The organism is Phenylobacterium sp. (assembly GCF_019636135.1).
Taxonomy (GTDB): Bacteria; Pseudomonadota; Alphaproteobacteria; order Caulobacterales; family Caulobacteraceae; genus Phenylobacterium.
In genome coordinates this window covers 1-42,648 of the sequence record NZ_JAHBYD010000037.1, presented here as the reverse complement: position 1 = coordinate 42,648, position 42,648 = coordinate 1, and the positions used below count along the sequence as shown (strand labels likewise).

General features: G+C 72.0%; 44 protein-coding genes. 16 read left to right on the top strand and 28 right to left on the bottom strand.

Annotation, left to right across the window (positions count from 1 at the left end; genetic code table 11):
• From KF737_RS20240 to KF737_RS20225, 4 genes are all read right to left on the bottom strand, one after another.
• A partial coding sequence (locus tag KF737_RS20240; RefSeq protein ID WP_296459493.1) for an AAA family ATPase occupies window positions 1-1,141 on the bottom strand: 1,141 nt, incomplete at its 3' end.
• Window positions 1,142-1,145: 4 nt separating this feature from the next.
• Window positions 1,146-1,814: a DsbA family protein gene (locus KF737_RS20235; RefSeq protein ID WP_296459490.1), complete on the bottom strand. Its 669-nt coding sequence runs from the start codon at window positions 1,812-1,814 to the stop codon at window positions 1,146-1,148.
• 1 nt (window position 1,815) lies between these two features.
• Complete coding sequence (locus KF737_RS20230; protein ID WP_296459486.1) at window positions 1,816-2,439, bottom strand: DsbA family protein; 624 nt, start codon at window positions 2,437-2,439, stop codon at window positions 1,816-1,818.
• Between the two features lie 305 nt (window positions 2,440-2,744).
• Complete coding sequence (locus KF737_RS20225) at window positions 2,745-3,278, bottom strand: DUF721 domain-containing protein (protein ID WP_296459483.1); 534 nt, start codon at window positions 3,276-3,278, stop codon at window positions 2,745-2,747.
• A gap of 45 nt (window positions 3,279-3,323) precedes the next feature.
• On the opposite strand from KF737_RS20225, the gene mutY reads away from it, so the two are divergent.
• A complete protein-coding gene (gene mutY, locus KF737_RS20220) occupies window positions 3,324-4,364 on the top strand; it encodes an A/G-specific adenine glycosylase (protein ID WP_296459478.1) in 1,041 nt (346 codons plus the stop codon).
• A 206-nt stretch (window positions 4,365-4,570) separates the two neighbouring features.
• Here the strand turns inward: mutY and KF737_RS20215 are convergent, their stop codons facing one another.
• The 4 genes from KF737_RS20215 to KF737_RS20200 form a co-directional block, all read right to left on the bottom strand.
• Complete coding sequence (locus tag KF737_RS20215; RefSeq protein WP_296459475.1) at window positions 4,571-5,776, bottom strand: MFS transporter; 1,206 nt, start codon at window positions 5,774-5,776, stop codon at window positions 4,571-4,573.
• A gap of 49 nt (window positions 5,777-5,825) precedes the next feature.
• Window positions 5,826-6,905, bottom strand: coding sequence for a site-specific DNA-methyltransferase (locus KF737_RS20210; RefSeq protein WP_296459472.1), 1,080 nt, complete (start codon window positions 6,903-6,905; stop codon window positions 5,826-5,828).
• A 317-nt stretch (window positions 6,906-7,222) separates the two neighbouring features.
• Window positions 7,223-7,879 (bottom strand): ribonuclease HII, encoded by a 657-nt coding sequence (locus tag KF737_RS20205; RefSeq protein WP_296459470.1) that lies wholly within the window; start codon window positions 7,877-7,879, stop codon window positions 7,223-7,225.
• 112 nt (window positions 7,880-7,991) lie between these two features.
• The gene (locus tag KF737_RS20200) at window positions 7,992-8,585 is read right to left on the bottom strand and encodes a DNA-3-methyladenine glycosylase I (RefSeq protein ID WP_296459468.1); all 594 of its coding nucleotides are present in this window, start codon (window positions 8,583-8,585) and stop codon (window positions 7,992-7,994) included.
• Between the two features lie 51 nt (window positions 8,586-8,636).
• Here KF737_RS20200 and KF737_RS20195 point away from each other — a divergent pair, with 51 nt between their 5' ends.
• Window positions 8,637-9,509, top strand: coding sequence for an alpha/beta hydrolase (locus KF737_RS20195; protein ID WP_296459465.1), 873 nt, complete (start codon window positions 8,637-8,639; stop codon window positions 9,507-9,509).
• Between the two features lie 181 nt (window positions 9,510-9,690).
• Here KF737_RS20195 and KF737_RS20190 read toward each other — a convergent pair whose 3' ends face one another.
• Window positions 9,691-10,536 carry a folate-binding protein gene (locus KF737_RS20190; protein ID WP_296459462.1) on the bottom strand — a complete coding sequence of 282 codons (846 nt, stop codon included), beginning with the start codon at window positions 10,534-10,536 and terminating at the stop codon, window positions 9,691-9,693.
• A 61-nt stretch (window positions 10,537-10,597) separates the two neighbouring features.
• On the opposite strand from KF737_RS20190, the gene KF737_RS20185 reads away from it, so the two are divergent.
• Both KF737_RS20185 and KF737_RS20180 read left to right on the top strand, forming a co-directional pair.
• Window positions 10,598-11,575: a glycosyltransferase family 9 protein gene (locus KF737_RS20185; protein WP_296459458.1), complete on the top strand. Its 978-nt coding sequence runs from the start codon at window positions 10,598-10,600 to the stop codon at window positions 11,573-11,575.
• Window positions 11,568-12,902 (top strand): dihydroorotase, encoded by a 1,335-nt coding sequence (locus KF737_RS20180; protein ID WP_296459454.1) that lies wholly within the window; start codon window positions 11,568-11,570, stop codon window positions 12,900-12,902. Before KF737_RS20185 ends, KF737_RS20180 begins: the two co-directional genes overlap by 8 nt.
• Here the strand turns inward: KF737_RS20180 and KF737_RS20175 are convergent.
• The 3 genes from KF737_RS20175 to KF737_RS20165 form a co-directional block, all read right to left on the bottom strand.
• Window positions 12,899-13,186: a type II toxin-antitoxin system RelE/ParE family toxin gene (locus KF737_RS20175; RefSeq protein WP_296459448.1), complete on the bottom strand. Its 288-nt coding sequence runs from the start codon at window positions 13,184-13,186 to the stop codon at window positions 12,899-12,901. The two genes, KF737_RS20180 and KF737_RS20175, sit on opposite strands and share 4 nt — an antisense overlap.
• Complete coding sequence (locus KF737_RS20170; protein WP_296459445.1) at window positions 13,183-13,440, bottom strand: type II toxin-antitoxin system ParD family antitoxin; 258 nt, start codon at window positions 13,438-13,440, stop codon at window positions 13,183-13,185. The genes KF737_RS20175 and KF737_RS20170 overlap by 4 nt, the downstream gene beginning before the upstream one ends.
• A gap of 98 nt (window positions 13,441-13,538) precedes the next feature.
• Window positions 13,539-15,284, bottom strand: coding sequence for an adenylate/guanylate cyclase domain-containing protein (locus KF737_RS20165; RefSeq protein WP_296459441.1), 1,746 nt, complete (start codon window positions 15,282-15,284; stop codon window positions 13,539-13,541).
• Between the two features lie 166 nt (window positions 15,285-15,450).
• On the opposite strand from KF737_RS20165, the gene KF737_RS20160 reads away from it, so the two are divergent.
• Genes KF737_RS20160 through KF737_RS20150 form a run of 3 tightly spaced genes read left to right on the top strand, consistent with a single transcriptional unit; the run spans window position 15,451 to window position 19,808 of the window.
• A complete protein-coding gene (locus KF737_RS20160; protein ID WP_296459439.1) occupies window positions 15,451-16,434 on the top strand; it encodes an NADP-dependent oxidoreductase in 984 nt (327 codons plus the stop codon).
• A gap of 38 nt (window positions 16,435-16,472) precedes the next feature.
• The gene (locus tag KF737_RS20155; RefSeq protein ID WP_296459436.1) at window positions 16,473-18,251 is read left to right on the top strand and encodes an AMP-binding protein; all 1,779 of its coding nucleotides are present in this window, start codon (window positions 16,473-16,475) and stop codon (window positions 18,249-18,251) included.
• Window positions 18,252-19,808 (top strand): acetolactate synthase large subunit, encoded by a 1,557-nt coding sequence (locus tag KF737_RS20150; RefSeq protein ID WP_296459433.1) that lies wholly within the window; start codon window positions 18,252-18,254, stop codon window positions 19,806-19,808.
• A gap of 229 nt (window positions 19,809-20,037) precedes the next feature.
• On the opposite strand, the gene KF737_RS20145 is transcribed toward KF737_RS20150, so the two are convergent.
• The 4 genes from KF737_RS20145 to KF737_RS20130 form a co-directional block, all read right to left on the bottom strand.
• Window positions 20,038-20,325: a DUF1330 domain-containing protein gene (locus KF737_RS20145; protein ID WP_296459431.1), complete on the bottom strand. Its 288-nt coding sequence runs from the start codon at window positions 20,323-20,325 to the stop codon at window positions 20,038-20,040.
• Window positions 20,326-20,456: 131 nt separating this feature from the next.
• Window positions 20,457-21,794 carry a hypothetical protein gene (locus tag KF737_RS20140; protein WP_296459428.1) on the bottom strand — a complete coding sequence of 446 codons (1,338 nt, stop codon included), beginning with the start codon at window positions 21,792-21,794 and terminating at the stop codon, window positions 20,457-20,459.
• Between the two features lie 168 nt (window positions 21,795-21,962).
• On the bottom strand, window positions 21,963-22,421 hold the full coding sequence (locus tag KF737_RS20135) for an NfeD family protein (RefSeq protein ID WP_296459425.1): 459 nt from the start codon (window positions 22,419-22,421) through the stop codon (window positions 21,963-21,965).
• A 7-nt stretch (window positions 22,422-22,428) separates the two neighbouring features.
• Window positions 22,429-23,400: an SPFH domain-containing protein gene (locus KF737_RS20130; protein WP_296459498.1), complete on the bottom strand. Its 972-nt coding sequence runs from the start codon at window positions 23,398-23,400 to the stop codon at window positions 22,429-22,431.
• A 146-nt stretch (window positions 23,401-23,546) separates the two neighbouring features.
• Between KF737_RS20130 and KF737_RS20125 the strand changes: the two genes are divergently transcribed.
• On the top strand, window positions 23,547-24,125 hold the full coding sequence (locus tag KF737_RS20125) for a hypothetical protein (protein ID WP_296459421.1): 579 nt from the start codon (window positions 23,547-23,549) through the stop codon (window positions 24,123-24,125).
• Here the strand turns inward: KF737_RS20125 and KF737_RS20120 are convergent.
• From KF737_RS20120 to KF737_RS20110, 3 genes are all read right to left on the bottom strand, one after another.
• Window positions 24,122-25,105 carry a nitronate monooxygenase family protein gene (locus KF737_RS20120; RefSeq protein ID WP_296459418.1) on the bottom strand — a complete coding sequence of 328 codons (984 nt, stop codon included), beginning with the start codon at window positions 25,103-25,105 and terminating at the stop codon, window positions 24,122-24,124. The two genes, KF737_RS20125 and KF737_RS20120, sit on opposite strands and share 4 nt — an antisense overlap.
• Window positions 25,106-25,194: 89 nt before the next feature.
• Window positions 25,195-25,992, bottom strand: a complete 798-nt coding sequence (gene yaaA / locus KF737_RS20115; protein WP_296459417.1) for a peroxide stress protein YaaA — start codon at window positions 25,990-25,992, stop codon at window positions 25,195-25,197.
• Between the two features lie 40 nt (window positions 25,993-26,032).
• Window positions 26,033-27,442 carry an FAD-binding oxidoreductase gene (locus tag KF737_RS20110; RefSeq protein WP_296459414.1) on the bottom strand — a complete coding sequence of 470 codons (1,410 nt, stop codon included), beginning with the start codon at window positions 27,440-27,442 and terminating at the stop codon, window positions 26,033-26,035.
• A 66-nt stretch (window positions 27,443-27,508) separates the two neighbouring features.
• Here KF737_RS20110 and KF737_RS20105 point away from each other — a divergent pair, with 66 nt between their 5' ends.
• Window positions 27,509-27,781 carry a type II toxin-antitoxin system VapB family antitoxin gene (locus KF737_RS20105; RefSeq protein ID WP_296459410.1) on the top strand — a complete coding sequence of 91 codons (273 nt, stop codon included), beginning with the start codon at window positions 27,509-27,511 and terminating at the stop codon, window positions 27,779-27,781.
• Window positions 27,778-28,167 carry a type II toxin-antitoxin system VapC family toxin gene (locus KF737_RS20100; protein WP_296459407.1) on the top strand — a complete coding sequence of 130 codons (390 nt, stop codon included), beginning with the start codon at window positions 27,778-27,780 and terminating at the stop codon, window positions 28,165-28,167. Before KF737_RS20105 ends, KF737_RS20100 begins: the two co-directional genes overlap by 4 nt.
• A gap of 297 nt (window positions 28,168-28,464) precedes the next feature.
• Here the strand turns inward: KF737_RS20100 and KF737_RS20095 are convergent, their stop codons facing one another.
• Genes KF737_RS20095 through KF737_RS20085 form a run of 3 tightly spaced genes read right to left on the bottom strand, consistent with a single transcriptional unit; the run spans window position 28,465 to window position 29,830 of the window.
• The gene (locus KF737_RS20095) at window positions 28,465-29,346 is read right to left on the bottom strand and encodes an L-threonylcarbamoyladenylate synthase (protein WP_296459496.1); all 882 of its coding nucleotides are present in this window, start codon (window positions 29,344-29,346) and stop codon (window positions 28,465-28,467) included.
• An 11-nt stretch (window positions 29,347-29,357) separates the two neighbouring features.
• Window positions 29,358-29,597 (bottom strand): YceI family protein, encoded by a 240-nt coding sequence (locus KF737_RS20090; RefSeq protein WP_296459405.1) that lies wholly within the window; start codon window positions 29,595-29,597, stop codon window positions 29,358-29,360.
• Window positions 29,594-29,830, bottom strand: a complete 237-nt coding sequence (locus KF737_RS20085; RefSeq protein WP_296459402.1) for a YceI family protein — start codon at window positions 29,828-29,830, stop codon at window positions 29,594-29,596. The genes KF737_RS20090 and KF737_RS20085 overlap by 4 nt, the downstream gene beginning before the upstream one ends.
• Window positions 29,831-29,950: 120 nt before the next feature.
• Here KF737_RS20085 and KF737_RS20080 point away from each other — a divergent pair, with 120 nt between their 5' ends.
• On the top strand, window positions 29,951-31,696 hold the full coding sequence (locus tag KF737_RS20080; RefSeq protein ID WP_296459399.1) for an acyl-CoA dehydrogenase: 1,746 nt from the start codon (window positions 29,951-29,953) through the stop codon (window positions 31,694-31,696).
• Window positions 31,697-31,871: 175 nt separating this feature from the next.
• Here the strand turns inward: KF737_RS20080 and KF737_RS20075 are convergent, their stop codons facing one another.
• Window positions 31,872-33,053, bottom strand: a complete 1,182-nt coding sequence (locus tag KF737_RS20075) for an amidohydrolase family protein (RefSeq protein ID WP_296459396.1) — start codon at window positions 33,051-33,053, stop codon at window positions 31,872-31,874.
• Window positions 33,054-33,068: 15 nt separating this feature from the next.
• Between KF737_RS20075 and KF737_RS20070 the strand changes: the two genes are divergently transcribed.
• The 4 genes from KF737_RS20070 to KF737_RS20055 all read left to right on the top strand — a co-directional run bounded on the left by KF737_RS20070 (window position 33,069) and on the right by KF737_RS20055 (window position 36,680).
• Window positions 33,069-33,680 carry a DNA-3-methyladenine glycosylase gene (locus KF737_RS20070; protein WP_296459394.1) on the top strand — a complete coding sequence of 204 codons (612 nt, stop codon included), beginning with the start codon at window positions 33,069-33,071 and terminating at the stop codon, window positions 33,678-33,680.
• 157 nt (window positions 33,681-33,837) lie between these two features.
• Window positions 33,838-34,545, top strand: a complete 708-nt coding sequence (locus KF737_RS20065) for a DUF4331 family protein (RefSeq protein WP_296459392.1) — start codon at window positions 33,838-33,840, stop codon at window positions 34,543-34,545.
• A 12-nt stretch (window positions 34,546-34,557) separates the two neighbouring features.
• Window positions 34,558-35,355 (top strand): hypothetical protein, encoded by a 798-nt coding sequence (locus tag KF737_RS20060; RefSeq protein WP_296459389.1) that lies wholly within the window; start codon window positions 34,558-34,560, stop codon window positions 35,353-35,355.
• A 62-nt stretch (window positions 35,356-35,417) separates the two neighbouring features.
• Window positions 35,418-36,680, top strand: coding sequence for a hypothetical protein (locus tag KF737_RS20055; RefSeq protein WP_296459386.1), 1,263 nt, complete (start codon window positions 35,418-35,420; stop codon window positions 36,678-36,680).
• 231 nt (window positions 36,681-36,911) lie between these two features.
• On the opposite strand, the gene KF737_RS20050 is transcribed toward KF737_RS20055, so the two are convergent.
• The 4 genes from KF737_RS20050 to KF737_RS20035 all read right to left on the bottom strand — a co-directional run bounded on the left by KF737_RS20050 (window position 36,912) and on the right by KF737_RS20035 (window position 40,780).
• Window positions 36,912-38,273 carry a tetratricopeptide repeat protein gene (locus KF737_RS20050; protein ID WP_296459383.1) on the bottom strand — a complete coding sequence of 454 codons (1,362 nt, stop codon included), beginning with the start codon at window positions 38,271-38,273 and terminating at the stop codon, window positions 36,912-36,914.
• Between the two features lies 1 nt (window position 38,274).
• Window positions 38,275-38,952, bottom strand: a complete 678-nt coding sequence (locus KF737_RS20045; RefSeq protein WP_296459380.1) for a DUF4331 family protein — start codon at window positions 38,950-38,952, stop codon at window positions 38,275-38,277.
• Window positions 38,949-39,572: a DUF4331 family protein gene (locus KF737_RS20040; RefSeq protein ID WP_296459377.1), complete on the bottom strand. Its 624-nt coding sequence runs from the start codon at window positions 39,570-39,572 to the stop codon at window positions 38,949-38,951. Before KF737_RS20040 ends, KF737_RS20045 begins: the two co-directional genes overlap by 4 nt.
• A 725-nt stretch (window positions 39,573-40,297) precedes the next feature.
• Window positions 40,298-40,780: a peroxiredoxin gene (locus KF737_RS20035; protein ID WP_296459372.1), complete on the bottom strand. Its 483-nt coding sequence runs from the start codon at window positions 40,778-40,780 to the stop codon at window positions 40,298-40,300.
• A 127-nt stretch (window positions 40,781-40,907) separates the two neighbouring features.
• Here KF737_RS20035 and KF737_RS20030 point away from each other — a divergent pair, with 127 nt between their 5' ends.
• Window positions 40,908-41,471, top strand: a complete 564-nt coding sequence (locus KF737_RS20030; RefSeq protein ID WP_296459369.1) for a YqgE/AlgH family protein — start codon at window positions 40,908-40,910, stop codon at window positions 41,469-41,471.
• Here the strand turns inward: KF737_RS20030 and KF737_RS20025 are convergent.
• Window positions 41,446-42,648: efflux transporter outer membrane subunit (locus KF737_RS20025; protein WP_296459367.1), on the bottom strand; the 1,203-nt coding region annotated here is incomplete at its 5' end. The genes KF737_RS20030 and KF737_RS20025 overlap by 26 nt on opposite strands.

The window sequence follows — 42,648 nt, the reverse complement described above, 5'->3', positions numbered from 1 at the left end:
CCGCCGCCGCCCGCGCCGCCTCGGCCGCCTTCGCCGCCGCCTCCAGTTCCGGGCCACGTTCGGGCGCCGCGGCGATCTGGGCCTGCAGCGCCGCCAAGTCGACCGTCAGTCGCTTCAGGGCTGCATCGGCGTCCTCGGTGATGTGCGCCTCGCGGGCGCGGTCGGCGTCGATGCGCTCGACGTCGCCGGTCAGGCGGGCGAGTTCGGCGGCGTGCGCCTCCTCCTCGCGGTCCAGCCGGTCCTTGTCGATGGCCAGCTTGTGGAGCACGGCCGCCGCGATGGTCTCGGCCTCGCGCAACGGCTTCAGCGCCGCCTCCGCGTCCGCCGCCCGCGTCGTGGCCTGCGCCGCCGCCCGCGCCGTCTCCTCGACCGCCCGCGCCGCCAGCCGCACCTCGTCCAGCAGCCGCTCGGCCGCCGCCTTCGCCTCGGCCCACTTCGCGTAGAGCACCGCGCCCTGCAGCGCCCGGATCTCGGCCGACAGCTTCCTGTACCGCTCGGCCGCGCGAGCCTCGCGCTTCAGCCGCCCGTGGCTGGCCTCCAGCTCGCGCGCCACGTCCTCCAGCCGCGTCAGGTTCGCCTCGGCCGCCCGCAGCCGCAGCTCGGCCTCGTGCCGCCGCGAATGCAGCCCCGAGACGCCGGCCGCCTCTTCCAGGATCAGCCGCCGGTTCTGCGGCTTGGCGGCGATCAGCTCCGAGATCTGCCCCTGGCGCACCAGCGCCGGCGAGCTCGCCCCCGTCGAGGCGTCGGCGAACAGGAGCTGCACGTCACGCGCCCGCACCTCGCGCCCGTTGATGCGGTAGGTCGAGCCCGCGCCCTTGTCGATCCGGCGCACGATCTCCAGCACCGGGTGCTCGTTGAACGCCGCCGGCGCGCGGTGGTCGGAGTTGTCGATGGTGAGCGAGACCTCGGCGTGGTTGCGCCCCGGCCGGTTGGCGGCGCCGGCGAAGATCACGTCGTCCATGCCGCCGGCGCGCATCGCCTTGGCGGAATTGGCGCCCATCACCCAGCGGAGCGCCTCCAGCAGGTTCGACTTCCCGCAGCCGTTCGGCCCGACGATGCCCGTGAGTCCCGGCTCGATCCGGAACTCGGTCGGATCGACGAAGGACTTGAAGCCCGCGAGCCTGAGCCGCTGGAAATGCACCGTGCTAGCGCTTCCCTTTCCCGGCCTTGGCGATCGCCGCGTCGAGGTCGGCCAGCGAGGGGACCTCCTGGTTGTTCAGCATCGTCCCGTTCACGAAGAACGTCGGCGTGCCCGTCACCTTGTCGGTCTCGACGGCGTACTTCAGCCGGCCCTCGAGCGCGGCGTTGCCCTTCTCGTCCTCCAGGCAGGCCTCGAACTGGGCCTCGGTCATGCCGTTACCCTTCGCGATCTCGACGAACAGCGGCTTGATGTTGCCCTGCTGCCAGCGCGACTGGCTCCTGAACACCTGGTCGACGATCCGGAAATAGGTCGTCGCGTCGCCCTTGCAGCGCGCCATCAGGAAGCCCGCGGCCGCCACCTGGGCCGGCGCGGTCAGCAGTTCGCGGAGCGTGAAATAGACGAGGCCGGTGTCGATGTACTTGGCCTTGAAGGCCGGGAAGACGTCGGCGTGGAAGTGCGCGCAGTGCGGACAGGCCAGCGACAGGTACTCCACCACGTGGATCGGCGCCTGCGGGTCGCCGAGGCTCATGTCTCCCGGCGCGGCCGGCCAGCGCGACACGGCGGCCTTGGCCGACGGCTTGGCAGGCGGCGTCGCGGCCAGAGCCGGCGCAGCCGCGACCGCCGCGCCGCCGGCGGCGCTCAGGATCGCGGCGCGTCGGGTGAGCCGGGCCACGCTACTTCGAGGCCTCCGCCACGGCGGCGTCCAGCTCTTCCAGGGTCATCTCGCCTTCCTTCGCCTTCTTGCCGTTGAAGAAGAAGGTGGGCGTGGAAGAGACCCCGCGATCCTTCTGGGCCTTCTCGACCCGCTCGCCGAGCGCCTTGTTGGCGGCCTCGTCCGAGACGCACTTGTTGAACTGCTCCTCGTTCATGCCCGCCGACTGGGCGACCTTGAGCAGCGTGCCGCGCGCGTCGCCCGTCGCGAACATCTCCTCCTGGCTGCGGAAGAGGGCGTCGATGACGGCGAAATACTTGTCCTTGCCGGCGCAGCGCGCGGTCAGGAAGCCGGCCACCGCCACCGCCTCGGGCGGGGTCAGGAACTCATGGAACGTGTAGTACACCTTGCCGGTGTCGATGTACTTCGCCTTGAACTGCGGGAAGACGTCGTTGTTGAACCGGCCGCAGTGGCTGCAGGTGGTGGAGGCGTACTCCTCCATCTTCACCTTGGCGTTGGGGTCGCCCAGCGACATGGCGTCGCCGGTCGCAGCGGCGCCGCCGCCGCCCTGGTTGCAGCCGGCCAGCGCGAGCGCCGCCCCCGCGGCGGCCGCGACCATCAGGAAACGGCGGGTGAGGTTCGACATCATGACCTTTTCGGCGCCTCTGAACGAAGGATTAAAGCGCGATTCCCGCGCGCCCCAAGGCGCCCCGTTCCGAGCGCGCCCCCAAGGCTAGCTGCCGATGGAACCGCGGCGCTTTTAAGTCAACTCGCCGGGACCGACCGCTGCGGCGAATTGGCCGGTCGCGCGAGCCTTCCAGCCTGGGTGGCGCGCCAGCGCGCCGTTCATTCACCACCAAGGTCACCAAGGTCACGAAGAGCCCGGGACCGTCGCGACGTCTTGGTGATCCTTGGTGACCTTAGTGGTGAAAATGAATGCGCCTGCGGCGGCTAGCGGGACCGCTTCAGGACGCCGCGGCCGAGCTTCATCAGGGCGTCCTTGAGCTTGCCGTCGGGGGCGTCGGCGAGGCTTTTCGCGAGTTCCGCCTCCTTGGCCGCGTCCAGCGGCGCAGGGCGGCGCTTGGGCGGGGGCTCCGTCCGGTGCAGCGGGCCTTGCACGATCCTGAGCTTCTGGACCGCCTCGGCGCCCAGGAACACGTTCACCCGCGCCAGCACCGCGTGGGCCTGGTGCTGGATGATCGCCGCCGCCGGCCCCGCCACCCGGATCTCCAGCGACGAGGGGCCGCCGTTGCGCCCCTTCACCAGCTTCACCGGCTCGGTCCGCCGCGCGATCTCCGGCCCCACGATCTCGCGCCAGCGGGCCGAGAGCGCGTTGGTCCCCTGCCCGAACCTGCCGTCCAGGTCCTTGACGTACCGGTTCAGCGCCCGCCCCGCCGGCGGCGGCGGACGCCGCTGCGGCCGCGTGCGCTTGGCGCTCAGGATCGCGCGCGCTTCTTCGAGGGTGGGGAGCTGCCGACGGGACACGGCGCCACCCTACCGCGCCGCCCCGGCCGATGGTAGGCGGGTCGGGTGACATCCCTCCGCGCACAGCTCCTCGCCTGGTACGACGAAAACGCCCGCGCCCTGCCCTGGCGCGTGGGTCCGCGCGACCATGCGGCGGGCGTCCGCGCCGATCCCTACCGGGTCTGGCTCTCCGAGGTGATGCTGCAGCAGACCACCGTGCCGCACGCGACACCCTACTTCCTGAAGTTCACCGCCCGCTGGCCCACCGTCGCCGACCTCGCCCGTGAGGACGACGGCGAGGTCATGGCCGCCTGGGCCGGCCTCGGCTACTACGCCCGCGCCCGCAACCTCCTGGCCTGCGCCCGCGCCGTCGCCCACGATCACGGCGGCGTCTTCCCCGACACCGAGGAAGGCCTGCGCACCCTGCCGGGCCTCGGCCCCTACACCGCCGCCGCCGTCGGCGCGATCGCCTTCGACCGGCCCACCAACGTCGTCGACGGCAACGTCGAGCGGGTGATGGCGCGGCTCTACGCGGTCGAACAGCCGCTGCCCGACGCCAAGCCCGAGCTGAAGCGCCTCGCCGCCGCCCTCGTGCGCGACGACCGCCCGGGCGACTGGGCCCAGGCGCTGATGGACCTCGGCGCCACCGTCTGCCGCCCCAAGGCGCCGCTCTGCGACCGCTGCCCGATCGCCGAACACTGCGCCGGGCTCGCCACCGGCGCGCCGGAGGCCTATCCGCGGAAGGCCGCCAAGGCCGAGCGCCCGCACCGCCACGGCGTCGCCTACGTCCTGACCCGCGGCGACCAGGTGGCCCTCGTCCGCCGCCCGCCCCAGGGCCTGCTCGGCGGCATGCTGGCGCTCCCCACCAGCGCGTGGCGCGCCGCCCGCTGGACCGACGCCGAAGCCCTCGCCGCCGCCCCGGCCGACGCGCCCTGGCGCGGCGTCGGCGAAGTCGAGCACGGCTTCACCCACTTCACCCTGACGCTCCGGCTCCTGCGCGCCGAAGGCGACGCCGACGATGTGATCTGGAGCCCGAGACGCGACCTCGACGCCCTGCCGAGCGTCTTCCTGAAAGCCGCCCGCGCGGGCCTGACGAACCTGCTCTGAAACCTCCTCTCCCCCCGTGAAGCGCAGCGCAACGGAGAGGGAGAGGTCCAGGAGAGGGCGGCTCAGGGCTTCAGCCCGCATGGCGGCCACCCAAGGCTCCTCGCGCAACCGTCGTGCAAAGGCCAAGGCCGGCGCCGCCCTCTCCCGGACCTCTCCCTCTCTTCGCGCTGCGCGCTCGGGGGAGAGGAGGCGGGCCGGCTTCGCGCTCAGCCGGCCGGATTGGCCGCCTTCTCCGTCCGCGGGAACGCCACGCTCAGCACGGCGAAGGCCACGAACGACATCGCGAGCGCCGCCGCGGGGATCGCCGGCACGCCGAAGCTGGCCAGCGCCACGCCGCCCAGGGTCGAGCCCAGGGCCTGGCCCATGGAGAACACCGAGCCGTTCAGCGCCAGCGCCACCGGCGCCCCGCCGGTCATCTGCACCAGCCGCGACTGGGTGACCGGCGAGATCGAGAACAGCGCCGTCGCCGCCACGAAGATCGCCGCGGCCACCAGCACCTGGCTGGCCAGCCCCGGCGGCAGCAGGTGGTGCGTCGCCGACCAGTGCATGCTCATGGCCAGCGATTGAAGCGCGATGCTCTGCAGGATCCACGCCTTGCCCGCCCCGCGGTCGGCCGCGCGCCCGCCGAGCCACAGCCCCATCGCCGCCCCGAACCCGATCATCGACTGGAAGGCCGCCACGCCCGCCCCGGTCACGCCGGCGCCCACCCGCACGATGGGGCCGATGTAGAGGTTCAGCGTCATGTTGGCGGCGAAGGTCAGGAAGCTCGTCGCATAGAGCGGCCAGATGCCCTTCAGCTCCAGCCGGCCGCCCGCGCGCCTCGGCGGCGCCGGCACCCGCGGCAGGAAGAACAGCACGCCGGCCAGCGCCAGGCCCGCCAGCGCCGCGGCCACCACGAACGTCGCCCGCCAGTCGAAGATCGAGCCCACGACACTGCCGATGGGGATGCCGACCACGAAGGCCAGCGTCATCCCGCCGGTGACCATGGCCAGCGCCGAGCCCCTGCGCTCGGGCGGCGCCAGCGAGGCCGCCGCGACGCTCGCCGACGATCCGGAGAGCGCCCCCGCCACGCCCGCGATGGCGCGCACCGCCATCAGGCTCCGGAAGTCGGGCGCCATCGCGCAGGCGATGTGCATCAGCACCGCCAGGCTCAGGCCCAGCAGGATCACCAGCTTGCGATCCAGCCGCCCCAGCATCCACGCCGCCACCGGCCCCAGCACCGCCGAGGTCAGCACATAGGCGGTCTGCAACTGCCCCGCGACCGCGGTCGAGACGCCGAGGTCCGCCGCCATCGGCTCCAGCAGCCCGGCGAAGATGAACCCCGCCGACCCGAAGGCGAAGGTGCACATCGTCAGCACGAAGATCCGTGGGCTGATCGCCCCCGCCCGGCTGTCCGATGTCGCGTCCGTCATCCGGCCAACGTGGCCGAACAGGCGGTATGGCGCCAGCCCTCCCTCCCCATCAAGGGAGGGAAGCGGCCCGCACCTTGGCCCGCAGGACGTCGATGGGGGCGAGGCCCGCGTCGGTCTTGAAGTGCCAGTAGGTCCAGCCGTTGCAGGCCGGCGCCGACTGCACCATGGCGCCCACCTTGTGGATCGAGCCCGAAAGCTCGCCCACCACGAGGCTCCCGTCGGCCCGCACCCGCGCGGCGTTGCGCCCCTGGGGGCAGTAGAGCACGTCGCCCGCGCGCAGCAGCCCCGCCTCGACCAGCGTGCCGAACGGCACCCTGGGCTCGGACTTCTTGGAGCCGGTGACCACCATCTCCTCGGACGTCGCCGGGATGACCCGGGCGATCCGCGCCTCGGCCACCTTCACGTAGGACGCCTCGCGCTCGATGCCGATGAACTTCCGCCCCAGCCGGCGCGCCACCGCGCCCGTCGTGCCGGTGCCGAAGAAGGGGTCCAGGATCACGTCGCCGGGCTTGGACGACGCCATGATCACCCGGTGCAGCAGCGCCTCGGGTTTCTGGGTCGGGTGCGCCTTGGCGCCCGTCTCGTCCTTCAGCCGCTCCTCGCCGGTGCAGAGCGGCAGCGTCCAGTCCGAGCGCATCTGCAGCTCGTCGTTGGCCATCTTCATGGCGTCGTAGTTGAAGGTGTAGCGCCGGCCGCCCCGGCTCTTCGACGCCCAGATCAGGGTCTCGTGCGCGTTGGTGAAGCGCGTGCCCTTGAAGTTCGGCATCGGGTTCGACTTGCGCCAGACGATGTCGTTCAGGATCCAGAACCCCAGGTCCTGCACCGCCACGCCCACGCGGAAGATGTTGTGGTAGCTGCCGATCACCCAGATCGCGCCGTCGTCCTTCAGCACGCGGCGGCATTCCTTCAGCCAGGCGCGCGTGAAGCGGTCGTAGGCCTCGAAGCTCTCGAACTGGTCCCAGTGGTCGTCGACCGCATCGACCTTGGAGTTGTCCGGCCGCAGCAGGTCGCCGCCGAGCTGGAGGTTGTAGGGCGGGTCGGCGAACACCAGGTCGACCGAGCGGTCCGGGAGCTTCGCCAGCTCCTCCAGGCAATCGCCACTCAGGATGGCGTCAAGCGGCAGCCCCATCGGCCCAACCCTCTAGGTACGGAAAACACCCTAGAATCTCGGGCCGACATGGTGAAGGCCGCGTTTACGGCCATGGTGTATCGAAGGTTAACCGGCCTCCCGGGCGCGCCCGCCCCGTCGCGGTCAATCCTGATTCAGCGCGCCAATCACGCGACGTTCGCCGCCGCTTCAGGACGAATCCACATTCGAAGGCGCTCGTTCTCCCTTCCTCCTCGACGGAGGAAGGGCCGGGGATGGTGGTGCGCGCAGGACCTTGCCGGCCGGGCGCGAAAGGCGTCGGTCGCTTCCCTTGGAGTTCCTCGGCGACTCTGCTCGGCTCAAAAGCCGAGTTCGCCCTGCTCGGGCTCCATCCTGCGCGGGTCGACGCCGGCCAGCACCAGCTTCACCGGCCGCCACGCCCGCCGGTGGATTTCGCACGGCCCCATCGTCACCAGGGCCTCCATGTGGATCGGCGCGTTGTAGCCCTTGTGGCTGGCGAAGCCGTAGCCGGGGTAGCGCGCGTCCATCTCGGTCATCAGCCGGTCGCGGGCCACCTTGGCCAGGATCGAGGCCGCGGCGATCGACTTCGACTTGCCGTCACCGCCCACCACCGTCCTCACCTCGCAGCCCAGGTCGAAGCGGTAGTTGCCGTCCACCAGGGCGCAGGCCGGCTGCACGGCCATGGCGGCGATGGCGCGCCGCATGGCCAGGCCCGCCGCGTGCAGGATGTTGAGCTCCTCGATCTCCTCGACGCTGGCGAAGCCGACGCCCCAGGCCAGCGCCTTCTGCTTGATCTCCACCTCCAGCCCCTCGCGCGCCTTCGCGGTCAGCTTCTTGGAGTCGTCCAGCCCCTTCGGCGTCCGCCGCCCCGGATCGAAGATCACCGCCCCCGCCGACACCGGCCCGGCCCACGGCCCGCGCCCGGCCTCGTCCACGCCGCAGACGGGCCCGCCGACGAAGGCCTTCTCCAGAACGAGCGTGGGTCCCCGGGCCATCAGCGCACCTGCGTCGGCGCACCCAGCGGCGCCAGGCGGCCGGCGTCCATCGCGCCGTACATGTGTTCGCAGCCCGCCAGCAGCAGGGCCAAGGCGATGGCGACCGCGATCCTCACCGCCCCAGCCCCTTCACCGCCTCATGGCGGAAGCAGCAAGTGAAGTGGTCGTTGACCATGCCGACGGCCTGCATCCAGGCATAGACGATCACCGGGCCGACGAACTTGAAGCCCCTGGCCTTCAGCGCCTTGGACACCTCGACGGCCAGCTCTGTCTGGGCGGGAACCTCGCCGAACGCGGTCCAGCCGTTCTGCACCGGCTTGCCGCCCACGAACCCCCAGCAGAACGCGGAGAAGTCTTCGCCGTTGTCGCGCATGTCCAGGTAGATCTTCGCCGAATTGATCGCCGCGTCGATCTTGGCGTTGGACCGCACGATGCCCGCGTCGGCCATCAGCCGCGCCCGGTCGGCGTCGCCGTAGCGCGCCACCTTCTCGGGATCGAAGCCGTCGAAGGCCGCGCGGAAGGCCTCGCGCTTGCGCAGGATCGTGATCCACGCCAGCCCAGCCTGGAAGCCGTCCAGCACCAGCTTCTCCCAGAGCGCCCGGCTGTCGTATTCCGGCACGCCCCACTCTTCGTCGTGGTAGGCCTCGTAGAGCGGGTCGCCGGCCATGCCGCGCCATTCGCACCGGGTCAGTGGGGTCTGGCTCATGCGCCGAAGAGAGAGCGCAGGCCGGGAGTCGAAACAAGGGGTCACGCTTCGATGGCGTTCGAAGGCTTCGAGTTGTCGCAGGTCGAGGTTCCGGAGGCGTCGCTCAGGGTGCGCCACGGCGGCTCCGGCCCGCCGCTCCTGCTGCTGCACGGCTACCCCGAGACCGGCGCGATGTGGGGCGCGGTCGCGGGCGACCTCGCGAAGGACTTCACGGTCGTCTGCCCCGACCTGCGCGGCTACGGCGGCTCGACCAAGCCGCCCACGACCTCCGACCACGAGACCTCGTCAAAGCGCGCCATGGCCCGCGACGCCGTGGCCCTGATGGCCGAATTCGGCTTCGACCGCTTCGCCGTCGCCGGCCACGACCGCGGCGGCCGCGTCGCCTATCGCCTCGCGCTCGACCACCCCGACGCGGTCACCAAGGTCTCCATCCTCGACATCATCCCGACCGGCGAGGTCTGGGCCCGCGCCGACCGCCGCTTCGCGCTGGGCTACTGGCACTGGAGCTTCCTCGCCCAGCCGCACCCGTTCCCCGAGACCCTGATCGGGGCCGACCCGGAGGCCTTCTTCTTCTCCACCAGCTTCGGCGGCATCCTCAGGGCCTTCGACCCCGAGGCCTTCAAGGAATACGCCCGCGCCGCCCGCCGCCCCGACGTGATCCACGCCATGTGCGAGGACTACCGCGCCGGCGCCACCTACGACCGCGAGCTCGACATGGCCGACAGGAAGGCGGGGAAGAAGATCGCCTGCCCGGTCCAGGTGCTCTGGGGCGCCAGGGGCGCGCTGGCCGCCTGGTACGACACGCTCGCCATCTGGCGCGAATGGGCCGACGACGTTCAGGGTCAGGCCGTCGACTGCGGCCACTTCATCCCCGAGGAGAAGCCGGCCGAGACGCTGGCGCTGCTGAAGGCGTTCTTCTCGTAACCCCGACGCTCGTCTCCCCACGATTGTCATCCCGGTTTTGGCGCAGCCAAAGACCGGGACCCAACCTTCCGCACACTGGGTCCAGGCCGGCCCGCAGGCCCACGGGGCCGCCCCCAACGCCGAGCGCCGGCCGGTTGGGTCCCGGTCTTCGCGTGCCGCGAAACCGGGATGACAGTTAGGGTTAGGTCGCCGGCTCTGTCACGACTTCCGCCATCCAACCCGGGACTTCGACGCGCGCCGCACGGCCATCCACCGTCAGCTCAGCGCCCTCGATCCGGTCCAGCCGCATCAGGCCGATCCCGCCGCCGTCGACCGCCGAGGTGACCACGCCTGCCCGCAGCTCGCCCGCCAGCACCTCGGCGCCCGCCGCCGGCGGCGGCCCCTCGAAGCGGAGCGGCAGCATGCGGTTCTTGATGGTCCCGCGGCGCTTCATGCGCGAGGTCGTCTCCTGCCCGACGAAGCAGCCCTTCTTGAAGTCGATGCCGTTCAGGAGGTCGAAGTTGGCCTCGATGGGATAGGTCCTGTCCGAGCCCCAGTCCGCCGGCCCCGGCACGCCCAGCCGCAGCTTCTGCGCCTCCCGCTCGGCCTCGCCGGCCACCGCCGCGCCCGCCGGCGCCGCGACGCCGTAGCCCCGCCAGCCCAGCGCCGGCAGCCGCGGGTCCGCGACCCAATGGCCCTCCGCCGGCTTCGCAGGCACGCCGTCGTCCGCGAACAGGATCGACACCGGCGTCTCGTCCGCCGCGATCGTCACCTTGGCCCGCAGCCGGTACATCGAAAGGCGCAGGATGATCGCCGCCCGGTGCTCGGCTTCCACGTCCAGCCAGGCGCCGTCGCCGTTGGCCACCACAAACAGGTCGTAGAGCAGCCGCCCCTGCGGCGTCAGCAGCGCGCCGAACCGCGCCTCGCCCTCACGGAGCGTCTCCACATCCTGGGTGATCAGCCCCTGCAGGAAGCTCCGCCAGTCCTCGCCGCCGAGGGCGATGAGGCTGCGGCTCTGCAAGTGCGCGAAAGAGACACGTTCCGACATCCCGACAATCTGGGGCCGCAGCCGGTGGAGCGCCAGCGCGCGGTTGCTTATACGAACGCCGATGCTGCCCGCGTCCGCCTTTCCCATCCTCTTCATCGGCGCCACGCGCATCGGCGACGCGGTGCTGTCGTCCGGCCTGATCAAGCGCCTGGCCGACGAGATCCCGAACGCGCGCTTCACGATCGTGGCCGGGCCGGACGCCGCGCCGCTGTTCGCCCACGTCCCCAACCTCGACCGCGTCATCGTCTTCGAGAAGTCGAAGAGCGGCGGCCACTGGTTCGAGCTCTGGCGGAAGGTGCGCCAGCGGAAGTGGGGCCTGATCGTCGACCTGCGCGGCTCGGGCATCTCGCGCTTCCTGTCGACGAAGCGCCGCGCCATCCACCGCAAGAGCGCTCAGCCGATCCACAAGGTGCTCGAAGCCGCCAGGGTCCTGCGCATCGAGGACGAACCCGCCCCGCCGCACCTCTTCACCCACGCCGACGTGGAAGCCTACGCCGACGAACTGACGAAAGGCTCAGGCCCGATCCTGGCGCTGGCCCCCGCCGCCAACTGGATCGGCAAGACCTGGCCGGTCGAGCGCTTCAGCCAGGTCGCCATCCGCCTGCTCCGCGAACCCTGGAGCCCGTTGCAGGGCGGCCGACTGATGGTCCTGGGCGGCCCGGGCGACGACAAGCTGAGCCGCCAGCTTCGCGACGTGGCGGGCGCCCGCAGCTTCATCGACCTGGCCGGCAAGGCCGACGTCTTGACCGCCTACGCCTGCCTGAAGCGCGCGCGCCTGTTCATCGGCAACGACAGCGGGGCGATGCACCTGGCCGCCGCGGCGGGCGTCCCCACCATCGGCCTCTTCGGCCCCTCGGACGAGCGGCTCTACGCGCCCTGGGGCGAGGCCGCGCGCGTGGTGCGCGGCGCGCGCAGCTTCGAGGAGATCAAGGCCTCGGACCCCGGCTTCACCCAGATGCTCTGCCACATGATGGACCTGCCGGTGGAAAAGGTCGTATCGGCTGCGCGAGAGCTGCTGAAGGCGACGGAAAATGCCTGACACTTACGACCTGATCGTGCGCGGCGGCGACGTCGTGAACCATGCGGGCCGCGGCCCGGCCGACATCGGGATCAGGGACGGCAAGTTCGCCGCCATCGGCGACCTGGGCCAGGCCAGCGCCGGCGAGGTGTTCGACGCCACGGGGCTCACGGTCATGCCCGGCGTCATCGACACCCAGGTCCACTTCCGCGAGCCGGGGCTGGAATGGAAGGAAGACCTGGAGACCGGCTCGCAGTGCGCCGTCCTGGGCGGCGTCGTCGCCGTGTTCGAGATGCCGAACACCGAGCCCACCACCACCGATCCCGACGCGCTGGCCGACAAGCTGGCCCGCGCCAAGGGCCGCATGCATTGCGACCACGCCTTCTACGTCGGCGGCACGCACGAGAACGCCCGGTTCCTGGGCGAGTTGGAGCGCCTGCCGGGCTGCTGCGGCGTGAAGGTGTTCATGGGCGCGTCCACCGGCACGCTGCTGGTGCAGGACGACGAGGGCGTCGAGCAGGTGCTGCGCCACATCAACCGCCGGGCCGCCTTCCACTCCGAGGACGAGTACCGCCTGGCCGACCGCCGCCCGCTGGCCCGCACCGGCGACTGGACCAGCCACCCCGAGGTCCGCGACGCCCAGTCGGCCATCCAGTCGACGCACCGCCTTGTGGGCCTGGCCCACAAGACCGGCAAGCGCATCCACGTCCTGCACGTCACCACGAAGGAAGAGATCGAGTACCTCGCCGCCCACAAGGACGTGGCGTCGGTCGAGGTGACCCCCCAGCACCTCACCCTGGAGGGCCCCGAGGCCTACGAACGCCTGAAGGCCTTCGCCCAGATGAACCCGCCGATCCGCGACCATTATCACCGCATGGGCGTCTGGGCCGGGATCGCCAACGGCGTCGCCGACGTCCTGGGTTCCGACCACGCCCCGCACACCCGCGAGGAGAAGGCGCGGCCCTACCCCGCCTCGCCGTCGGGCATGCCGGGGGTGCAGACGCTGCTGCCGATCATGCTGACCCACGTGGCCGAGGGCCGTCTCAGCCTGGAGCGCCTGGTCGACCTGACCAGCCATGGCGCCAACCGTATCTTCGACCTCGCCGACAAGGGCCGCATGGCCGTGGGCTACGACGCCGACCTGACCCTCGTGGACCTCAAGGCCCGGCGCACCATCACCCACGACCAGATGGCCACCCGCTCGGGCTGGACCCCATTCGATGGCCTGGAAGCCAAGGGCTGGCCCATGGCCACCATCATCCGCGGCCAGGTCGTCATGCGCGACGACGAGATCGTCCTGAAAGGCCAGGGCCATCCCGTCCGCTTCCGCGAGACGCTGGCGAACTAGAAGCCGATCGAAGTCGCGTCACGACTTGCGTGGAGGATGCGCTCGACACGGACGCGTCGGCTTCGATAGCTGTAGAAGACCGCGTATCGATCGACCCGCAGCATCCGAAGCCCCTCTCGTAGCTCGTCGCGCGCCACGCCCAGATTCGGGAAATCAGCCAAACGTGCGATGGCCGCCTCGATACGGTCGAGTTGCCGATCGGCTGCGCCAGGACTGTCGACGACGATGTAGCGCCAGATTTCCAGGAGATCGTCCTTCGCCGCCTCCGTGAGCCTGACGATCATTCCGCGGCGCGGCGGGCGGCCAGTTCCTCGCGCCCCCGGCGCTTCACGTCGGCGAAGACATCACGAACAGGCCGCTCGATCGCCGGGCTGCCGGCCCCGATCTCGATCTCGCGCTGCAAAGCTCGAAAATGCGCGAACTCGTCATCCAGCAATGCAAGGGCCGCTCGAGCCACGTCGATGGGATCGGTATAGCGCCCGGACCCGACCAAGTCGTCGACGATGGCTTCCAGATCTGGCGGGAGGTCGATGCGCATGCCCTACGATAACACACGCAGCAAAAGTCCGCGCCTGACTGTCGAATCCGCCGCCCGCGCGGCCCTCGCTCGGCGCCAACCGAAGGCCTCGATCCCGATCACCCGCGGTGCTTCAGGTGGTAGAGCGGGAAGGTGCCGTAGCCTTTGGGCAGGTCCACCTGGCCGACGTAGTTGCACATGAAGTCGTGCTCGGCCTCCATCTCCAGCACCGCCGCGAAGGGTTCGGTGACGTAGACGCTGCCCGGCGGCGTCACCGGCTCGATCCGCGCCGCCCGCGAGACCTCCGAGCCGTAGTAGTTGGTCCGCCCCGTCACCGGGTCCTCGCCCCAGTAGGTCGGGCCGAAGTGGAGCGCGATCCGCATGGTCGCACCCTCGCGGACGCCCAGCGCCTGGGTGTCGATCGCCGTCAACTCCTCGCAGAGGTCGAGCGAGGTCTGCGCCGCCTGCAGCGCGCCGTCGAACACCACGTAGAGCGCGTCGCCCCAGGTGTTCGAGTAGCGGATCGACTCCGCATTGCGCTGGAGCGCCACGCCGGCCCGCGCCATCACCTCCACCTGGAAGGTGGGCAGCACGCGTTCGTCCAGCCGCGCGAAGCCCGGGAAGTCGGTGAACATCAGCCCATGCGTCCCGCGCCCCACGTCCGACACCGCCGCGGGCCCCGGCGGCTTGACCGGCCGGCGGATGTTCTGCGCTTCCACGATCACCGAGACGCCTCCGGTGTCCTGCCAGGCGCGTATGTCGGAGCGGGTCAGGGTGCCGGTCGCGCCTGCGGTCTCGGCCACCGCCACCTGCACCGCGCGGCTGTTCAGGTGCCGCGCGCGCAGCCGCGCCATGCCCATGCCCACCTTGGCGCCGTAGGCGAACTGCCCCTGCCCGCCCACATGGCTCATCGTGGACGAGAAGGTCAGCGACGACGCCTGCGCGCGGCACGCCTGATAGCGTTCCGCCCAACGCCCGCCGGCCGGAATCACGGACTGCGCGAGGAAGTCCTCCTCGGCGACCGGCAGCACCACGTGCAGTTCGCCGCCGCGCGCCAGCAGCCGCTCGGCGATCAGGATGTCGCTGCCCGCGGCCAGCGAGCCGTAGGCGTAGCCCACGTCCTCCCTCTTCAGCGCCGCGTCGATCCGCTTGCCGAGATCGGCCTCCAGCGCCGCGTCCTCCAGGAAGATGTGGCCGCAGTAGCTGGCCACCGAGGGCGGCCGGATCATCGCCAGGAGCGGCGCGATCGCCTTGCGGTCGGGGATGGTCGGCTCGAGCCTCTGCAACTGCAGGACGGTGGTCGAGCGCTTGCCCGCGTCGGCGTCGGCCGCGGCCAGCGCCGCCGCCAGCGCCGCCTCCGCCCCGGCGAAGTCGCCCAGCACGATCCGGGCCTCGGCCACGGTGGCGAGGCCGTAGTAGTCGCTCGCCGCCTGCACGGTCGGGTTGGCCAGGACCGTCCGCGCGAGCTGCCGCGCCAGCACGGTGCGGCCGGTGATCCAGGCCAGCGTCGCGGCGTTGACCGCCGGATAGGTGTCGCGGGTGCGGCGGTAGACCCGCGCGTAGAGCTTGCACGCCTCGGTCAGGGTCGCGTCCCGGCCGCCGGCGCCGGAGGCGAACCCGCGGTCCTTCAGCAGCCGGGCCTGCAGCGAGAGCGCGTCCACGTCGTCCCGCGCGCCCAGGCCGTAGGCGTCGTACAGCTTCAGCGCGCGTTCGGTGTCGCCCAGGCGCGCCAGCGTCAGCACCCGCAGATAGTCCAGCGCGCCGCTCTCGTGCTCGGCCACCTGCTGCAGGATGTCGTACGCCTCGAGCAGCGCGCCACGAGCCAGCGCGGACCGCGCACGCGCTGCAGCACTCCTCTCAGGCATGACCGGAACGCCCCCTGACCCCGGAGACCTTTGCCACGTCCGGCCAAGCTTCGGAAGGCTCCGCAAGCGACGGGCGAACGGCGCCTCCCAGGGTGGCGAAGACCGCGGGTGAGCCGCGGCCCGGCTCGTGCTACCACGGCGCCCCGTCCAGACCGCGAGCGCCCCGATGACCCCGTCCCGCCAGATCCGCCTTGCCCGCCGCCCGAACGGGATGGTCCGCCCCGACGACTTCGCCGTCGTGCCCGTCGAGACGCCCGACGCCGCCGACGGGCAGGTGCAGCTCCAGGCGCTGCTGGTCTCGGTCGATCCCTACATGCGGCCGCGGCTCGACGCCGACCAGCCGCTGGACGCGCCGATGCTGGGCGGCGGCATCGCCCGGGTCGTCCAGTCGCGCCACCCCGATTTCCGGGAAGGCGACCTCGCGCGCCACGGCGCCGGCATGCAGGAGCGCTTCGTCTCCGACGGCCGCGGCCTGCTGAAGCTGGCGCCCGACCCGGACCTGCCGCTCAGCGTCTACATGCACGCCCTCGGCGGCACCGGCATCACGGCCTACGGCGGCCTCCTGGAGACGGGCGCGCTGAAGGACGGCGAGCAGGTGTTCGTCTCCACCGCGGCCGGCGCCGTGGGCTCGGTCGCGGCGCAGATCGCGAAGATCAAGGGCTGCTGGGTCGCCGGCTCCACCGGCTCGGACGACAAGGCCGCCTGGCTGCGCGACGAGGCCGGCCTCGACGCTGTCATCAACTACCGCAAGCAACCCCTGGCGAGCGCGCTGCGCGAAGCCATGCCGAAGGGGATCGACGTCTATTTCGAGAACGTCGGCGGCGAGACCCTCGACGCGGTCCTGCCGCGCATGAACCTCCGCGGCCGCATCGCCGTCTGCGGCATGATCTCGACCTACAACGGTGACCGGATCGGGGTGAAGAACCTCTCCAGCATGATCTACAGCCGCGTGCGCATGGAGGGCTTCGTGGCCACCGATTTCCCGCACCTGCAGGCCCGGTTCCAGTCCGACATGACGGGCTGGCTGAAGTCGGGGAAGATCAGGTACCAGGAGACGATCCTCGACGGCTTCGACCGCGCGCCCGAGGCCCTCGTCGGCCTCTTCGAGGGCAGGAACGCCGGCAAGATGCTGGTCCGCGCCGCGGCCTGAGGCTTCCCTTTCGCGCGGCGGCCCCGTAACTCGGGGCCATGGACGCCGAGCTCTCCATCGCGACCGCCCCGTTCCGCGACCCGCGCTATGCGCCGCGACGCCTGGTGGTCGACGAGCGGCCCGGCGGCGAGGTCGTCCTCACCAACCCCGCGCCGTTCGACGCGCGCCACCAGACCACCGTCTCGGCGCTGGCCCACTGGGCCGAAGCCGCGCCCGACCGCGTGTGGCTGGCCGAGCGCTCCGGAGACGGCTGGCGCACGCTCACCTTCGCCGAGGCGTGGCAGCGGATCGGCGCGCTCGCGGCGGGCCTGCGCAGCCTGGGCGTCGTCGGCGACCGGCCGCTGCTGATCCTGGCGCGCAACACCATCGACCATGCGCTGATCGCCTACGCCGCCATGGGCCAGGGCATGCCGGTGGCCCCCGTCTCGCCGCAGTACGGCCTGCCGGGCGCGAACCTCACCCGCCTCACCCACGCCTGCCAGGTGCTGAACCCGGCCGCCGTCTACACCGAGGACGCCGCCCTCTTCGCCGACGGCCTCGCCGCCGACGTCCTGGCCGGCCTGCCGGTGATCGCCGGGAAGAACGCCCGCCCCGGCGACGTGGCGCAGGACGCGCTCTACGGCCACGGATCGGCCGCGCCGACCGCCCGGCCCGGGCAGCATGCCAAGTACCTGCTCACCTCGGGCTCCACCGGGCTTCCGAAGGCGGTGATCAACACCCATCGGGCGATGAGCACCAATTCCGCCCAGATCACCGCCTGCTTCGACGATCCCGACCCGCCGGTGATGGTCCACTCCGCGCCCTGGAGCCACAGCCTCGGCGCCAACGCGATCCTGCACTATTCGGCCCACCGCGGCGGATCGCTCTACATCGACGCCGGCCAGCCCGTCGCGGGCCGCTTCGCCGAGACCGTCCGGAACCTCCGCGAGATCGCGCCGACCTACCAGAACATGGTGCCGGCGGCCTGGATGCTGTTCGCCGACGAGCTGGAGCGCGACGAGGCGCTGGCCCGCAACTTCTTCTCCCGCGTCCGGCTCCTGCAGTACGGCGGCGCGGCGCTGGGCCAGGCCTACGCCGACCGCATCCAGGCGGTGGCGGTGCGCACCGTGGGCGAGCGCATCAGCTTCGGTTCGGGCTATGGCGCGACCGAGACCGGCCCGACGGCCTCCAACGTCCACTGGACGAACGCCCGCATGGGCCTGATGGGCCTGCCGCTGCCCGGCTGCTCGGTGCGGCTGCTGCCCGAAGCCGGCAAGCTCGAGTTCCGCGTGAAGGGCCCGCAGGTCACCGAGGGCTACCTGAACCAGCCCGAGAAGTCGGCCGCCGCCTTCGACGACGAGGGCTACTACCGCCTGGGCGACGCCGCCCGCTTCGCCGAGCCGGGCAATCCCGAGGCCGGCCTCGTCTTCGACGGCCGCATCTCCGAGAACTTCAAGCTGGCGTCCGGCACCTTCGTCGTCGTCGGCGACCTGCGCATCCAGGCGCTGAACGCCGTCGGGGGCGGCGTGGTCACCGACGCCATCGTCTGCGGCGAGAACCAGGAGAGCGTGGGCCTCCTGCTCTATCCGAACCCGACCCTGCCGCGCGCCGACATCGAGGCGGCGGTGCGCCAGGGCCTCGCGGCATTCAACGCCCGCGCCAAGAGCGCCGGCGGCCGCGTCGCGCGTGCGCTGGTGCTGCCCGACCCGCCCGATCCCAACGCCGGCGAGATCACCGACAAGGGCTACATCGCCCAGCCCGTCGCCCGCGCGGTCCGGTCCGCGGCGGCCGACCGCCTCTTCGCCAACCCCGCTCCCTCTGACGTGATGGTGTTCTGAATGAACGGCGCCGCCAAAAACGGGGCAGACGCCCTGATCTCGACCCTGGTGGCCAACGAGGTCACCGCCTGCTTCGCCAACCCCGGCACGTCGGAGATGCAGTTCGTCGCCGCCCTCGACGGCGTGCCGGCCATGCGCCCGGTGCTCTGCCAGTTCGAGGGCGTGGCGACCGGCGCCGCCGACGGCTACGGCCGCATCGCCGACAGGCCGGCCTGCACCCTGCTGCACCTGGGGCCCGGCTACGGCAACGGCGTCGCCAACCTGCACAATGCGCGCCGCGCCTTCACCCCGATCGTCAACGTCATCGGCGACCACGCCACCTACCACCGCCAGTACGACGCGCCGCTGAACTCCGACATCGCCACCCTGGTGAAACCGAACTCCATCTGGACGAAGTCGGCCGACACGCCCGACAGCGTCGCCGCCGTCACCGCCGAGGCCGTCGCCGCCAGCTACGGCCCGCCCGGCGGCCCGGTCAGCCTGATCCTGCCGGCCGACAGCGCCTGGCTCCCCGCCAAGAGCGAGACCGTGCTCGCCCAGAAGCCGGTGCGGCCTGCGCCGTCCGGCCCGGCCGTCGACGCCGCCGCCAGGGCGATCAGGGCGGCGAAGAACCCGGTCGTCCTGCTGGGCGGCCAGGCCTGCCGCGCCGAGGCCCTGGCCCAGGCCGCGCGCCTGCAGGCCGCGGGCGTCACCGTCTACACCGACACCTTCGTCGCCCGGCAGCCGAAGGGCGCCGGCGGCTTCGCGCCGAAGAAGATGCAGTACTTCGGCGAGATGGCGCTCGCCGAACTCCAGGGCGTCGACCTGATGGTCTTCGCCGGCACGACGACGCCCGTCGCCTTCTTCGCCTATCCGGATCGCCCCAGCGTGCTCGTGCCGGAAGGCTGCGCGACCCTCACGCTCGCCGCGCGGAACGAGGACTCCGTCGAAGGCCTCGCCGCCCTGGCCGACGCGCTCGGCGCCCCGAAGGCCGGCCCGGTCCAGGCGCTCGCGATCCCCGACGCGGCGCCCACCGGCAAGCTCACCGCCTATGCCGCCGGCGCCTCGATCGCCCGCCACATGCCCGAGGGCGCGATCGTCTGCGATGATGCGGTGACCTCCGGCGCCGGCGTGGCGGCCGGCACGGCGGCGGCGCGACCGCACGAGGTGCTGGCGCTGACCGGCGGGGCCATCGGCATCGGCCTGCCGCTGGCCGTCGGCGCGGCGGTGGCGGCGCCCGACCGCAAGGTGCTGAGCCTCAACGGCGATGGCGCGGCGATGTACACGATCCAGGCCCTCTGGACGATGGCGCGCGAGAACCTCGACATCACCGTCGTGGTCTTCGCCAACTACACGTACCGGATCCTGAACGTGGAGATGGAGCGGACGGGCGCCGGCAAGGCGGGGCCGTCGGCCAAGAAGCTGCTCGACCTCGGCGGCCCGAACATCGACTTCGTCGCCATCGCCAGGGGCATGGGCCTGCCCGCCGTGTCCTGCGACAGCGGCGAGGCCTTCGAGAAGGCCTTCGCCGGCGCCATGAAACAGCGCGGCCCGATGCTCATCGAGGCCGTGATCTAGGACGCAGCCCGGGATCGTTCCTTTCCCGCTTGCGGGAAAGGGGGACCGCACGCCGAAGCCGGCGCAGCCGGCTGTAGAGCGGGGGGTGGAAAGGGCAAGCGGTCGGCAGGGCGGTTCGTCCAACCTGAATTGAGCGCCGTGCCTGAGGCTTTCCCTCTCCACCACCCGCTCTACGCCCGCGGGCGCGGCCTCGGCGGGCGGTCCCCCTTCCGCGAGCGGGAGAGGAAGGTCAGAGCCCCTCGAAGAACAGCACGCGGTAGTCGGCGGCCTTCAGCCGGGTCGCCTTGGCGTCCTGGTAGGCCGGGCTGTTGTACCAGGCCTTGCCGGCCTCCATCGTCGGGAACTGCAGCAGCACCACGCCCTCGGCCTCGTCGCCTTCGAGGGCCTCGATCGGGCCGTAGGCGGCCAGCGCCGTCAGCGGATGGTCGCCTCGCGCCCCGGCCGCCTTCTGGCTGTAGGCCTTCAGCAGGTCGGCGTCGTGGGTCCTGTTCTTGATGAAGATGGCGTAGGCGGGCATCGCGGTTCTCCGGAGTATCGCGGGACACCCTCGCGGCCTTCCCCAGCGTTCGCCAAGGCCCCGCGCACGCGGCCAGGCAAAAGGGCCCGCGGATCGCTCCGCGGGCCCCGCATCTCGGCCATGGCGGCCGATCAGGTGTTGCCGGGCAGCTTGCAGTTGCCGGCGAAGGCGCAGCCCGTGACCGTGACCGCGGTCACCGCCGGGGGCGCCGAGTACTCGATCATGTAGCCCTTCAGCTTGTCGGCGCAGGCGACCTCGACGTAGGTGGTGCCCTTGTCGGTCTTGCCGACGACGCGGCTGTTGGAGACCTCGCAGGTCGTGCCCTGCTGCAGCCGCTTCAGGTCGGCCGTGAGGAAGCCGTAGCCGGCCGTGTCCTTGCCCAGCGAGCACTTGTAGCCGGCCACCGGCGCACGGCCGCAGTCCAGCACGGTGCTCTTCTGGCCCGCGGTCGACATCAGGATCGCGCCCGAGCCGTCCTTGCAGACCAGTTCGACGACTTCATCGCGCGGGTTCTTCGACGGGAACAGCGCATAGCGGTCGACGTCGCACTTGCTGCCCGCGCCCTGCGCCAGCTTCGTGTAGAGGCCGGCCTGCTCGTTCTGGGCCTCGCGGGCGTCGGTGAGCGTGCAGCCGCCGAGGATGTTGCTGGCCTTGGCGCACTCGTAGGTCTCGGCCAGGGCGCCCGCGGCGGTCGTCTTGTAGATATAGCCCTTGCCGTCCTGGCACGAGGCCTCGTAGTAGGCCGAGTTGTCCTTGGCCATGCCGACGAAGCGCCTGTCCTTCACGGCGCAGCCGTTGTTCGCCGCCGCCGCCACCTTGTCGATCACCGCGAGACGCGCGGCCTTGTCGCCGAAGGCGCACTTAATGTTCGACTCGCTGTCGTCGTAGAGCAGGCAGTTCTGGGCCTGCGCCGGCTTCGTCACGTCGAGCGGGACGCTGGCGACGACGATGTAGCCCGCGCCCTCGCTGCAGGCGACCTCGACGTAGGTGTTGCTCTTGGTCTGGCCGACGCCGCGGGCCTGGGTCGGCGTGCAGTCCGCGCCGGCCGCCTTGATCATCGGGCCCAGGAGCGCGCTCGGGTTGGCGTTGCCCGGCAGCATGCAGGGGGCCGACGGCGGCTGGCCCGGGGCCGGCGGGGTGTTGGCCTCGATGCAGGAGAAGGCGGTCGGCGCGCCCTCGGCCGGGGACTGCAGGACGTAGCCCATGGCGCCCGCGCCGCAGGCCACTTCGTAGTAGTTGGTCTTGTTCTTCTTGTCCTCGCCGATCTTCCGGGCTTCGGAGACCTGGCAGGGCAGGCTCATCGCCTGCACCACGGCGGGGGCTTCCTTCATCCCCTGTTCAAGCGCGGCCTTGGGGATCGCTTCCCCCTTCTTGCCTTGCGAAATGGCCGCGGCCGGGATCACCAGCGCCGCCAGCAGCGCCATGGTCAGCCCGACTGCTCCCAGCCTCCCGAATTTGGGCGTCTTCACCGTTCGTCTCTCCTGCCACAGTCCTGGGGTTCGGACCTTGGGGTCCGCGATTTTGCGGCACATAAGCGCCGCGATCGTATGCGGGTCAAGGTGGCCGGCGATGCGGGCGAAAGTGCGGCGCGAAACCAAGCACTTAGGCCATTGTTCGGTCACATCGGAAGACCGCTGTTACGCACGCCGCACCCTGAGGCGCGCCCCGGCGACTCCGGTGACCTCCACCGCGGCGCCCGCTTCGAGCGCATCGCCCCCGTCCTGCTCGGCCGCCCACTCCTTGCCGTCGATGAAGACGCGGCCCGAGCGGCCGGCGAACGCCTGGACGACATTGCCGCGATGGCCGACGAGACGCGACACGTTGTCATTGATGTCGTGCCCCTCGGGCGACAGCGGCCGGGGCAGGTAGCGGCGCGCCAGCAGCGACGAGAACAGCGTGAGCAGCGCGAAGATCAGCAGCGCGGTCGGAACCGGGACGTCGAAGATCGCCACCACGACCGCCGTCACGCCGGCCGACGCCGACGCCCACAGCAGCCAGCCCGAGCCGCTGATCACCTCGACGGTGAGCAGCGCCGCGGCGAGCGCGGCCCAGAACCAGAAGGGCTGGGCCGCGTAGAGCCCCGCGATGGTGTCCATCACCGCCTCACGCGCCCGAGGTCGGGACCGCTCCGCCGCGGCCGCGCGCCGGCGGGCGGGGGGGCGGCGGGCCGTCGGCGCCGATCGCCTTCACCAGTTCGCCGATGCCGCCCACGCTGCCGACCAGGGCGCCCATCTCGGCGGGTACGATGACGGTCTTCTGCTGCGGGCTCTTCGCCAGTTCGGCGAAGGCCTCCACGTACTTCAGCGCCACGAAGTAGTTGATGGCGTTCACGTCCCCCTGCGCGATGGCGTCCGAGACCAGCTCGGTGGCCTTCGCTTCCGCCTGCGCCGAGCGCTCGCGGGCCTCGGCGTCGCGGAAGGCCGCTTCCTTGCGGCCCTCGGCCTCCAGGATCGCCGACTGCTTCTGGCCTTCCGCCCGGGCGATGGCGGCCGACTTCTCGCCGTCGGCCTCGGTGATCACCGCGCGCCGCTCGCGCTCGGCCTTCATCTGGCGCGCCATGGCGTTGGTGATGTCCGGCGGCGGCGTCAGGTCCTTGATCTCGATCCGCGCGGCCTTCACGCCCCACGGCCCGGTCGCCTCGTCGATCACGTTGAGGAGGCGGGTGTTGATCTGGTCGCGCTGGCTCAGCACCTCGTCCAGCTCCAGCGAGCCCACGACGGTGCGCAGGTTGGTCATCGCCAGTTGCTGGATGGCGTAGTTCAGGTTGTCGACCCGGTAGGCGGCGGCCGCGGCGTCCATCACCTGGATGAACACGATGGCGTCGACCTGGACGCCGACGTTGTCGCGCGTGATCACCTCCTGGCGCGGCACGTCCAGCACCTGCTCCATCATGTTCACGCGGCGGCCGACGCCCTCGACGAACGGCGTCAGGAAGCTGATCCCCGGCTTCAGGGTGCGCGTGTAGCGGCCGAACCGCTCGACGGTGAACTCGCGCCCCTGCGGCACGATCTTGATGGCGCCCAGCGCGACGACCAGCGCCAGCACCAGGAACACCAGGGCGACGACCATACCCAGGCCCATTGGACATTCCTCCCGTGGTTTCGGGGCAACTCTAGCTAGGCCGGGAGCCGTCCGCCACGGAAACCGGACATGCGGCGCGTTGCGGCCGAAACGCCGCCGCCGTGCTCGCGCCACGCCCGGCGGTCTGTTAGCTGACCGGAATGACCCGCACCGCCCTCGCCCTGATCCCGGCTGCGCTGTTCTGCCTCGCCGCCGCGCCGGCGCCGAAGACCGCGCCCGCCAAGGCCCCGCCGGCCAAGGCCGCGCCCGCGAAACCGGCCGCCAGGCCCGCGACGCCGGCCAGCCCCGCCGGCCCCTTCGACGCCCAGACGCCGCAGGCCTTCATGGGCCTCCTCGACGCCGCCGGGGCCAAGGTGCGGACCAGCCGCCGCGACGGCGACGCCGTCTTCGTCGCGGTCACCTCGCCGGTCGCCGACTTCTCGATGCAGTTCGCCGGCTGCGACGCACAGGGCCGCGCCTGCAAGGCCGTACTGCTCGACAGCGGCCTGGACCGCGCGGCCGCCACGATCGCGCAGTACAACGCCTTCAACCAGACCTCGGTGATGTGCCGCATCTACCAGGACAAGGCGGGCGTCCCGCACGTGCTCTACTCGGCCATCCTGTTCCGCAGCATGACCCGCGACGACGCCACCACGCACCTCCAGGCCTGGCAGGGCTGCCTCGCCGACGCCCGCGACTTCCTGAAGGACCCCGTGGCCTACCTCGCCAACGCCGCCTAGGCCGGGACCGGCGCGCCCTTGCGGATCGCCGCGACGCGGTCGATGGCGTCTTCGGCCTCGCGCAGGATGCGCGCGACGATCTCGCCGGCCGGCAGCACGTCGGTCACGCCGCCCGCCGACTGGCCCATGGCGAAGCACGAACGGTCGGCGTCCAGGCCCTCGATCTGGCCGCCGATGCCGCCCATCACGCCGGCGCGGCTCGACAGCATCGCCTGCTGCGGGAAGGGCTGGATGTCCTGCGGGCGGCTTTCCCAGTCGGCGACGTAGTCGTTCTTCTTCACCCGCATCGGCTTGCCGGAATAGCAGCGGGTGCGGATCGAATCCTCGTCGCTCGCCTCGACGATGGTGTCCCGGTACATCTGCCCCGAGTGCGCCTCGGTCGAGGCGATGAAGCGCGTGCCCATCCAGACGCCCACCGCGCCCAGGCTGAGCGCCGCCGCCAGGCCGCGCCCGTCGTAGAGGCCGCCTGCCGCCACCACCGGGATCTTCACCCGCTCCACGGCCTGGGCCACCAGCGGCATGGTGCCCACGAGGCCCGTGTGCCCGCCGCCCTCGCCGCCCTGGCAGATCACCGCGTCGCAGCCGGCCTGCTCGGCCTTCACCGCGTGCTTCACGGCCCCGCAGACCACCATGACCTTCAGGCCCGCCTTCTTCAGCCGCTCCATGATCGGCATCGGCACGCCCAGGCCGGCCACGAACGACGAGGCGCCCTCCTCGATGATGATCTCCACCGACGCCGTCAGGCTCTCGGGGCTGGCGGCCAGCAGGTCGACGCCGAACGGCTTGTCGGTCAGCGCCTTCACCTTGCGCATCTCGTCGCGGATGAAGTCGGGCGAGCGGCCCGCCATGCCCAGGACGCCGTAGCCGCCGGCGTTCGAGACCGCCGCCGCGAGCTCGGCGTAGGAGACGCCGCCCATGCCCGCCAGCATGATCGGATGCTGCACCTCCAGCAGGTCGCAGAGCTTGGTGCGCAGGGTCATCGGCCGTCCTCCCGGGATCTCTGCCGCGAACCATGGCGCCGCCGCAAAGCCTTGGAAACCGTGACGCGAGGTCAGCGCGCCGGCTTCCCCTAAGCCCCGGCGCGCGCCTTGGCCGCCGGCGGCGGCTGCGGCCGGGCGAAGGTGAATTCCTCGTCCGAGGAGAGGTGCGGCTGGAAGCGGTAGCCGTCGGCGGCGAACGCCTTCAGGTCCGCGGCCTTCTTCAGCCGGTTGTCGATGGCGAAGCGGGCCATGGCCCCGCGCGCCCGCTTGGCGAAGAACGAGATCACCCGGGCCTCGCCGTCCTTTTCCTCCAGGAACCGGCACGAGACGACCGGGGCCTTCAGCGCCTTGCGGTCCACCGCGCCGAAGTATTCCGTCGAGGCGCAGTTCACGAGGGTGCGGTCCTTGTGGCCGGCGAGGTCCTCGTCCAGCTTCTCGGCGATCCGCGGGCCCCAGAAGTCGTAGAGGCTCTGGCCCCGCTTCGTCTTGATCCGCACCCCCATCTCCAGCCGGTAGGGCTGGATCGCGTCCATCGGCCGGAGCACGCCATAGAGCCCCGAGAGGATCCGCACATGGTCCTGGGCGAAGGCGAGCGCCTTCCTGTCCAGCTCCCGCGCCCTCAGCCCCAGGTAGACGTCGCCGTTGAACGCGAAGGCCGCCTGCACCCCGTCCTCGCTCTCCGGGTCGAAGGCCTGGAACCGCTCGCGGTTCAGCTTCGCCAGGTTGTCCGACAGGTCCATCATCCGCTTCAGGTCGACGGCCCGGAGCTTCTTCGCGGTCTTCGAGAGCTCGGCCGTGTGCTCGGGGAGCTGCGGCGCGGTCAGCGGCGCGGAGTCCGGCCCGGCGGTGAAGTTCAGCGCCTTGGCCGGGGAGAGGACGATCAGCATCGCCGATGCTTTGCCGCGACTTGGGGCCGGCGGCAACGACCTAGAAGAGGACCCGCGGATTCAGGATGCGTTTCGGATCCAGCGCGCGGCGGATCGCGCGCTGGGCCTCCAGCTCCACGGCCGACTTGTAGCGCGCGCCTTCCGCCGTCTTCATCGCGCCCAGGCCGTGCTCGGCGCTGATCGAGCCGCCCAGCTTCGCCACGATGTCGTGGACGATCCGGCTGCCCTCGTCGCGCCGCGCGGCGTGCTCGGCGTCCGAGCCGCCGTCGGGCCGCAGCACGTCGTAGTGGATGTTGCCGTCGCCGACGTGGCCGAAGGCGGCGATCCGCGCGCCCGGCGCGAAGGCCTGCATCGCCGCCGTCGCCTCGCCGAGGAACGCCGCCACCCGGCTGACCGGCACCGCCACGTCGTGCTTCCAGGTCGCGCCCTCGGGCTTCTGCGCCGGCGACTGGTTCTCGCGGATCGCCCACAGCGCCTTCGCCTGCGTGTCGGTCTGCGCCACGACGGCGTCGCGCACCAGCCCGGCCTCCAGCCCCGCCTCCAGGAACCGCGCCATCGCCGCCTCGGCCGAGCCCGGCTCGCCCGACGAGAACTCGGCCAGCACGTACCAAGGATGCGGCTCGCCCAGCGGATCGCGCGTCCCGGCGATGTTCTTCAGCGCGAAGTCGACGCCCAGGCGGCCCATCAGCTCGAACGCCTCGACCGCCCCGCCCGTCTCGTCCTTGGCCCGCGCCAGCAGCTTGATCGCATCCTCCGGCGTCGCCAGCCCGATCATCGCCACCGCCCGCGAGGCCATCACCGGATAGAGCTTCAGCGCCGCCGCCGTCACCACGCCCAGCGTCCCCTCGGCCCCGATCAGGAGCTGCTTCAGGTCGTAGCCGGTGTTGTCCTTGCGCAGGCGCTTCAGCCCGTTCCAGACCTCGCCGTTCGGCAGCACCGCCTCCAGCCCCAGCACCAGGCTCCGCGCCATGCCGTAGCGCAGCACCTGCGTGCCCCCGGCGTTGGTCGAGACCACGCCGCCGACCGTCGCCGTCCCTTCCGACGCCAGCCCCAGCGGGAACCGCCGGCGCACTTCGGCCGCCGCCGCATGCACCTCGGCGAGCGTCACGCCGGCCTCGGCCGTCAGCGCGTCGTCGAACGCATCGACCTCCCGGATCGCCCGCATCCGCTCGGTGGAGAGCAGGACTTCGCCCCGCGGGATTTGCCCGCCCACCAGGCCCGTGTTCCCGCCCTGCACCGTGATCGCCTGCCCCGCCTCGAAGCAGACGCCCACCACCGCGGCCACCTCATGGGTCGTCTTCGGCAGCGCCAGGAACGGCGTCGCCCCCACCCACCGGTCGCGCCACTCCACCAGCTTCGGCGCGATCCGCCCGGCGTCCTCGCTCCACCCGGCGGGGCCGAGCACGGCCTTCAGGCGGGAGATCACGTCGGCGGGGACGGGGGCAGTCATGGCCGAAACCTAAACTTCCGGCCCGCCGTTCACCAGTATATACTCCGATATATACCGGAGCCCGCCATGGCCATCCTGATCAAGAACCCCGAGGTCGAACGCAAGGCGCGCGAGCTGGCGAGCCGTCACGGCCTCAGCATCACCGCGGTCATCGACGGTGCGCTGGACCGAGCGCTGGCGGAGGCCCAGCCAAAGCCGCGGCCGACCGCGGCGGACATCCTCGCTGCGACAGCCCGCATGCGAGCCGAAGCGGGCATTCATCGCCCCCTGCCTCCCGTCACCAAGGCGGAGTGGGACGAGATCAATGAGGTTCCCGGCTTCGCGGAGGGCGAGGATTGATCGTCGTCGACTCGTCGGCGTTGGTCGCCATCGCTGGCGATGAGGCCGAGGCTGAGGTCTTCGCGGCTGTCCTGGGAACGGCTGACGCGATCCGGCTGTCGCCCATCAACTACGTCGAGACCGCGATGGTGTTGCTCAGCCGCAAGGTCGTGCCGAACCGCGATCGCCTCGACCTCTGGCTGTCGGAGGCCGGCGTGACGGTAAGCGATGACCTGCCGCTTTCAAGCTTGGCCTTGGACGCGTTTTTGAGGTTCGGAAAAGGCAACCATCCAGCCCGCCTCAACCTCGGCGACTGCTTCGCCTACGCCCTGGCCAAACGTCTCGACGCCCCCCTGCTCTACAAGGGCGACGACTTCGCCCAGACCGACATCCGCTCGGCGCTCTGAATTCGGCGAAGACGGACGAAGGCTGCAAGCGGACTCACTGGATTTCGGAGATGGGTGGGGCGTGGACTTCACCTTCCCCAACAAGTGTCATCCCGGTTTGGGCGTAGCCCAAGACCGGGACCCAACCATCGGGCGTGTCGACGGTGGAGGCCGGCCCCGACAGTCGAGGCCAGGGCACCACCCCAGAGCACCGGACGGTTGGGCCCCGGTCTTCGCCTACGGCGAAACCGGGATGACAACAGTGGGTGTCCGGACCCGCAACGGGCCGCAAACGGACATTGGCTTCAACGCTGAACCCTACCCCACGAACCCCGCCGCTCGCTTCAGGCGGTCGTTGATCGCCTCGCCCAACCCGTCGTCCGGGATCGGGGCGACCGCGATGCCGGCGGGGTTCGTGCGGTCGGCGGCGCGGAGGTAGGCGAAGAGGTTGGCGGCGGCTTCGGCGAGGTCGCCTGTCGGGCTGAGGTTCCAGGGGCCGCGCCCGCCCGGGCCGAACGACAGCCAGGCCTCGCCCGGCGCGGGCTCGGCGACCCCCAACCGCACCGGCGCGTTCGGCGCGTAGTGGCGCGCCAACCGGCCCGGCGAGCGCTTCGCGTCGGCCTCGGCGTCGGCCAGCGGCCCGACCACCGCCTCGATCTCGGCCCGCGTCACGGCGCCCGGCCGCAGCAGCCGCGCCTTATCCAGCAGCGCCACCACGGTCGACTCCAGCCCCACCGCGCACGGCCCGCCGTCCAGCGCCGCCGCCGCGGCGTCGCCGGTCTCCTCGACCGCATCTGCAAACGTCGTGGGGCTGGGCCGGCCCGAGCGGTTGGCCGAGGGCGCCACGACCGGCCGCCCCACCGCCGCCAGCAGCGCGTGCGCCAGCGGGTGCCCCGGCGCGCGCACCGCCACCGTGTCCAGCCCCGCCCGCGCGAGATCACACACCGCCTCGCCGTCCGCCACCGGGAGCACCAGCGTCAGCGGACCCGGCCAGAACGCCGCCGCCAGCGCCTCGGCCCGCGCGTCGAACACCGCGATCCGACGCGCCGTCGCCACGTCGGCCACATGCGCGATCAGCGGGTTGAAGCTGGGCCGGCCCTTGGCCGCATAGACCGCCGCCACTGCGCGCGGGTTCGCCGCGTCGGCCGCCAGGCCGTACACCGTCTCGGTCGGCATCAGCACGAGCCCGCCGGCGCGGATCGCCTCGGCGGCTAGGGCGACGCCCGCCGGGCCTTCGGGTCGATCCTTACGGTCACCCTGGCCGGGATCTGGTCGGTGTTCTGCCACTCGCCCTGTCCAACACCGAACGCGGTCCGGTCGAGGCTCGTTACACCGCTCACCGTCGCCCTGTCGCCGTCGATCGTGAGCCGGAACGGCAGCGACAGCGGCCTCGACACCCCGCGCAGCGCCACCGCCGCGTAACGGGCGCCCCCGCGCGCGGCCCCGCTCACTTCTTCACGAACTCCACCTCGAAGATCAGGTCGACGTCGTCCCCTGCGAAAGGCCGCCCGCCGTTCACGCCGAAGTCCGAGCGCTTGAACCGCCCCGCGCCGGAGAATCCCATCCGCGGGCCGCTGACCGGGAAGCCCGGCCCGTAGCCGTTGAACGCCACGTCCAGCGTCACCGGCCTGGTCACCCCGTGGAAGTTGAGGTCGCCCGTGAGCCGGCCCTTGCCGTCGGCCACGTCGCCGAGCCCGGTCGGATGATATGCGCAAGCGTGGCCGAACGACGGCGGTTTGTTTCGCCGGCGCCGCTTCCGCGGGCGCTCCGTCCCCGTTAGAACCCGCTCGACCAGAGAGGTTCCATGACCTTCCGCGCCCCCATCCGCGACCTCGCCTTCGCGCTCAAGACCGTCGGCCATCCGGAGCTGATCGCCCGCGCCTGGCCCGACCTGGACGACGACACCGTCCAGGCGGTGCTGGAGGCCGCCGGCGCCTTCGCCGACCACGAACTCGCGCCGCTGAACCGCCGGGGCGACCTGGAGGGCGCGCGCTACGAGAACGGCGTGGTCACCGCCGCGCCCGGCTTCGCCGACGCCTACCGCCGCTTCGTGGAGCAGGGCTGGAACTCGCTCTCCGCCGACCCGGAGCACGGCGGCCAGGGGCTGACCAAGGCCATGGAGCTCGCCGTCTTCGAGATGGTCCACGCGGCCAACATGGCCTTCGGCCTCTGCCCGATGCTGACCCAAGCGGCCATCGAGGCCCTGGCCCAGCACGGCACGGAGCGCCAGAAGCGCCTCGTCCTGCCGAAGCTCGTCAGCGGCGAGTGGACCGGCGCCATGTGCCTGACCGAGCCGCAGGCCGGCTCGGACCTCGCCGCCCTGACCGCCATCGCGCGGCCGGACGGGAACGGCGGCTGGCGCCTCTCGGGCCAGAAGATCTTCATCACCTGGGGCGACCACGACGCGGCCGACAATATCGCCCACCTGGTCATCGCCCGCACGCCCGACGCCCCGCCCGGGATCAAGGGCATCAGCCTGTTCCTCGCCACCAAGTTCGAAGTGAAGGACGACGGCTCCATCGGCGGGCGCAACGACTTCCGGCCCGCCTCCATCGAGCACAAGCTCGGCATCCACGGCTCGCCCACCTGCGTCATGCTCTACGAGGACGCCCGGGCCGAACTGGTCGGCGAGCTGGGCCAGGGCCTGGCCCACATGTTCGTCATGATGAACGCCGCGCGCCTGCAGGTGGGCGTCCAGGGCGTCGCCATCGCCGAGCGGGCCTTCCAGCAGGCGCTCAGCTTCAGCCAGGAGCGCCGGCAGGGCCGCGCGGCCTTCGAGGACGCCGGCGGCATGATCTACGGCCACCCGGACGTGCGCCGCACCCTGATGCTGATGAAGGCCCGGATCGAGGCGGCCCGCGGCGTCTGCCTGCTCACCGGCGTGCTCAGCGACCTCGCCGACCGCGCCGGGACCGAGGACGAGCGCGCGGCGGCCAAGGCGCGGCAGGAACTGCTCACCCCCATCGCCAAGGCCTGGTCCACCGACGTCGGCGTCGAGGTGGCCTCGGCCGGCGTGCAGGTGCATGGCGGCATGGGCTTCATCGAGGAGACCGGCGCGGCCCAGCACTACCGCGACGCGCGCATCGCCCCGATCTACGAGGGCACCAACGGCATCCAGGCCATGGACCTGATCGGCCGCAAGCTGCGCGCCAACGGCGGCGAGACGCTGCGCGCCCTCTGCGCCGAGATGGCGCTGACCGCCGATCTCCTGACCGGGACCGCCGAGCTAGCCCCCGTCGGCCGCCGCCTCGCCGCCGGGATCGCCGCCCTGGAACGCGCCGCCGACCAGGCGCTGGCGGCCGACAACATCGCCGCGCTGGCCATGGCCACGCCGTTCCTGAAGCTGGCCGGCGACGTCGTGGGCGGCTGGATCCTCGGCCGCCAGGCTCTCGCCGCCGCCGGCTCGGACGATCCCTGGCTGAAGACCAAGGGCGCGCTCGCCCGCCTCTACGCCAGCCAGGTGCTCACCGCCGCCCCCGGCCTCGCCGACGGCCTCGCCGAGAGCGGCGACGACCTCGCCGCCACCCCGGCCCACGCCCTGGCGGGCTGAGGATCAGCCGGCGTCGCGTGCGCCGCAGGCGCTATTCTTCCACCACCAAGAGCACGAAGATCACCAAGGGATCGAGAGGCGCTACGCCCAGCTCACCCGCGACGCCTTCGTGATCTTGGTGCTCTTCGTGGTTGAATCGAAACGGCGCTGACGCGCCCGCGAAGCGCGATCGCGCCTACGCCGCCGCGAGCGACGGCAGGTCGTGGAGCGAGCGGTCCAGGCCCGCGCCCATCAAGTCGATGAAGTTGTCGCGGTAGAACCTGCGTCTGGCCGCGTCGGATACGCCGTCGAGGTTCTCGTTGAACCGCTTCAGCGGGTTGCGCCCGCCCTCCACGTGCGGGAAGTCGGACGAGAACAGCACCATCTCCTCGCCCGAATTGGCCATGATCCAGGCCACGTCCTCGTGCGGATAGGGCGTGACGCGAAGCTGGCGGCGCAGGATCTCGCTGGGCGTGCCGGAGAGCGCCTGCAGCCGCGCCTCGCGCCCGAAGGCCGCGACGCCCGAGTCCAGGAACTTCATCAGGCTGGGCAGCCACGACGCCCCCAGCTCGATCGCGCCGAACTTCAGCCGCGGGAAGCGGTCGAACACCCCGTCGATCACCAGGGCCGACAGCGTCTGCCAGACCGAAAGCGGGATCGCCATGAAGGTGAGCGAGGTGAAGTTCTCGTCGCCGCCGTGGAAGTCCTTCACGAAGGGCAGCCCGTTCTCCAGGTAGTCGCGGGCCATCTTCTCCTCGCCGCCGACGTGGAAGAGGATCGGCAGGCCCGCCTCCTCAGCCACCGCCCACAGCGGGTCGAGCTCGCGGTGGCTGGGCGAGAAGCCCGGCGGATGCCGCGACGGGACCACCAGCCCCTTGGCGCCCAGCGCGATGGCCTCGCGCGCGATCTGCGGCGCCCGCGCCCGGTCGATCAGCGGCACGTAGCCGGTGGCCAGCAGGCGGCGGTCCACCGAGCAGAACTCGGCCATCATCCGGTTGTGGGCGCGGGCCGCCTCGACGGCCAGCTCCACCTCGCCCATCTGCTCCAGGCCGAAGTTCGACAGGCACGCCGTCGTGAACACGAGCTGGCTGGTGAAGCCCAGGTAGTCCAGCGTCTTCGGCCGGTCGCTCGCCTCGAAGGCGCCCAGCGCCTCGTAGTTCTTGCGCAAGAGGATGTTGGCCTCGGCCCCGGCGCGGAACTCGGGGTCCCGGGCCTTCTCGGCGGCCTTGGCGAACCACTCGGGCAGCACGTCCTTGCGGCCCGTCTTCTCCACGAAGGCGTCGCGGAATTTCGGGTCGAGGTAGCGGTTGACCGTGCCCGGCAGTTCCATCACGTGGCTGTCGGCGTCGTGTACCGTCTGGCCTTCGACGTACGGCATGGCATACCTCCCGCGATGTCTTCTGGTCGTTCCGAGCATTCCGGACTTTCAAATTCCGCCCGTCAAGGCTGGCCCGCCGGATTCTGGGACCGCCACCCCGCCGAGGTCGCCGCGGACCTCATCGGCTGGACGGTGCTGGTGAACGGCGTCGGCGGCCGGATCGTCGAGACCGAGGCCTACCACCACGAGGACCCCGCCTCGCACAGCCACTCGGGGCCTACGCCGCGCAACGCGGTGATGTTCGGCCCGCCCGCCCACCTCTACGTCTACCGCTCCTACGGCATCCACTGGTGCATGAACTTCGTCTGCTGGTCGGGCGCGCCCGGCGGCGCCGTCCTCGTCCGCGCCCTTGAACCCACCCGCGGCCTGGACGTCATGTCCGAGCGCCGGCTGGCCTCCGATCCGCGCGCCCTCTGCTCCGGCCCCGGCAAGCTCTGCCAGGCGCTGGCCGTCACCCGCGACCACAACGGCGCAGCCCTCGACCGCGCGCCCTTCGCGCTCACGCCCGGTCCGGCGGCGGGGGTCGTCGTCGGCCCCCGCATCGGCATCACCAAGGCGGTGGACGTGCCCTGGCGCTTCGGAGAGGCCGGCTCCCGTTTCGCCAGCCGCCCGTTCCGCGTCTCCTAGCCGGCACGCCCCGGCCGCCGCGGCGGCCTCGGATCCGAAAAACGACCACGGTTCGCAGAACGCACTTTTCAGGTCATCCGATTTGGCTTCTAGTCGGTCTGCACGGGAAATAGGCAATCACTGCACGGGGGACGTGCAGTTTGGGGGACATCGTTCGATGTTGCGAAGGCTTTTGCTCGCCTCTGTGCTGGCGCCGTTCATCCTTCTGGGTTCCGGCGCGACCGCGGCGGACCATGCGGAATCGCCGGGGGCGGACGCCGACCAGGCCGCCGACCTGGCCGACGTCTTCCTCTTCACGTCGCCCGAGAATCCGCGCCGCCTCGTCGCGGCGATCACCTTCGGCGGCCGATCCGGGCCGCGGTCGCGCATCGACCAGAGCTTCGTCTGCGACACGCGGGTGGTCTACGTCCTGAACATCGAGCGGGCGAACGCCGCCGGGACCTTCGCGAACCAGCCCACCTTCCAGGTCGCCGGCCGGTTCGGGACCGTGGTGGCCACGGGCCGCTGCGGCGCGCTGCGGCTCGAGAACGTGCCCGGCGCGGGCGGGACCTTCGACGGGCCGATCGAGACCGTCTTCACCTCCTCGACCGGACTGAAGGCTTTCGCCGGCCTGCGCAACGATCCGTTCTTCTTCGATGGCGAGGGTTACAACGGCATGATCGCCGCGTTCGACGGGCCGCCGCCCGCGGGCGGCTATCTCGTCAACGCGTTCGGCCTGGGGCAGCGCGCGCGGCGCGATTCGTTCGCCAACCGCAACGTCTCGGTGATCGTCTTCGAGATCGACCTCGACACCGTCGCGCCGGCCGTGAACGGCGTAAGACCGAAGATCCAGGTCTGGGCGACCACCGCCCGGAAGACCTCGTAGGCGGAGGCGGGCATGCACAGCACAGCGCGCACCGTCCCGACGCTCGCCGCCCTCGCGGCCGCGGGCCTCCTCGCCGCCTGCAACGGCGGATCCGACGACAGCCCGCCGCCGACGCGGACGGCGTCCAGCCCCTATGCCTTCGAGGAGGCGTCCGCCAATTCGGCGCTCTACGTGCGGGTCGACCGCACCGGCGCGCCGGCCGTCGCCACGGCCCTGCTCTCGCGCGGCGCCCTGACCATCACCGGCGTCGGCGGCGGGATCCTCAACCCGGCCAACGCCGCCAACACCTTCAACGACCAGCGCGACCAGTTGAACCGCGGCGACCCCGTCAACGACGCCCGCGACTTCGCCGGCACGTTCGTGGCGGGGCCGCAGTCGAACTCGCTGAAGAACATCCACTTCAAGCTCAACGCCGAGCTTCGGGCGCTCGGCCTCACGCCCTGCTCGACGATCCCGGCGGGCGGCGCGGCGACCAACGCCGACGTCAACGTCGACACCTGCGTGGCCCAGGCGGCGCCGGCGATCATCCCGGACGTGATCGTGTTCGACCCCAACCGGCCCGACGGCTTCCCGAACGGGCGGACCTACGACGACCCGGTGGCCGACCGCATCCTGGCGGCCGCGCTCCTGCGGCTCGTGCCGGACGGCGCGACGCCGGCGCCGCACCACATCGACAGCCTGCTGGGCGTCATCGACACCTGGAACGGGCCGGCGGGACAGCCCTGCGCCTCGCCCTGCCGCTTCACCGGCGACGAGACCAACACCTTCTCGCCGGCGACCTTCCCCTTCCTGCGGCCGGCCTATCCGTGACCGCGGCGCGCGGCCCGTCCCCGGCGGGATCGGGGGCGGGATCGGGGGCGGGAGTTGGACGCATGGGTCGCGCCCTCGCTGCGACGCTGGCGGCCGCGGCGCTGCCGTGGCTGTCGTCCTGCGCGCCGCAGAAGGCCGCCGCGGTCGCCGCGCCGACGCCCGCGCCGCCCACCTTCGCCAGGATGCTCGCCGACTACAATGCCGCCGTCGCGTCCGGCGAGGCCCAGACGAAGGCGCGCCTCTCCAGCGCCCTGGTCCCGCTGGAGCTCGCCGGCATCTACACCGAGCGCGCCCGGCTGACCGGCGACTACGACGACTACGCCCGCGCCGAGGACCTGCTCGCCCGCATCGAGGCCGAGTTGCAGCCCTCCGACGAGCTCTGCCTGGCCAAGGCGCGGCTGCACTTCGCCCTCCACCGCCTCGCCAGGGCCAAGGCGGTGCTCGACGCCTGCCCGCACGTCGCCGGCCGGCCCGAGGACCTCGCGCTCCGCGCCGACATCGCCTTCTACTCGGGCCGCTACAGGGACGCCGGCGTCATCTATCGCGCGCTCGCGAACCGGACCGACACGCCGCAGGCCTTCACCCAGCTCGCCCTCTACAGCGCCAAGACCGGCGCGCCCGGCGAGGCCCTGGCGTTCTTCGAGGCCGCGGAAAAGCGCTACCACGGCACGTCGCCCATCCAGCTCAGTTGGTATGCGCTGCAGCGCGGCCTCGTGGAGATGGACCGCGGGCGGTTCGACGAGGCGCGCGCCCTCTTCGCGCTGGCCGACCAGCGGATGCCCGGCTACTGGCTCAACGAGGAGCACATGGCCGAGATCACCCACTTGCGGGGTGACGACGCCGCCGCCAGGCGGCTCTACGAGGCGGTCGTGAAGAAGACCCCCGCGCCGGAATATCTGGACGCGCTCGCGGCCCTGGAGACGCCGCAGGCGGCGAAGCCGCTGCTCGACCGCGCCGAGGCCATCTACGACGCGCGGGCCAGGCGCTTCCCCGAAGCCATCGCCGGCCACGCCCTCGACCACTACCTGAGCGCCGCGCCGCAGCCGGCCAGGGCGCTCGGCCTCGCCGAGGCCAACTTCGCGAACCGCCCGTACGGCGACGCCGCCGTCGCGCTCGCCAAGGCCTATCTGCTGAACGGCCGCGCCGGGGACGCCCGGCGCCTGCTCGACCGCCAGCTCGCGCAGGGCTGGGACACCGCCGAAGCTTGGTGGACGCTGTCGCTCGCCGCCAGGGCCGCCGGCGATCCGGCCCGCGCAAAGGCCGCCGCCGACGCCGCGCTCCAGCGCAACGCGCAGAGCGCCAGCCAGTACGCCTTCGCGTTCTGACGGGCCCTGGGGCGAATCCGCGTTCGCGGTATCCCGCGCCTTCCATTCCCCTGAACGTCATGGCCGGGCCTGTCCCGGCCATCCATGCACACCGATCTCGCCGGGGCTGGCGGAGACGTCGCCGCGGCGAGGGCTTGCGGCGCCTGAGTTCATGGATGGCCGGGACAGGCCCGGCCATGACGTTCCTGAGGAGGACGCGGATTCGGCAGGGCGCCGCTGAATGGGTTGGCCCTAGTTGAACACCTTCGGCAGGGCGGTCGCGTCGTCGAGTTCGTGCGGGTTGATGGCCAGGGCCCTGGCGCGTTCGCGCGCGGCCAGGCGCCTGTCGCCTGCGGCGGCGTAGACCTGCGCGGCCACGCCATGCAGTTGGGCGGTGTTCCACGCCGTCTTCAGCACCGGTTCGATCGCCTGCCGCGCCTCCGACGGGCGGCCGGCCTTCAGCAGCGCCTCGGCCAGCAGGGCGTTCGAGTCGCCGTTGGGCCGCGCCGCATGGTTGCGCCGCGCGATCTCCAGGGCCCGCTCCGGGTCGCCGGCGGCGAGGTAGTGGTCGAGCGCATGGCCGTAGGCGGCCTCGGGCAGCAGCTTCAGCCGGCGCTCCCACTCGGTCGCGGCCTTCGCGCGCCAGGCCGCCGCGCCGGCCGCGTCGCCGCGGCCCTCGGCGATGCCGGCCAGCGCGTCCATGAACTCCGGGTTGCCCGTGCGCCGCACGATGTCGGCGTACATCGCCTCGGCCTCGGCGGCCTGGCCCTTGAGCGTCAGCGCCTCGGCGATGTGCTCCTGGATCACGTAGTAGCCGGGGAACAGCGCGTCGGCCCTGCCGAAGTAGGAGAGCGCCCGGTCCCACTGCCCGCGCTCCAGGTAGAGCGTGCCCTTCTGCAGCTCGACGTTGGCGCGGAATTGCATCGTCGGCATCCGGCTCGCCCGCACCGCGGCGTCGAAGAACCGCTCGGCCTCGCCGAGCCGCCCGGTCTTGGTGAAGTAGACCGCCCAGCGGAACGCCGTGCCCGCCCCGGACTCCAGCGCGTCGGCCGCCCGGTAGCGCGTCTGCGCGGCCTTCAGGTCGCCGCGGTAGAAGGCGATGTCGCCACGCAACGCCATCGCCTCGGCCCGCTCCATGGCGTCGGGCGGCACGGCGTAGCGGTCGATGGCGTCCAGCGTCCGCTCGGCGGCGTCCAGCCGGTGCAGCGTGAAGTGCAGCGCCGCCTGCGTCAGGTGCGGGCCGGAGCCCGCCGGCGCCAGCGCGAACGCCTGGTCCAGCGCCGCCTGCGCCGCCGCATAGTCGTCGAACGAGCCGGTCAGCCGCGCCCGCGTCGACCAGCGCCGCGACAGCCCTTCCAGGAACACCCACTCGCCCGGATGCTCGGCGACGCGCGCCTTGGCGGCGGCGAGGCCGGCGTCGGCGCGGGCCAGCGCGTCGTCGAAGGTCCGCGGCGCATCGTCGGGCAGCTTCATCGTCCGCAGGGCCGCGGGCGGCAGGCGGGGCGCGACGTCGGCCGGCGGCGCGGCCAGGCGCTCGACCGCCAGCACGCTCGCCACCGCCAGCGGCGGGACGGCGAGCCAGAGCCAGCGGGGCGACGGTGCGGCGAGCTTCACGTCAGCCGCCCGGCCGGGCGCAGATCGACAGGCCCAGGCGCTGGAAGTCGTCCTGCAGCGCATTGGCCAGCACCGCCAGCGTCGAGGTGATCTCGTTCACGTACTTCGCCGTCCCGTCGATCGCCGGGCTGTCGTCGTTGTAGGCGTTCTTGGCGGACGAGCCGATCAGCGCGGTCGCGATGGCCGGCATGCCCATCCGGTCCACCTGGACGTAGGCCGAGGCCGGATCGGTGCGGAAGTTGAAGTTCGAGCCGCCCGTCGCCGCCGGCGCCCCGCCGTGCGGCGCGGCCAGGTACGGGAACTCGGAGCGGAACGCCACGTCGTTGGCCTGCGGCCCGAGCTGGCGCTGCGCCAGGGTGTTGGCGTCGTGCTTGGTCAGGTCGAGGAAGATCCAGGCCAGCTCGATGTCGATCACCGAGTCGGTCAGCCGCCGCCCGTTCGGGAAGCCGGCCGGCTGGGCGAGGTCGATCTTGATCGTGTCGGGCACCACCAGGTTGGCCACGCTGGGCCCGCCGGGCCTGACCGGCTGGTCCAGGCAGTTCTGCACGTTGAGCGACGCGCCGGGCGGGGCGGTCGAGGGCCGGTCGACCACGTCGGCGCCGCTGCCGCCGCTGCAGGCGGCGAGGACGAGCGGAAGGGCGAGCGCGGCCGCGAGGGCCGGGGCGGTGCGGCGGATCATTGCAACTGCCCCCCGATGCGGGCGCTGGTCACCCAGATGTCGAGCCGGTGGCCCGGGACCTCAATGCGGCTGCGCGGGATCTGGATCACCATCGCCGTGTCGTTCTGGCCGGTGAAGAAGCTGCGCGTGTTCACGAACGACAGCGTCCCGCTCGACCGCGTGTCGCGGAAGCCCTGCAGGTCGAAGAAGAACGGGTCGTCGTAGAGGCCCGCCCGCGCCAGGATCCCGTTGCGGGTCAGCGTGGTCTCCACCGGCCCCACCAGCGCGGGGCCGCCGTCGGGCAGGCCGGTGACCTCGACCCCGGTGTTGCCGGCGGCGTCCTGGCCGAAGCGGAAACGGATCTGGATCTCGGCGTCGGTGGGCGCGCCGTTGTTGGAGATGTTGATCGTATAGAGCACGTCGCGGTCGTAGATCGGCGCCTGGTCGCGCGGGGCGGGGCCCGCGAACGTGAGCGCCAGCACCAGGTTGTCGGCGGTGTGCCAGGCGTAGATGTCGGCGATGTCGGCCGAGCGATCGGGCGTCGTGTCGAACGCCGGATCGGTCCGCGTCGGGGGATCCAGGTGGTCGGCGGCCACCGCGCGCCGATCCGATGTCGAGAGCGCCAGCAAGGCAGCCCCCATGAGGCCCGCCACCGCGGACACGCGACCCAAGCGAACGTTCACCACTCTCACCCCCAGCAGGCGACGTGTCTCATAGTACGTTCGCCGAACCAGGGCAGACGAGTCCAGTCAACTGTTGGGCGAAATCGCGCCTGCTTTCCCGGCGCCGGGGCCCGCGCCCGCCGCAGACGCGGGCCACGTCCCGGACTTGCGCCCTGCCGCTCCCCCGAACGTCATGGCCGGCCTTGTGCCGGCCATCCGGAGACACCGATCCCGGCAGGCTCGCAGCGGCGCCCGCCGCGGGCCGCTCCCGTACGTCGGCGCGTCTGGATGGCCGGGACAGGCCCGGCCATGACGCTCAGGGAGGAGAGTGGGGGGCAGAACCGCCCCCCAACACGAAGGCCCACGAACGCGCCCTGCCGGCCCGCAGTCCGCAGCCCTCTTCCTGCACGAGCCCTTCGGCCTGTCCGCCGCACAGGCGCGTTCGTGGCCTTCGTGTCCGTTCGTGGTCGAATCAAGCGCGCGCCGCGCACGCCCTCTCTCCCCCGTACGTCATGGCCGGCCTTGTGCCGGCCACCCATGAACGCCGATCCTGGCAGGTTCGCAGCGGCGCCCGCCGCGGGCCGCTCCCGTACGTCGGCGCGCCTGGATGGCCGGGACAGGCCCGGCCATGACGTTCAGGGGGAACCCCGAACGAACACGAACGCGCCCGGGGCTCGCCGCTCAGCCGTCGGAGGCGCGGGGCATCAGAGCTGCGCCAGCATGTAGTCGGCGGCGGAGACCTTGAATTCGCCGCCCTGCTCGACGTTCAGCTCCTTCACCACGCCGTCCTTCACGACCATCGAGTAGCGCTGCGAGCGCGGGCCCATGCCGAAGCGGCTGCCGTCCAGCTCCAGGCCCACGGCCTTGGTGAAGTCGCCGTTGCCGTCGGCCAGCATGACGATGTCGTCGCCCACCGCCTGGTCCTCGCCCCAGGCGCGCATCACGAAGGCGTCATTCACCGACAGGCAGGCGATGGTGTCGACGCCCTTGCCCTTCAGGTCGGGGGCATGCTGCTTGAAGCCCGGCAGGTGCTTGGCCGAGCAGGTGGGCGTGAACGCGCCCGGCACGGCGAACAGCGCCACCGTCTTGCCCGCGAAGAAGTCGTCGGCGCCGACCGGCTTCGGGCCTTCGGCCGTGGCCTGCGTCAGGGTGATGCTGGGCAGCTTGTCGCCAACCTTGATGGTCATTTCTCGGTCTCCTCGGAAGGGTTCGACGCGCAGATAACCGGGAAAGCCCGCCGGCGGTAACCCGGATTTCTCGGATACGGGCGCTGCGCCCTTGAAGTCGCCACGTTCCCGCAGAATCCTGAGCGCGATGGAAGGCGCCTTCCTCAACGGCCAGATGCTCATCGCCATGCCCGGGATCGGCGATCCCCGGTTCGAGCGGTCGCTCATCCTGATCTGCGCGCACGACGCCGGCCACGCGATGGGCATCGCCGTGAACCGGCCGGTCGAGGGCCTGACCGTGCCCGACCTGCTGGAGCGCCTCGAGATCGGCGCCACGGCGGAGATGGAGGACGACCCGGTGCTGATGGGCGGGCCGGTCGAGGTCGGTCGCGGCTTCGTGCTCCACACCGACGACTACCGCGCCGAGCACAGCCTGGACGTCGAGGGCGGGCTGGCGCTCACCGCCACCCGCGAGGTGCTGGAGGCGATGGGCGGGCGGGGCCGCCGGCCGCGCCGCTCGATCCTGGCCCTGGGCTACGCCGGCTGGGGCGCGGGCCAGCTCGAGAACGAGCTGCGCCACAACGTCTGGCTGACCTGCGAGGCCGACGAGGAGCTCGTCTTCGGCGACGACCACGCGACCAAGTGGGCCCGCGCGCTCGCCAAGCTGCGGATCGACCCGAAGTTCCTCAGCGCGGAGGGCGGCCGGGCGTAGGCGCCGACCAGCCGCCGCCGAGCGCCTGGTAGAGCGACACCGCCGCGTTCAGCCGGTCGGCCCGCACCTGCACCAGCAGGAGGTCCGTCGCCAGCAGGCCGCGCTGTGCTTCGAGCTGGTCGAGGTAGGGCGAATAGCCCGCGCGATAGCGGCTCTCCGCCAGCCGGTACGCTTCCGCCAGCGCCGCCCGTTGCACCGTGACTTCCCGCTCCTGCTCGGCCACCCGCTGTACGGCGGCCAGCGCGTCCTCCACCTCGCGGAAGGCGTTGAGCGCGGTCTTGCGGTAGGCGAAGGCGGCCTGGTCGCGCCGCGCCACGGCGGCGTCCTGCTGCGCCCGCAGCCGGCCGGTGTCGAAGATCGGCGCCAGCACGCTGCCGCCCAGCGAGAAGACGCCGATCTCGTCGCTCAGCAGGCTCGAGGCGACGTAGCCGCCGTTGGCGGTGAGCTGGACGTTCGGCAGGAACGCCGCCCGGGCCGCATCCAGCGAGCGGTCGGCGCCGGCCAGCGCGTGCTCGGCCTGCGCCACGTCGGGCCTGCGCCGCAGCAGCGCCGAGGGCAGGCCCGGCGGAACCGTCGGATGGACCAGGGCCTCCAGCGCCGCGCCGCGCGCGATCGCCCGCGGGTCGTCGCCCAGCAGCAGGCTGAGCCCGTCCTCCTGCCGCCGGATCGCCAGTTCCACGACCGGGATCTGCTGGGCGGTGGCGCGGTAGTCGGCCTCCGCCTGGCGCAGGTCGAGCTGCGTCCCGTAGCCGGCCTCCGCGCGGCGGCGGATCAGCTTCAGCGCCGCCTCGCGCGCCGCCACCGTCTCGCGCAGCACCACCAGCCGCGCATCCAGCCCGCGCAAGGTAATGTAGCCGCCGGCCGCCGACGCGGCGACCGCGAGCCGGACGTTGTCGCGCGCCGCCTCCGTCGCCAGCAGGGCCTCCCGCGCCGCGCCGCTCGACGCCGCCAGCCGGCCGAAGAGGTCGGTGTCGTACGACACCTGCGCCACCGCCTGGCCCGCCGTCTGCTCCCGCGGCTGGCCGAACGGGCTCACGTCGCGCTGCCGGCCGCCGCCGGCCGCAACCGCGAAGCCGGGCAGCCGCTGCGCCTCGGCGAGCCGGAACTGCGCCCGGGCCTCCGCCACCCGGCCGGCGGCGATGGCGATGTCGGTGTTGGCGGCGAGCGCGCGCTCGAC

Excerpts from the sequence above, each read along its gene's own strand:
- KF737_RS20060 (WP_296459389.1), top strand. The coding sequence starts at position 34,558 with ATGCACAGCACAGCGCGCACCGTCCCGACGCTCGCCGCCCTCGCGGCC.
- yaaA (WP_296459417.1), bottom strand. The coding sequence starts at position 25,992 with ATGCTGATCGTCCTCTCCCCGGCCAAGGCGCTGAACTTCACCGCCGGG.
- KF737_RS20075 (WP_296459396.1), bottom strand. The coding sequence starts at position 33,053 with ATGCCGTACGTCGAAGGCCAGACGGTACACGACGCCGACAGCCACGTG.
- KF737_RS20120 (WP_296459418.1), bottom strand. The coding sequence starts at position 25,105 with ATGACCCTGCGCACCAAGCTCTGCGACCTGCTGGAGGTGCAGCATCCG.
- KF737_RS20045 (WP_296459380.1), bottom strand. The coding sequence starts at position 38,952 with ATGATCCGCCGCACCGCCCCGGCCCTCGCGGCCGCGCTCGCCCTTCCG.
- KF737_RS20135 (WP_296459425.1), bottom strand. The coding sequence starts at position 22,421 with ATGGACACCATCGCGGGGCTCTACGCGGCCCAGCCCTTCTGGTTCTGG.
- KF737_RS20190 (WP_296459462.1), bottom strand. The coding sequence starts at position 10,536 with ATGTCGGAACGTGTCTCTTTCGCGCACTTGCAGAGCCGCAGCCTCATC.
- KF737_RS20110 (WP_296459414.1), bottom strand. The coding sequence starts at position 27,442 with ATGACTGCCCCCGTCCCCGCCGACGTGATCTCCCGCCTGAAGGCCGTG.
- KF737_RS20150 (WP_296459433.1), top strand. The coding sequence starts at position 18,252 with ATGAACGGCGCCGCCAAAAACGGGGCAGACGCCCTGATCTCGACCCTG.
- KF737_RS20230 (WP_296459486.1), bottom strand. The coding sequence starts at position 2,439 with ATGTCGAACCTCACCCGCCGTTTCCTGATGGTCGCGGCCGCCGCGGGG.
- KF737_RS20215 (WP_296459475.1), bottom strand. The coding sequence starts at position 5,776 with ATGACGGACGCGACATCGGACAGCCGGGCGGGGGCGATCAGCCCACGG.
- KF737_RS20125 (WP_296459421.1), top strand. The coding sequence starts at position 23,547 with ATGACCCGCACCGCCCTCGCCCTGATCCCGGCTGCGCTGTTCTGCCTC.
- KF737_RS20180 (WP_296459454.1), top strand. The coding sequence starts at position 11,568 with ATGCCTGACACTTACGACCTGATCGTGCGCGGCGGCGACGTCGTGAAC.
- KF737_RS20035 (WP_296459372.1), bottom strand. The coding sequence starts at position 40,780 with ATGACCATCAAGGTTGGCGACAAGCTGCCCAGCATCACCCTGACGCAG.
- KF737_RS20170 (WP_296459445.1), bottom strand. The coding sequence starts at position 13,440 with ATGCGCATCGACCTCCCGCCAGATCTGGAAGCCATCGTCGACGACTTG.
- KF737_RS20070 (WP_296459394.1), top strand. The coding sequence starts at position 33,069 with ATGTCTTCTGGTCGTTCCGAGCATTCCGGACTTTCAAATTCCGCCCGT.
- KF737_RS20080 (WP_296459399.1), top strand. The coding sequence starts at position 29,951 with ATGACCTTCCGCGCCCCCATCCGCGACCTCGCCTTCGCGCTCAAGACC.
- KF737_RS20030 (WP_296459369.1), top strand. The coding sequence starts at position 40,908 with ATGGAAGGCGCCTTCCTCAACGGCCAGATGCTCATCGCCATGCCCGGG.
- KF737_RS20055 (WP_296459386.1), top strand. The coding sequence starts at position 35,418 with ATGGGTCGCGCCCTCGCTGCGACGCTGGCGGCCGCGGCGCTGCCGTGG.
- KF737_RS20155 (WP_296459436.1), top strand. The coding sequence starts at position 16,473 with ATGGACGCCGAGCTCTCCATCGCGACCGCCCCGTTCCGCGACCCGCGC.
- KF737_RS20145 (WP_296459431.1), bottom strand. The coding sequence starts at position 20,325 with ATGCCCGCCTACGCCATCTTCATCAAGAACAGGACCCACGACGCCGAC.
- KF737_RS20185 (WP_296459458.1), top strand. The coding sequence starts at position 10,598 with ATGCTGCCCGCGTCCGCCTTTCCCATCCTCTTCATCGGCGCCACGCGC.
- KF737_RS20065 (WP_296459392.1), top strand. The coding sequence starts at position 33,838 with ATGTTGCGAAGGCTTTTGCTCGCCTCTGTGCTGGCGCCGTTCATCCTT.
- KF737_RS20175 (WP_296459448.1), bottom strand. The coding sequence starts at position 13,186 with ATGATCGTCAGGCTCACGGAGGCGGCGAAGGACGATCTCCTGGAAATC.
- KF737_RS20195 (WP_296459465.1), top strand. The coding sequence starts at position 8,637 with ATGGCGTTCGAAGGCTTCGAGTTGTCGCAGGTCGAGGTTCCGGAGGCG.
- KF737_RS20205 (WP_296459470.1), bottom strand. The coding sequence starts at position 7,879 with ATGGCCCGGGGACCCACGCTCGTTCTGGAGAAGGCCTTCGTCGGCGGG.
- KF737_RS20105 (WP_296459410.1), top strand. The coding sequence starts at position 27,509 with ATGGCCATCCTGATCAAGAACCCCGAGGTCGAACGCAAGGCGCGCGAG.
- KF737_RS20165 (WP_296459441.1), bottom strand. The coding sequence starts at position 15,284 with ATGCCTGAGAGGAGTGCTGCAGCGCGTGCGCGGTCCGCGCTGGCTCGT.
- KF737_RS20200 (WP_296459468.1), bottom strand. The coding sequence starts at position 8,585 with ATGAGCCAGACCCCACTGACCCGGTGCGAATGGCGCGGCATGGCCGGC.
- KF737_RS20210 (WP_296459472.1), bottom strand. The coding sequence starts at position 6,905 with ATGGGGCTGCCGCTTGACGCCATCCTGAGTGGCGATTGCCTGGAGGAG.
- KF737_RS20160 (WP_296459439.1), top strand. The coding sequence starts at position 15,451 with ATGACCCCGTCCCGCCAGATCCGCCTTGCCCGCCGCCCGAACGGGATG.
- KF737_RS20040 (WP_296459377.1), bottom strand. The coding sequence starts at position 39,572 with ATGGGGGCTGCCTTGCTGGCGCTCTCGACATCGGATCGGCGCGCGGTG.